Origin of the sequence: Pseudomonas fluorescens, from assembly GCF_004683905.1 — a bacterium.
GTDB lineage: Bacteria > Pseudomonadota > Gammaproteobacteria > Pseudomonadales > Pseudomonadaceae > Aquipseudomonas > Aquipseudomonas putida_A.
The window spans coordinates 1,149,607-1,206,155 of the sequence record NZ_CP038438.1; the positions used below are offsets into that span (position 1 = coordinate 1,149,607).

General features: G+C 60.7%; 53 protein-coding genes (2 of these 53 only partly in view). 31 read left to right on the forward strand and 22 right to left on the reverse strand.

Features of this window, described 5'->3' with window-relative positions:
• From era to pdxJ, 3 genes are all read left to right on the forward strand, one after another.
• Positions 1–286, forward strand: partial view of a GTPase Era gene (era, locus tag E4T63_RS05145; RefSeq protein ID WP_003221935.1) — the final stretch only. Its footprint begins 617 nt before the window's first position; the window shows 286 of its 903 coding nt (coding positions 618–903); the start codon falls outside the window, past its left edge; it ends in the stop codon at positions 284–286.
• Between the two features lie 169 nt (positions 287–455).
• A complete protein-coding gene (gene recO / locus E4T63_RS05155) occupies positions 456–1,145 on the forward strand; it encodes a DNA repair protein RecO (protein ID WP_007965159.1) in 690 nt (229 codons plus the stop codon).
• A gap of 39 nt (positions 1,146–1,184) precedes the next feature.
• Positions 1,185–1,928, forward strand: coding sequence for a pyridoxine 5'-phosphate synthase (pdxJ, locus tag E4T63_RS05160; protein WP_122595029.1), 744 nt, complete (start codon positions 1,185–1,187; stop codon positions 1,926–1,928).
• Positions 1,929–2,055: 127 nt separating this feature from the next.
• On the opposite strand, the gene mltF is transcribed toward pdxJ, so the two are convergent.
• Complete coding sequence (mltF, locus tag E4T63_RS05165; RefSeq protein WP_097086355.1) at positions 2,056–3,516, reverse strand: membrane-bound lytic murein transglycosylase MltF; 1,461 nt, start codon at positions 3,514–3,516, stop codon at positions 2,056–2,058.
• A gap of 285 nt (positions 3,517–3,801) precedes the next feature.
• Here mltF and purL point away from each other — a divergent pair, with 285 nt between their 5' ends.
• From purL to E4T63_RS05185, 4 genes are all read left to right on the forward strand, one after another.
• Positions 3,802–7,698 (forward strand): phosphoribosylformylglycinamidine synthase, encoded by a 3,897-nt coding sequence (purL, locus tag E4T63_RS05170; protein ID WP_135295015.1) that lies wholly within the window; start codon positions 3,802–3,804, stop codon positions 7,696–7,698.
• Positions 7,699–7,703: 5 nt separating this feature from the next.
• Entirely contained in the window at positions 7,704–8,015 is a 312-nt protein-coding gene (locus E4T63_RS05175) for a Nif3-like dinuclear metal center hexameric protein (protein ID WP_098967364.1), read from the forward strand.
• Between the two features lie 1,001 nt (positions 8,016–9,016).
• The gene (locus E4T63_RS05180) at positions 9,017–9,379 is read left to right on the forward strand and encodes a DUF6124 family protein (protein WP_135295016.1); all 363 of its coding nucleotides are present in this window, start codon (positions 9,017–9,019) and stop codon (positions 9,377–9,379) included.
• Between the two features lie 243 nt (positions 9,380–9,622).
• The gene (locus E4T63_RS05185; protein ID WP_003221947.1) at positions 9,623–9,916 is read left to right on the forward strand and encodes a hypothetical protein; all 294 of its coding nucleotides are present in this window, start codon (positions 9,623–9,625) and stop codon (positions 9,914–9,916) included.
• Positions 9,917–9,997: 81 nt separating this feature from the next.
• Here E4T63_RS05185 and nagE read toward each other — a convergent pair whose 3' ends face one another.
• From nagE to E4T63_RS05220, 7 genes are all read right to left on the reverse strand, one after another.
• Entirely contained in the window at positions 9,998–11,713 is a 1,716-nt protein-coding gene (gene nagE, locus E4T63_RS05190) for an N-acetylglucosamine-specific PTS transporter subunit IIBC (protein WP_135295017.1), read from the reverse strand.
• A 35-nt stretch (positions 11,714–11,748) separates the two neighbouring features.
• Positions 11,749–14,262 carry a phosphoenolpyruvate--protein phosphotransferase gene (ptsP, locus tag E4T63_RS05195; protein ID WP_135295018.1) on the reverse strand — a complete coding sequence of 838 codons (2,514 nt, stop codon included), beginning with the start codon at positions 14,260–14,262 and terminating at the stop codon, positions 11,749–11,751.
• A gap of 34 nt (positions 14,263–14,296) precedes the next feature.
• Positions 14,297–15,307 carry an SIS domain-containing protein gene (locus E4T63_RS05200; protein ID WP_135296904.1) on the reverse strand — a complete coding sequence of 337 codons (1,011 nt, stop codon included), beginning with the start codon at positions 15,305–15,307 and terminating at the stop codon, positions 14,297–14,299.
• Positions 15,300–16,406, reverse strand: coding sequence for an N-acetylglucosamine-6-phosphate deacetylase (gene nagA, locus E4T63_RS05205; protein ID WP_135295019.1), 1,107 nt, complete (start codon positions 16,404–16,406; stop codon positions 15,300–15,302). Before nagA ends, E4T63_RS05200 begins: the two co-directional genes overlap by 8 nt.
• A gap of 30 nt (positions 16,407–16,436) precedes the next feature.
• A complete protein-coding gene (locus E4T63_RS05210) occupies positions 16,437–17,168 on the reverse strand; it encodes a GntR family transcriptional regulator (RefSeq protein ID WP_135295020.1) in 732 nt (243 codons plus the stop codon).
• A 282-nt stretch (positions 17,169–17,450) separates the two neighbouring features.
• Positions 17,451–17,966 carry a L,D-transpeptidase family protein gene (locus tag E4T63_RS05215; protein ID WP_027610965.1) on the reverse strand — a complete coding sequence of 172 codons (516 nt, stop codon included), beginning with the start codon at positions 17,964–17,966 and terminating at the stop codon, positions 17,451–17,453.
• A 49-nt stretch (positions 17,967–18,015) separates the two neighbouring features.
• Positions 18,016–18,567, reverse strand: a complete 552-nt coding sequence (locus E4T63_RS05220; RefSeq protein ID WP_135295021.1) for an NUDIX hydrolase — start codon at positions 18,565–18,567, stop codon at positions 18,016–18,018.
• Positions 18,568–18,713: 146 nt separating this feature from the next.
• Between E4T63_RS05220 and E4T63_RS05225 the strand changes: the two genes are divergently transcribed.
• The 5 genes from E4T63_RS05225 to purT all read left to right on the forward strand — a co-directional run bounded on the left by E4T63_RS05225 (position 18,714) and on the right by purT (position 22,066).
• The gene (locus E4T63_RS05225) at positions 18,714–19,313 is read left to right on the forward strand and encodes a CoA pyrophosphatase (protein WP_135295022.1); all 600 of its coding nucleotides are present in this window, start codon (positions 18,714–18,716) and stop codon (positions 19,311–19,313) included.
• A 47-nt stretch (positions 19,314–19,360) separates the two neighbouring features.
• Positions 19,361–19,885 carry a gamma carbonic anhydrase family protein gene (locus tag E4T63_RS05230; protein WP_042606912.1) on the forward strand — a complete coding sequence of 175 codons (525 nt, stop codon included), beginning with the start codon at positions 19,361–19,363 and terminating at the stop codon, positions 19,883–19,885.
• Entirely contained in the window at positions 19,882–20,091 is a 210-nt protein-coding gene (locus tag E4T63_RS05235) for a DUF1289 domain-containing protein (protein ID WP_064586112.1), read from the forward strand. Before E4T63_RS05230 ends, E4T63_RS05235 begins: the two co-directional genes overlap by 4 nt.
• Positions 20,092–20,317: 226 nt before the next feature.
• A complete protein-coding gene (locus E4T63_RS05240) occupies positions 20,318–20,785 on the forward strand; it encodes a VUT family protein (RefSeq protein WP_007967799.1) in 468 nt (155 codons plus the stop codon).
• Positions 20,786–20,884: 99 nt separating this feature from the next.
• The gene (purT, locus tag E4T63_RS05245; protein ID WP_135295023.1) at positions 20,885–22,066 is read left to right on the forward strand and encodes a formate-dependent phosphoribosylglycinamide formyltransferase; all 1,182 of its coding nucleotides are present in this window, start codon (positions 20,885–20,887) and stop codon (positions 22,064–22,066) included.
• A 118-nt stretch (positions 22,067–22,184) separates the two neighbouring features.
• Here the strand turns inward: purT and E4T63_RS05250 are convergent, their stop codons facing one another.
• From E4T63_RS05250 to E4T63_RS05260, 3 genes are all read right to left on the reverse strand, one after another.
• The gene (locus E4T63_RS05250; RefSeq protein ID WP_098967376.1) at positions 22,185–23,501 is read right to left on the reverse strand and encodes an MFS transporter; all 1,317 of its coding nucleotides are present in this window, start codon (positions 23,499–23,501) and stop codon (positions 22,185–22,187) included.
• 358 nt (positions 23,502–23,859) lie between these two features.
• Positions 23,860–25,092: an HlyC/CorC family transporter gene (locus tag E4T63_RS05255; RefSeq protein ID WP_135295024.1), complete on the reverse strand. Its 1,233-nt coding sequence runs from the start codon at positions 25,090–25,092 to the stop codon at positions 23,860–23,862.
• A 12-nt stretch (positions 25,093–25,104) separates the two neighbouring features.
• Complete coding sequence (locus E4T63_RS05260) at positions 25,105–25,917, reverse strand: cytochrome C assembly family protein (RefSeq protein ID WP_027610969.1); 813 nt, start codon at positions 25,915–25,917, stop codon at positions 25,105–25,107.
• A 195-nt stretch (positions 25,918–26,112) separates the two neighbouring features.
• On the opposite strand from E4T63_RS05260, the gene ffh reads away from it, so the two are divergent.
• The 6 genes from ffh to E4T63_RS05290 all read left to right on the forward strand — a co-directional run bounded on the left by ffh (position 26,113) and on the right by E4T63_RS05290 (position 30,201).
• Complete coding sequence (ffh, locus tag E4T63_RS05265; RefSeq protein WP_003221977.1) at positions 26,113–27,489, forward strand: signal recognition particle protein; 1,377 nt, start codon at positions 26,113–26,115, stop codon at positions 27,487–27,489.
• A gap of 261 nt (positions 27,490–27,750) precedes the next feature.
• Complete coding sequence (rpsP, locus tag E4T63_RS05270; RefSeq protein ID WP_003185073.1) at positions 27,751–28,002, forward strand: 30S ribosomal protein S16; 252 nt, start codon at positions 27,751–27,753, stop codon at positions 28,000–28,002.
• A gap of 5 nt (positions 28,003–28,007) precedes the next feature.
• Positions 28,008–28,544 carry a ribosome maturation factor RimM gene (gene rimM / locus E4T63_RS05275; protein ID WP_135295025.1) on the forward strand — a complete coding sequence of 179 codons (537 nt, stop codon included), beginning with the start codon at positions 28,008–28,010 and terminating at the stop codon, positions 28,542–28,544.
• A gap of 3 nt (positions 28,545–28,547) precedes the next feature.
• On the forward strand, positions 28,548–29,300 hold the full coding sequence (gene trmD, locus E4T63_RS05280; RefSeq protein WP_003221981.1) for a tRNA (guanosine(37)-N1)-methyltransferase TrmD: 753 nt from the start codon (positions 28,548–28,550) through the stop codon (positions 29,298–29,300).
• 45 nt (positions 29,301–29,345) lie between these two features.
• The gene (rplS, locus tag E4T63_RS05285) at positions 29,346–29,696 is read left to right on the forward strand and encodes a 50S ribosomal protein L19 (RefSeq protein ID WP_003175895.1); all 351 of its coding nucleotides are present in this window, start codon (positions 29,346–29,348) and stop codon (positions 29,694–29,696) included.
• 91 nt (positions 29,697–29,787) lie between these two features.
• The gene (locus E4T63_RS05290; protein WP_098967381.1) at positions 29,788–30,201 is read left to right on the forward strand and encodes an acyl-CoA thioesterase; all 414 of its coding nucleotides are present in this window, start codon (positions 29,788–29,790) and stop codon (positions 30,199–30,201) included.
• Between the two features lie 118 nt (positions 30,202–30,319).
• On the opposite strand, the gene E4T63_RS05295 is transcribed toward E4T63_RS05290, so the two are convergent.
• Positions 30,320–32,128 carry a cation:proton antiporter gene (locus E4T63_RS05295; protein WP_135295026.1) on the reverse strand — a complete coding sequence of 603 codons (1,809 nt, stop codon included), beginning with the start codon at positions 32,126–32,128 and terminating at the stop codon, positions 30,320–30,322.
• A 108-nt stretch (positions 32,129–32,236) separates the two neighbouring features.
• Between E4T63_RS05295 and xerD the strand changes: the two genes are divergently transcribed.
• From xerD to E4T63_RS05330, 7 genes are all read left to right on the forward strand, one after another.
• Positions 32,237–33,133, forward strand: coding sequence for a site-specific tyrosine recombinase XerD (xerD, locus tag E4T63_RS05300; protein ID WP_003221987.1), 897 nt, complete (start codon positions 32,237–32,239; stop codon positions 33,131–33,133).
• 312 nt (positions 33,134–33,445) lie between these two features.
• Complete coding sequence (gene dsbC / locus E4T63_RS05305) at positions 33,446–34,177, forward strand: bifunctional protein-disulfide isomerase/oxidoreductase DsbC (RefSeq protein WP_007967782.1); 732 nt, start codon at positions 33,446–33,448, stop codon at positions 34,175–34,177.
• 131 nt (positions 34,178–34,308) lie between these two features.
• Positions 34,309–35,613, forward strand: coding sequence for a homoserine dehydrogenase (locus E4T63_RS05310; protein WP_007908972.1), 1,305 nt, complete (start codon positions 34,309–34,311; stop codon positions 35,611–35,613).
• Between the two features lie 66 nt (positions 35,614–35,679).
• Entirely contained in the window at positions 35,680–37,089 is a 1,410-nt protein-coding gene (gene thrC, locus E4T63_RS05315; RefSeq protein WP_027610971.1) for a threonine synthase, read from the forward strand.
• A gap of 119 nt (positions 37,090–37,208) precedes the next feature.
• Entirely contained in the window at positions 37,209–38,573 is a 1,365-nt protein-coding gene (locus E4T63_RS05320) for a transporter substrate-binding domain-containing protein (RefSeq protein ID WP_135295027.1), read from the forward strand.
• A 116-nt stretch (positions 38,574–38,689) separates the two neighbouring features.
• Positions 38,690–39,097, forward strand: a complete 408-nt coding sequence (locus E4T63_RS05325; RefSeq protein WP_027610973.1) for a response regulator transcription factor — start codon at positions 38,690–38,692, stop codon at positions 39,095–39,097.
• 162 nt (positions 39,098–39,259) lie between these two features.
• Entirely contained in the window at positions 39,260–39,541 is a 282-nt protein-coding gene (locus E4T63_RS05330) for a DUF3509 domain-containing protein (protein WP_027610974.1), read from the forward strand.
• Positions 39,542–39,716: 175 nt separating this feature from the next.
• On the opposite strand, the gene E4T63_RS05335 is transcribed toward E4T63_RS05330, so the two are convergent.
• Together E4T63_RS05335 and E4T63_RS05340 are read right to left on the reverse strand one after the other, a co-directional pair.
• The gene (locus E4T63_RS05335; protein WP_225137657.1) at positions 39,717–40,676 is read right to left on the reverse strand and encodes a TIGR02285 family protein; all 960 of its coding nucleotides are present in this window, start codon (positions 40,674–40,676) and stop codon (positions 39,717–39,719) included.
• Positions 40,624–41,823 carry a CaiB/BaiF CoA transferase family protein gene (locus E4T63_RS05340; RefSeq protein WP_135295028.1) on the reverse strand — a complete coding sequence of 400 codons (1,200 nt, stop codon included), beginning with the start codon at positions 41,821–41,823 and terminating at the stop codon, positions 40,624–40,626. Before E4T63_RS05340 ends, E4T63_RS05335 begins: the two co-directional genes overlap by 53 nt.
• A gap of 146 nt (positions 41,824–41,969) precedes the next feature.
• Here E4T63_RS05340 and E4T63_RS05345 point away from each other — a divergent pair, with 146 nt between their 5' ends.
• The 3 genes from E4T63_RS05345 (at position 41,970) to E4T63_RS05355 (ending at position 45,653) form a co-directional block, all read left to right on the forward strand.
• Positions 41,970–42,512 (forward strand): YaeQ family protein, encoded by a 543-nt coding sequence (locus tag E4T63_RS05345; protein ID WP_041063193.1) that lies wholly within the window; start codon positions 41,970–41,972, stop codon positions 42,510–42,512.
• 55 nt (positions 42,513–42,567) lie between these two features.
• Positions 42,568–44,277, forward strand: a complete 1,710-nt coding sequence (gene recJ, locus E4T63_RS05350; protein ID WP_135295029.1) for a single-stranded-DNA-specific exonuclease RecJ — start codon at positions 42,568–42,570, stop codon at positions 44,275–44,277.
• 269 nt (positions 44,278–44,546) lie between these two features.
• A complete protein-coding gene (locus E4T63_RS05355) occupies positions 44,547–45,653 on the forward strand; it encodes an NADH:flavin oxidoreductase/NADH oxidase (protein WP_135295030.1) in 1,107 nt (368 codons plus the stop codon).
• A gap of 207 nt (positions 45,654–45,860) precedes the next feature.
• On the opposite strand, the gene E4T63_RS05360 is transcribed toward E4T63_RS05355, so the two are convergent.
• Complete coding sequence (locus tag E4T63_RS05360) at positions 45,861–47,489, reverse strand: glucan biosynthesis protein D (protein WP_135295031.1); 1,629 nt, start codon at positions 47,487–47,489, stop codon at positions 45,861–45,863.
• Between the two features lie 392 nt (positions 47,490–47,881).
• On the opposite strand from E4T63_RS05360, the gene E4T63_RS05365 reads away from it, so the two are divergent.
• Positions 47,882–48,067: a hypothetical protein gene (locus E4T63_RS05365; RefSeq protein WP_003222012.1), complete on the forward strand. Its 186-nt coding sequence runs from the start codon at positions 47,882–47,884 to the stop codon at positions 48,065–48,067.
• Between the two features lie 49 nt (positions 48,068–48,116).
• On the opposite strand, the gene E4T63_RS05370 is transcribed toward E4T63_RS05365, so the two are convergent.
• Positions 48,117–48,629, reverse strand: a complete 513-nt coding sequence (locus E4T63_RS05370) for a BRO-N domain-containing protein (RefSeq protein ID WP_098967393.1) — start codon at positions 48,627–48,629, stop codon at positions 48,117–48,119.
• 346 nt (positions 48,630–48,975) lie between these two features.
• Between E4T63_RS05370 and E4T63_RS05375 the strand changes: the two genes are divergently transcribed.
• Complete coding sequence (locus E4T63_RS05375) at positions 48,976–49,557, forward strand: ComF family protein (RefSeq protein WP_135295032.1); 582 nt, start codon at positions 48,976–48,978, stop codon at positions 49,555–49,557.
• A gap of 5 nt (positions 49,558–49,562) precedes the next feature.
• The gene (locus E4T63_RS05380; RefSeq protein WP_098967395.1) at positions 49,563–50,120 is read left to right on the forward strand and encodes a hypothetical protein; all 558 of its coding nucleotides are present in this window, start codon (positions 49,563–49,565) and stop codon (positions 50,118–50,120) included.
• 58 nt (positions 50,121–50,178) lie between these two features.
• Here the strand turns inward: E4T63_RS05380 and E4T63_RS05385 are convergent, their stop codons facing one another.
• The 6 genes from E4T63_RS05385 to ydcS all read right to left on the reverse strand — a co-directional run.
• Complete coding sequence (locus tag E4T63_RS05385; protein WP_135295033.1) at positions 50,179–51,663, reverse strand: APC family permease; 1,485 nt, start codon at positions 51,661–51,663, stop codon at positions 50,179–50,181.
• Positions 51,664–51,882: 219 nt separating this feature from the next.
• Positions 51,883–53,307 carry a gamma-aminobutyraldehyde dehydrogenase gene (locus E4T63_RS05390; protein WP_097086388.1) on the reverse strand — a complete coding sequence of 475 codons (1,425 nt, stop codon included), beginning with the start codon at positions 53,305–53,307 and terminating at the stop codon, positions 51,883–51,885.
• 172 nt (positions 53,308–53,479) lie between these two features.
• A complete protein-coding gene (locus tag E4T63_RS05395; protein WP_003222021.1) occupies positions 53,480–54,289 on the reverse strand; it encodes an ABC transporter permease in 810 nt (269 codons plus the stop codon).
• Complete coding sequence (locus E4T63_RS05400) at positions 54,279–55,214, reverse strand: ABC transporter permease (RefSeq protein WP_135295034.1); 936 nt, start codon at positions 55,212–55,214, stop codon at positions 54,279–54,281. The genes E4T63_RS05395 and E4T63_RS05400 overlap by 11 nt, the downstream gene beginning before the upstream one ends.
• Position 55,215: 1 nt before the next feature.
• Positions 55,216–56,253, reverse strand: coding sequence for an ABC transporter ATP-binding protein (locus E4T63_RS05405; protein WP_134785514.1), 1,038 nt, complete (start codon positions 56,251–56,253; stop codon positions 55,216–55,218).
• 252 nt (positions 56,254–56,505) lie between these two features.
• A protein-coding gene (ydcS, locus tag E4T63_RS05410) for a putative ABC transporter substrate-binding protein YdcS (RefSeq protein ID WP_096795797.1) crosses the window boundary here: on the reverse strand, positions 56,506–56,549 show its end. 1,108 nt of this gene lie beyond the right edge of the window; 44 of the gene's 1,152 nt are visible here — the last part of the coding sequence; its start codon lies beyond the right edge, outside the window; it ends in the stop codon at positions 56,506–56,508.

The window sequence follows — 56,549 nt, forward strand, 5'->3', positions numbered from 1 at the left end:
GATGGGCGCCGAGCTGCCGTACCAGATCACCGTCGAGATCGAAGAGTTCAAGCAGCAGGGCAAGACCCTGCACATCCACGCGCTGATCCTCGTCGAGCGTGACGGGCAGAAGAAGATCATCATTGGTGACAAGGGCGAGCGCATCAAACGCATCGGCACCGAAGCGCGCAAGGACATGGAGCTGCTGTTCGACTCCAAGATCATGCTCAACCTGTGGGTCAAGGTGAAGGGCGGCTGGTCCGACGACGAGCGTGCTTTGCGTTCGCTGGGTTACGGCGACCTGTAAATAGCGGTTTTCCGAAACACCGGAGAACCCCCTGTGGGAGCGGGCTTGCTCGCGAATGCGCAGTGTCAGTCGACCTATGCTTTGACTGATTCAGCGCTTTCGCGAGCAAGCCCGCTCCCACAGTAGTTTTGGGTTGTGAGTAAAACCGCGTTTCTTCATCGAGAACTCCATGTCGCAAACCCCACCTCCCGCCCAGCTCGCCTACGTCCTGCATTCGCGCGCCTACCGCGAAACCAGCGCGCTGGTCGACTTCCTCACGCCGCAAGGGCGGCTGCGGGCGGTGTTGCGCAGTGCGCGGGGCAAGGCCGGGACACTGGCGCGGCCATTCGTGCCGCTGGAAGTCGAGTTTCGTGGCAAGGGTGAATTGAAGAACGTCGGGCGCATGGAAAGTGCCGGCAATGCGACCTGGATGGTCGGCGAGGCGCTGTTCAGCGGCCTCTATCTCAACGAATTGTTGATCCGCCTGCTGCCCGCCGAAGACCCGCACCCGGCGGTGTTCGACCATTACGCTGCAACACTGCTGGCCCTGGCCGAAGGTCGCCCGCTGGAGCCACTACTGCGTTCTTTCGAATGGCGCCTGTTGGACGATCTCGGTTACGGCTTCTCCCTGAATACCGATATCCACAGCGAACCGGTCGCGCCGGACGGTCTGTATCGTCTGCAAGTGGACGCCGGACTTGAGCGGGTGTTTCTGTTGCAGCCGGGCCTGTTCAACGGCACCGAGCTGCTGGCCATGGCCGAAGCCGACTGGACCGCGCCCGGCGCACTGTCGGCGGCCAAGCGCCTGATGCGTCAGGCACTGGCCGTGCACTTGGGCGGTCGCCCCCTCGTCAGCCGCGAGCTATTTCGCAAGCCCTGATATGCTGTGCGCCGAATCTTTCCCTTCAGGAGCGCATCCGTGACCACCAGCAATCGCATTCTTCTTGGCGTGAACATCGACCACGTTGCCACCCTGCGTCAGGCCCGTGGCACACGCTACCCGGATCCGGTCAAGGCAGCGCTGGACGCGGAAGAGGCGGGCGCCGACGGCATCACCGTGCACTTGCGTGAAGACCGCCGGCACATTCAGGAGCGCGACGTGCTGCTGCTCAAGGATGTGCTGCAGACCCGCATGAATTTCGAAATGGGCGTCACCGAAGAAATGATGGCGTTCGCCGAACGCATCCGTCCGGCGCACATCTGCCTCGTCCCGGAAACCCGTCAGGAACTGACCACTGAAGGCGGTCTGGATGTAGCGGGGCAGGAAGAACGCATCAGGGCAGCGGTCGAGCGCCTGTCGAAGATCGGCAGCGAGGTGTCGCTGTTCATCGATGCTGACGAACGTCAGATCGCTGCGTCGAAGCGCGTTGGTGCGCCGGCCATCGAACTGCATACCGGGCGTTACGCCGATGCCGAAACCCCGACTGAAGTTGCTGAAGAATTGAAGCGTGTGGCCGACGGCGTAGCGTTTGGTCTGGCGCAGGGCCTGATCGTCAACGCCGGGCATGGCCTGCATTATCACAACGTCGAAGCCGTGGCGGCGATCAAAGGCATCAACGAATTGAACATCGGCCATGCGCTGGTGGCGCATGCGTTGTTCGTGGGCTTCAAGTCGGCAGTGTCCGAGATGAAAGCGCTGATTCTGGCTGCCGCCAAGCCCTAAGCAACACCCCAGAACCCAATGTGGGAGCGGGCTTGCTCGCGAAGGCGGTGTATCAGTCAAAGAATATGTCGACTGACACACCGCCTTCGCGAGCAAGCCCGCTCCCACATTGGATTTATGCTGTTGGTTAGAGCGGGGCAGGCTCTTGAGCCGGTTTTGACTTGTCGATACCGGGCACATGCAGATTGCCCTCGGCCACCTGATCGCCTTCAAGCTGCGGTTGGGTCACCCAGGTCAGGATGTCGTAGTAGCGACGGATGTTCGCCACGAAATGCACCGGCTCGCCGCCCCGGGCGTAGCCGTAGCGGGTCTTGCTGTACCACTGTTTCTGCGACAGGCGCGGCAGCATCTTCTTCACGTCCAGCCACTTGTCCGGGTTCAGGCCTTCGCGGGACGCCAGTTTGCGTGCGTCATCGAGGTGACCGCTGCCGACGTTGTACGCCGCCAGGGCAAACCAGGTGCGATCCGGCTCCTGAATCGATTCGTCGAGCTGATCCTTCATGTAGGCCAGGTACTTGGCGCCGCCCATGATGCTTTGCTTGGGATCGAGACGGTTCGACACGCCCATCGCCTGAGCGGTGTTCTGGGTCAGCATCATCAAACCGCGCACGCCGGTTTTCGAAGTGACTGCCGGTTGCCACAGCGATTCCTGATAACCGATGGCCGCCAGCAGGCGCCAGTCGACTTTCTCTTTCTTGGCGTAGGTTTTGAAGTGCTGTTCGTATTTGGGCAGGCGCTGCTGCAAGTGCTGGGCGAAGGTGGTGGCGCCCATGTAGCCGAGGACATCGACATGGCCGTAATAGCGGTCTTTCAGGCGCTGCAGGGTGCCGTTCTTCTGCACCTTGTCGAGGTAGGCGTTGATCTCGTTGAGCAGGCTGTTGTCTTCGCCGGCGGCCACCGCCCAACTCTGGCTGCGCGCATCGCCGAGGTCGAAGGCCACGCGGATGTTGGTGAAGTACACCTGGTTCATCGCCACTTCGTTGGAGTCGACCAGCGTCAGGTCGATCTGGCCTTCATCGACCATGCGCAACAGGTCGACCACTTCAACGGCGTCGGATTCTTCGTATTCGATGCCCGGAAATTTCTTTTTCAGCTCCGCCAGTTGTTCGGCGTGGGTGCTGCCCTTGAGCACCATGATTTTCTTGCCGACCAGATCACCCGGGTCGGTAGGGCGCGACTGGCCGTTGCGATAGATGATCTGCGGAGTGACTTCGAGGTAGGAGTGGGAGAACCGCACCTGCTTCTTGCGATCCTCGCTGCTGACCAGACCTGCCGCCGCCAGCACCGGGCCGTTCGGCTTGCCGATCTGGTTGAACAGGTCATCAAGGTTGTCGGCGGTCTCGATCTTCAGTTCAACCCCCAAATCGTCGGCGAAGCGCTTCACCAGCTCGTATTCGAAGCCGGTTTCACCGCTGCGATCCTGAAAGTAGGTGGCGGGGCTGTTACGGGTAATCACCCGCAGCACACCATCCTCCTTTACGCGCTCGAGTGTGTTGGGTTTATCAACACAGCCACCGAGCATCAGGAAGAGTCCGGTTGCGATCAGCCATTTGGCGTACCGCGGACGCAAAGCCGTTGGGAAAAACATCTGCGCAGTATACGCAAACGGCTGCGGGCGCCATATCTCGACAGTGAGCGGCTTGTCTGCTAGAGATCACAAAACCGCACGAAACCCCGCAGGAATGGGGCTGAACGGCATTTTGTGACAGGAAAAATAAGCGCGGCTCGTGCACCCTCGGAATTTGACTTCAAAGGCAGAAACACAGATTGATATCCGAGTGCAACCGTGCGTAGCGTTTCGGGTGATGTTGAGGGCGGTTTAGGCTAGAATGCACGGCCTCAAAGCACACCCCTTCCCGAGGCTGTCCCGAAGATGTTGATCCTGCGCGGCGCTCCTGCCCTTTCTGCCTTTCGCCACAGCAAACTCCTTGAGCAACTGAGCCAGAAGGTTCCAGCTGTCAGTGGCCTGTATGCTGAATTCGCTCACTTCGCCGAAGTCACCGGCGTCCTGACCGGCGACGAACAGCAGGTGCTTGCGCGCCTTCTGAAGTACGGCCCAAGCGTTCCGGTACAAGAGCCGACCGGTCGTCTGTTTCTGGTGTTGCCGCGTTTCGGCACCATCTCGCCATGGTCGAGCAAGGCCAGCGACATCGCCCGCAACTGCGGCCTGAGCAAGATCCAGCGCCTGGAGCGCGGCATCGCGTTCTACGTGGCCGGCCAGTTCAGCGACGCCGAAGCCCAGCAAATCGCCGACGTGCTGCATGACCGCATGACCCAGATCGTTCTGGGCAATCTGGAACAGGCCGCCGGTCTGTTCAGCCACGCCGAGCCGAAGCCGCTGACCGCGATCGACATTCTTGGTGGCGGCCGCGCCGCGCTGGAAAAGGCCAACACCGAGCTGGGCCTGGCCCTGGCCGAAGACGAGATCGATTACCTGGTCAACGCCTTCAACGGTCTCAAGCGCAACCCGCACGACATCGAACTGATGATGTTCGCCCAGGCCAACTCCGAGCACTGCCGCCACAAGATCTTCAACGCCAGTTGGGATATTGACGGCGAGAGCCAGGAAAAAAGCCTGTTCGGCATGATCAAGAACACCTATCAGATGCACAACGAAGGCGTGCTGTCCGCTTATAAGGACAACGCTTCGGTGATCGTCGGCAACGTCGCCGGCCGCTTCTTCCCGGATCCGGAAACCCGCCAGTACGGCGCGGTGCAGGAGCCGGTGCACATTCTGATGAAGGTCGAGACCCACAACCACCCGACCGCGATTGCCCCGTTCCCGGGCGCGTCCACTGGTTCCGGTGGCGAGATCCGCGACGAAGGTGCAACCGGTCGTGGCGCCAAACCGAAGGCTGGTCTGACCGGTTTCACCGTATCCAACCTGCAGATCCCGGGCTTCGAACAGCCGTGGGAAGTGCCGTACGGCAAGCCTGAGCGCATCGTTACTGCGCTGGACATCATGATCGAAGGCCCGCTGGGCGGCGCCGCATTCAACAACGAATTCGGTCGTCCGGCCCTGACCGGCTACTTCCGTACCTTCGAACAGTCGATCACTACTCCGCACGGTGACGAAGTTCGTGGTTACCACAAGCCGATCATGCTCGCGGGTGGCATGGGCAATATCCGTGAAGAACACGTCAAGAAAGGCGAAATCGTCGTTGGCTCCAAGCTGATCGTGCTCGGCGGCCCGGCGATGCTGATCGGTCTGGGCGGCGGCGCCGCGTCCTCGATGGCCACCGGCACCAGCTCGGCGGATCTCGACTTCGCTTCCGTACAGCGTGAAAACCCTGAGATGGAGCGTCGCTGCCAGGAAGTCATCGACCGTTGCTGGCAACTGGGCGACAAGAACCCGATCAGCTTCATCCACGACGTGGGTGCGGGCGGTCTGTCCAACGCCTTCCCGGAACTGGTCAACGACGGCGACCGTGGTGGCCGTTTCGAACTGCGCAACATTCCAAACGACGAGCCGGGCATGGCCCCGCACGAAATCTGGTCCAACGAATCCCAGGAGCGTTACGTTCTGGCGGTCGGCCCGGCCGACTTCGAGCGCTTCAAGGCGATCTGCGAACGTGAGCGCTGCCCGTTCGCCGTGGTCGGCGAAGCCACTGCCGAGCCGCAACTGACCGTGACCGACAGCCACTTCGGCAACAACCCGGTGGACATGCCACTGGAAGTGTTGCTGGGCAAGGCGCCGCGCATGCACCGTTCGGTGGTTCGCGAAGCCGAGCTGGGCGATGACTTCGATCCGTCGAACCTCGACATCAGCGAATCCATCGAGCGCGTCCTGCATCACCCGGCCGTGGCGAGCAAAAGCTTCCTGATCACCATCGGCGACCGCACCATCACCGGCCTCGTGGCCCGTGACCAGATGGTTGGCCCATGGCAGGTTCCGGTGGCCGACGTCGCAGTTACCGCCACCAGCTTCGACGTCTACACCGGTGAAGCGATGGCGATGGGCGAGCGGACTCCGCTGGCGTTGCTGGACGCTCCGGCGTCGGGCCGCATGGCCATCGGCGAAACCCTGACCAACATTGCCGCTTCGCGCATCAACAAGATCTCCGACATCAAACTGTCGGCGAACTGGATGTCCGCTGCCGGCCACCCGGGCGAAGACGCGCGTCTGTACGACACCGTGAAAGCGGTGGGCATGGAACTGTGCCCTGAACTGGGCATCACCATTCCGGTCGGCAAGGACTCGATGTCCATGGCCACCCGCTGGAACGACAACGGCGAAGAAAAAACCGTGACCTCGCCGATGTCGCTGATCGTGACCGGTTTCGCCCCAGTGGCTGACATCCGTCAGACCCTGACCCCGGAACTGCGCATGGACAAGGGCACCACCGACCTGATCCTGATCGACCTCGGTCGCGGTCAGAACCGTATGGGTGCCTCGATCCTTGCTCAGGTGCACGGCAAGCTCGGCAAGCAGGCGCCGGACGTCGATGACGCCGAAGACCTGAAAGCCTTCTTCGCGGTGATCCAGGGCCTCAACGCCGACGGTCACCTGCTGGCTTACCACGACCGTTCCGACGGTGGTCTGCTGACCTCCGTGGTGGAAATGGCGTTCGCCGGCCACTGCGGTCTGAGCCTGAACCTGGACAGCGTTGCCGAAAACTCGGCAGAAATCGCCGCGATCCTGTTCAACGAAGAACTGGGTGCGGTGATCCAGGTTCGTCAGGACGCCACTCCGGACATCCTCGCGCAGTTCAGCGCGGCCGGCCTGGGTGACTGCGTGTCGGTGATCGGTCAGCCGATCAACAATGGCCAGATCAACATCACCTTCAACGGTGACACGGTGTTCGAAGGCCAGCGTCGCCTGCTGCAACGTCAGTGGGCCGAGACCAGCTACCAGATCCAGCGTCTGCGCGACAACGCCGACTGCGCCGAGCAAGAGTTCGACGCGCTGCTGGAAGAAGACAACCCGGGCCTGAGCGTCAAGCTGAGCTTCGATGTCAACCAGGACATCGCCGCGCCTTACATCAAGAAAGGCATCCGCCCACAGGTTGCCGTGCTGCGTGAGCAAGGCGTCAACGGTCAGGTGGAAATGGCCGCTGCCTTCGACCGTGCCGGTTTCAACGCGATCGACGTGCACATGAGCGATATTCTTGCCGGCCGCGTCGACCTGAACGAGTTCAAAGGCCTGGTGGCCTGCGGTGGCTTCTCCTACGGCGACGTACTCGGCGCCGGTGAAGGCTGGGCCAAGTCGGCGCTGTTCAACAGCCGTGCCCGCGATGCGTTCCAGGGCTTCTTCGAGCGTAACGACAGCTTCACCCTCGGCGTGTGCAACGGTTGCCAGATGATGTCCAACCTGCACGAGCTGATCCCGGGCAGCGAGTTCTGGCCGCACTTCGTGCGCAACCGCTCCGAGCAGTTCGAAGCGCGCGTGGCGATGGTGCAGATCCAGGAATCGAACTCGATCTTCCTGCAGGGCATGGCCGGTTCGCGTATGCCGATCGCCATCGCTCACGGTGAAGGCCATGCCGAGTTCTCCAGCGAAGAAGCGCTGCTGGAAGCCGATCTGTCGGGTTGCGTGGCGATGCGTTTCGTCGACAACCACGGCAAGGTCACCGAAGCCTACCCGGCCAACCCGAACGGTTCGCCGCGCGGGATTACCGGTCTCACCAGCCGCGACGGTCGTGTGACGATCATGATGCCGCACCCGGAGCGGGTGTTCCGCGCGGTGCAGAACTCGTGGCGTTCGGAAGACTGGACCGAGGATGCTCCTTGGATGCGCATGTTCCGTAATGCTCGCGTCTGGGTGAACTGAGGCCTGTGTACAAGCTCGGGTTTTTTGTTCCTGACAGTCATGTCGAGGTGGTCAAGGACGCTGTATTCGCTGCCGGTGGTGGGCGGATCGGGGACTATGACCACTGTGCTTGGCAGGTGCTTGGGTCTGGTCAGTTTCGGCCTTTGGACGGCAGTCAGCCGTTCATTGGTGAGGCGGGGCAGGTTGAGCGGGTCGAGGAATGGAAGGTTGAGCTTGTCGTTTGTGACGAGTTGATTCGTGATGTGGTGGCGGCTTTGAAGTTGAGTCACCCGTACGAGACGCCGGCTTATGAAGTGTGGCGGTTGGAGGATTTCTGATCTTCCTTCCGCTGGAACGGGAAACCTGCAGATGAGTGATTGTCTGCGGGTTTTTTGTTGGCTGCGATTTGCTTTTCTGTAGGAGTGAGCCTGCTCGCGATGGCGCCCTGACAGGCGACCATGCTCTGTCTGATTGAGTGAATATCCGTTTCTGCGGGTGCTGCGGCTGGCGGTTTCGCTCTTACAGCGAGTCACTTTTGACAAACGCCTCAAAAGTAACCAAAAAGTCTTGCTCCTACGTTCGGCCCGCTCGCTGAGGCTCGGGGTCCCTTCGCTCCGGGATTGATCCGGGCGCAGCGCCTCCGGTTTGCTTCGCTGCACCTCCTCTCGCTGTGTTTGGCTGCGCCAAACGGTCGCTGCGCTCCCACCCCCGGATCAATCCCTCCACTCAGCCTTCCGACGTCGCCCGTGGATCAAGATCAAGAGCTGCAGCCGAGCTTGCGCTCATCCTGTTGAGTGGTGAGGAGCACGGGTATTCGGCTTTGGGTTTGCGGTGCTCTCGCCCCTCATCGGAACGCCGCCCGCCCAGCCCTCTCCCGAGGGAGAGGGAGCCGATTTTTGGGCTTTTGAAAGTCTGAGTTCGACTCGGTATCGCATGTCGGCGTAGTTCTCCCAAACACCTCGGTCAGTCCCCTCTCCCTCTGGGAGAGGGTTAGGGTGAGGGTTGGCTTTTGGCTGTTTAAATCTGTGTCAAATAACCAGAACCTTCCCACAAGGTTTTCAGGTTGTCCCTCGGACGCCCGGTCTCTAGGCTTTGTCTGTCGCTGCCAATTCAGCGACCGGGCGTGAGATCCCCGGAATGCTTGCAACTAGCGCCAACACCACGATAATTGGCGCCAGCTCAATCTGCTGCCTGCTTTATGGCGGCTGTGTGCGGGCAGACTTCGGTCTGGCCGGTTGCCTGCTCCGGTGGATCTCACCCTGCACATAGCTGCCACCTCTTTGCCGCGTGAGATCCGGCGAACGATGGCATCTTCACACGCCGTAGCAGGAGTTGAATTTTGGACAAACTGATCCCCGATCCACCCCACAAAACCACACCACCACCCGTTGACGCCATCCGGGTTGAAGGCCTGACGAAAGACCGTGAAGCCATCAAGCGCGCTGTCGATTTCTACTTCACCCCGCAACCCGCTGAGGCGCATCAGCCCAGCACGATGTTCCTGGTCAACCCCAACGTCGACCCCGAAACCCTGCTGGCCCACGCCTACGAATCGTTGGCCTGCGCCAGTGCCATGGCGAGCAACTTCGCCAACGAACTCAGCGGCCTGCAACGCAGCACCGCATTGGCGATCCAGCAAATCATCATGCTCGCCGAACTGGCGGTAAACCGCGCGCTGGATCGAGTCGATCCGCAAACCTGATTCATCGGATGATCATCGCAAACCGACTCGTCCCGTCGCGGATCTCATTTCCTTTTAGGGAGTTCAGACCTCACGTGGTAGCGAGCCGTCGGCGATCGAGTTTTGGATTCAATGCCCAGGTTCGTCTTGATGATGACCAATCATCGGAAACCACCGCTTACCTGTAATTTCTGACAGTGGTGCGATTCGGCAAACTTCTGTCTGATGAGACTTCCATCCACAGCAGGTAAGAAGGATTTTGCTATGTCTACTGAAAAAAACACTGTGCCGGTAATTACCTCCATGAAAGACAGCCAAGGCGAGGAGATTCCAAACAGCGGTACCACCTCCTCCACTGTTGTGCAGTCGAGCGGCTTGGCGTCTGCTGGCGATGAACTCCAGATTTTCGACGGTGCTACTTTGAAGGGGCGAGTTGTCGCTGACGCTGCAGGCACTTGGCACTTTATCTTGACGGCTTTGTCATTGGGGGTTCATTCGATCACGGCCAGAGGACGGGTCCTTCACTCCCAAGCACGTACGTTCACCGTCAAAGCCTAGTAAACACTGGATAAAAAGCCGCTGAGCTCCACAGCCCAGCGGCTTTCCGTTTATCAGTGAGGCTTTGAGTTTCGCTGTGGGTTATACCTTGGCGCTGACCTCACTCCGTTTAACCAACGCCTCAATCGCCCCACTCAAACTCGCCGCTTTCTCGCCAATCAACAAATGCCAGACCCCACCCTCCAGCGGGCTGACACCCTGGCAACCCAGCTCTTTCAACTGAGCCTCGGACAACGCTTTACCATCGACCAGTTGCAGGCGAATGCGGGTCAGGGCGATGCAGTCCAGTTGCAGCACATTCTCGCTACCGCCCAACGCCGTCAGCCATTGTTGGGCTTCCGGTGCAGCGACCATTGCAGCTTTCGGTTCCTCGACCACCACCGCAGGCGCAGCCACCAACGCACGCCCCAGCGTCGGCATGGCGAGGCGGATCTCGTCGGCGATGCTGTCGGCCAATGGCCCGACCACCACCTGCAAGCTGCCGCCCTTGCCCGGGCGTACCACGGCCATCGCACCCAGAGCCTTCAAGTCAGCGTCGGAAGCCTTGTTGCGATCGACCATTTCCAGGCGCAACCGGGTAGTGCAGGCACCGACGGTGACCAGATTCTCCGCACCACCGAGTGCCTTGATGTAAGCCGCAGCGCGCTCGTTCTCGGTGAGAACAGCCTTGTCAGCCGCCGCAATATCCTCACGCCCCGGCGTTTTCAAATTGAAACGACGAATACAGAAATCAAACACCGCGTAATACACCACGGCGTACGCCAGTCCGACCGGGATCACCAGCCAGCCATTGGTCGAGCGCCCCCAACCCAGCACCATGTCGATGAAGCCGCCGGAGAAGGTAAAACCGAGGTGGATGTTCAGCGCATTGGTGATCGCCATCGACAACCCGGTCAGCAGCGCATGCAGCAGATACAACAACGGCGCCAAAAACATGAAGGCGAATTCAATCGGTTCAGTCACCCCGGTCAAAAACGACGTCAGCGCCATCGACAGGAAAATCCCGCCCATGACCTTACGGCGCTCCGGCAACGCGTTGCGGTACATCGCCAGGCACGCAGCAGGCAGGCCGAAGATCATCATCGGGAACATGCCGGTCATGAACTGGCCGCCCTTTGGATCGCCAGCGAAGTAGCGTGACAGGTCTCCGGTGACCAGTGCGCCAGTGGTCGGGTCAGTGAAGTTGCCGAACACGAACCACGCCATGTTGTTGAGGATGTGGTGCAGGCCGGTGACGATGAGCAAGCGGTTGAACACGCCGAAGACGAAGGCGCCGAAGCTGCCGCTTTCCATCATCAAGGCGCCGAAGCTGTTGATGCCGTGCTGGATCGGCGGCCAGATGTAGCCGAACACCACGCCCAGCGCGACGGCGGCGAACCCGGTGACGATCGGCACGAAGCGCCGGCCGCCGAAGAATGCCAGGTACTCCGGCAGCTTGATGTCCTTGAAGCGGTTGTACAGCGCGCCGGCCATCAGGCCGCTGACGATCCCGGCGAGCATGCCCATGTTGATGCTCGGGTCGAGCACCTTGAGCGTGGAGATCATCACCAGGTAACCGATCACCCCGGCGAGGCCTGCGGTGCCGTTGTTGTCCTTGGCGAAACCGACAGCGATGCCGATGGCGAAGATCATGGCCAGGTTGGCGAAGATCACTTGCCCGGCATCGTGGATGATCGCGATGTTCAGCAGGTCGGTGTCACCCAGACGCAGCAGCAGGCCGGCAATCGGCAGGATCGCGATTGGCAGCATCAGCGCACGGCCGAGGCGTTGCAGGCCTTCGATGAAGAGTTGGTACATGGTGGTTCTCCCTGCTCTTTATAGAGAGCTTGTTGTTAGTGCAGAGGCCAATGCTGGTGGCAGGCGTGACGTACCGCAGCGGCGCTGTTGAGTTTCAACAGGTCGCGGCTGAGGCGTTGGCATTCGGCCTCGTGCAACTGGCGCACGCGATCCTTGATTTCACCGATCTGCACCGGGCTTACCGACAGTTCGGTCACACCGAGGCCGATCAGCACCGGCGTCGCCAGTGGGTCGGAGGCGAGAGCACCGCACACGCCAACCCAGCGTTTGTGTACCGCCGCGCCTGCGCAGGTCATGGCGATCAGTCGCAACAGCGCCGGGTGAAGGGCATCGACCCGGGCGGCCAAACCTGCGTGGTCGCGGTCCATGGCCAAGGTGTATTGCGACAGGTCATTGGTGCCGATCGACAGGAAGTCGGCGTGCTCGGCCAGTTGTTCGGCTTGCAGCGCGGCGGCGGGGACTTCGATCATCACGCCGATTTCCGGGCGCTGATTGATGCCCAACTCCAGGCACAGCGCATCGACCCGTTGGCGGATGTGCAGCAGTTCGTCGACTTCGGTGACCATCGGCAACAGGATCCGGCAACGGCGCATCGGGCTGACTTGCAGCAGTGCGCGCAGTTGCTGATCGAGGATTTCCGGACGGGCCTGGGCCAGACGAATGCCACGCAAGCCCAAGACCGGGTTGGCTTCGGCGGGCAACGGCAGGTAGTCGAGTTGCTTGTCGCCACCGACGTCGATGGTGCGGATGATCACCGAGTGCTCGCCCATGGCATCGAGCACGGCTTGATAGGCGGCACGCTGCTCTTCGATGTCCGGCGCGGTCTGCCGGTCGACGAACAGAAACTCGGTGCGCAGCAGGCCGACGCCATCGGCGCCATTGGCAAATGCGTCTGCCGCTTCATGGCTGGAGGCGACATTGGCGACCACTTCGATCGCCACGCCATTGCGGGTTTCGGCGGGCAGATGCGCCTTGGCTTGTTGCGCATCGCGGCGTTGCTGACGCTCGATTTGCACCTGTTGTACTTCGGCCAGGCGTTCGGTGTTCGGCGTGAGTTCGAGGCGGTCGCCGTCAGCATCCAGCACCACCGACTGACCTTGCGGTAGATCGAGCAGCGCTGAGCCCAACGCCACCAGGCACGGCAGACCTTTGCCGCGCGCCAGAATCGCCACGTGCGACGTCGCGCCGCCCTCGGCCATGCACAACCCGGCGACACCTTGCGCGCTGAGTTGCAGCAGATCCGACGGCGTCAGTTCATGCGCAGCGACGATAGCGCCGGCCGGCACGTCGTAATGCCAGGCTTCACCGAGCAGGGCGCGCAGGACGCGTTGCTTGAGGTCGCGCAGGTCGTTGGCGCGTTCGGCCAGCAGCGCACTGCCGGTGTGTTGCAGCACTTCGCACTGCACGTCGATCGACTGGCTCCAGGCGTGGGTCGCCGCTGTGCCTTGGTCGATAGCATGCTGCGCGGCGTCGAGCAGGGCCGGGTCTTCGAGCAGTGCCAGATGCGCGGCGAAGATCGCTTCTTCGTCGGTGCTTTTGTGCTTTTTCGCTTGGGCGAGGGTAGCGTTGATTTCGCCGCGAACCTGATTCAGCGCGGCTTCAAGTTTCTGCAGTTGCTCAAGCGGAGCATGATTGCCCGCATCTGCCGGCATGCTGATCGCGTTCAGGCGAAACAGCGGCCCGCCGACCAGTCCCGGCGCGGCGCACACACCCTGCAGCACGCCAGCTTCGGCCGGGCGCTTGCGCGGTGCGGCGCTGACCGGTGCAGCGGCGTGATGATCGTCGGGCAGGGCAGTCGCCAACGCATTGAGCAGGGCTTGCAGCGCGGCTTCGGCGTCCGGCCCCTGACAGCTGACGTGCACTTCATCCTGCTCGCCGATGGCCAGTCCCATCAAGCCGATCAGGCTGTTGCACGGCGCCGATTTGCCGGCGAAGTGCAGCTGCGACTGGCTCTTGAAACCTTGTGCGGTCTGGCGAATCAGCGCGGCGGGGCGCGCATGCAAGCCGCCGCGATGCGCCACCAGCACCTGACCCTGAACCTCTGGCCCGCCAACCGCTTCGGCAGTCGCCGCAGAGCTGCTGCGGGCAATAATGTGCAGCAACGGCTCGCCGACCTTCACCGCTCTGAGCGTGATCGGGCGCACCTGGAAGTCCTGGCTGTTGGTCAGGATCAGCAGGCTGACCAGGCTTTTGCACTGCTGGCCGACCTTGTCCAGGTCGTAGCGCAACAACGGCTGGCCGTTGCTGACCCGCGTACCTTCCTTGACCAGCATCGAGAAGCCTTCGCCGTTCAGTTCAACGGTGTCCAGGCCCAGATGTAGGAGGATTTCTGCGCCGTTGTCGGCACGCACGGTCAGTGCGTGGCCGGTGCGGGCGACGTGGATGATCTCCCCGGCGCAGGGCGAATACAGGGTGTCGTTCAGCGGATCAATGGCGATACCGTCGCCCATCGCGCCGCTGGCGAACACCGCGTCCGGGACTTTGGCGAGCGTGAGCACCGGGCCGCTGAGCGGGGCGCTGAGGGTCAGCTCTTTATTGTTGTTGTGCATGGCTCGGTCTCATCAGGTGTGCAGTCATTCGGGCTTAGTGCGTACGGGTCACTTTGCTCAGGTGGCGCGGCTGATCCGGGTCCATGCCACGGGCCACGGCGAGACCTGCGGCCATCACGTAGAAGCTCTGGATCGCCAGAATCGGGTCGAGGGCCGGGTGTTCGGCGCGGCTCAGGGTCAGGTCGCGTTCGAGGATGTCGTCCGGCGCTGCCAGCAGCACACGGGCGCCGCGTTGCCGCATCTCTGCCGCAAGGCTGATCAGACCGGCCTGTTCGGCACCGCGCGGGGCGAACACCAGCAACGGGTAATGCTCGTCGATCAGCGCCATCGGGCCGTGACGGACTTCGGCACTGCTGAAGGCTTCGGCCTGGATCGCCGAGGTTTCCTTGAATTTCAGCGCGGCCTCTTGGGCGATGGCAAAACCGGCACCACGGCCGATGACCATCAGGCGTTCGCAACCACGCAAGGCGTCGATGGCCGCGCTCCAGTCCTGCTGCGCCGCGTCGCGCAGGCCTTCGGGCAGGGCGTTGTGCGCTTCCAGCAGTTCGCGGTCTTCTTTCCAGTGCGCGATCAGGCGGGCGCTGGCGCTGAGGGTGGAGATGAAACTCTTGGTCGCGGCGACGCTGCTTTCGATACCGGCGAGCAACGGCAGGCTGAATTCACATGCGGCTTCCAACGGCGAGTCGGCAGCGTTGACCATCGACACACTGAGGGCGCCACGCTTGCGCAACAGACGCAGGCTGTTGACCAGGTCCGGGCTCTGCCCCGATTGCGAGAACGCGAACGCCACCTGACCGCTGACCTTCAGCGGCGCCTGCTGCATGGTCACCACCGACATCGGCAACGACGCCACCGGCACCCCCAGTTGCTGCATGGTCAGATAGGCGAAGTAGCTCGCCGCGTGGTCGGAGCTGCCGCGCGCGACGGTCATCGCCACTTGTGGCGGCTGACGGCGCAGGCGCCCGGCGATCTCGATCATCTGCGGGTCGAGCTGTTGCAATTGGGCTTGCACGGCCTCGAACGAGGACAGCGCCTCTTCAAGCATTTTTGAAGTCAATGTCTTCTCCTTCGACCATGACGGCGGTCAGTGTGAGTGAGCGATCCAGCCGCACGCAGTCGGCCCAGGCACCCGGTTCGAGGCGCCCGCGTTCGTTGATGCCGAGGTAGTCGGCGGGGAATTGCGAAAGACGTTGCGAGGCCTCGGCGATCGGCAATCCGATCTTCACCAGATTGCGCAGGGCCTGATCCATGGTCAGGGTGCTGCCGGCCAGCGTGCCGTCGGGCAGGCGCACGCCGCCCAGGCATTTGGTCACGGTGTGGCTGCCGAGCTTATATTCACCGTCGGGCATGCCGGCGGCCGCGGTCGAATCGGTGACGCAATACAGGCATGGGATCGAACGCAGGGCCACGCGGATCGCACCGGGATGCACGTGCAGCAAGTCCGGGATCAGTTCGGCGAATTTGGCGTGGGCCAGCGCGGCGCCGACGATCCCCGGTTCGCGGTGATGCAGCGGGCTCATGGCGTTGTACAAATGGGTGAAACTGGTCGCGCCAGCCTCCAGAGCGGCGACGCCTTCCTCGTAGCTGCCGAGGGTATGGCCGATCTGCATGCGGATGCCCCGGCTGCTCAGTTCACGAATCAATCCGTCGTGACCGGCGATTTCCGGGGCGATGGTGATTACCCGGATCGGCGCCAGCGCGAGGTATTCCTCGACCTCGGCCATCAACGCGGTGTGGGCGAAATTCGGTTGCGCGCCGAGTTTGCCGGGGTTGATGTACGGGCCTTCCAGATGCACACCGAGGACGCGGGCGGCGCCTTGCGGACGCTGTTCGCAGAACTCGCCGACCTCTTTCAGCACACTGGAGATCTCGGCACTCGGTGCGGTCATGGTGGTGGCCAGCAGCGAAGTGGTGCCGAAGCGCACGTGGGTGCGGGTGATGGTCTCGAAGGCACTGGCACCTTCCATGATGTCTTTGCCACCACCGCCATGGACGTGCAGGTCGATGAAACCCGGCAGCAGGTAGGGCAGATCATTGTCGGCCGGATCGCAGGTCACGCCTTCGATCGACACGACTTTGCCGTGTTCGTGGATCAGCCGGCCGCGAACCCAGCCGCTGGCGGTGAGGATGTTGTCTTCGGACATTTCGGTTCTCTCGTTTGGCCTGGCTGCTGATCAGCGGCGAAGCTCTGCAACAAAGTCGTAGTAGTCGTTGCGGCAATAGGTGTCGGTGACTTCGATCGGCGTGTTGTCTTCGAGGTAGCCGACCCGGGTCATCAGCAGCATGGCGGTACCGGGGGCGATGCCGACCAGCGCGGCGAACTCGTCCGAGGCGTTGATCGCCTGGATGTGCTGCAGGGCGCGGACGATCGGTTTGCCGATGCCGTCGAGGTATTCGTAGAGTGAATCGCCGACCAGGTGCGGCTTGGGCATGATCTTGGCGGGGAGGGTGCTCATCTCAATGGCCATCACCGTGTCGTCGGCCTTGCGCAGGCGTTTCATGCGCGCGACCTTGTCGTTCGGCGACAGGCTCAGGCGGATCAGTTCTTCGTGAGTCGGCAGGGTGATTTCGCGCTCCAGCCACTGCGAGCTGGGGACGAAGCCCTTGAGGCGAAGCATTTCGCTGAAGCCCGAGAGGCGTGACAGCGGTTGTTCCAGACGGGGTGTGATGAACGTGCCGGAACCTTGCAGGCGGCGGATCAGACCTTGATCGAGCAGCACTTCCAGCGCTTTGCGTGCGGTGACCCGGGAGATACCCAGTTGCTCGCTGAGGTTGCGTTCGGACGGCATCGCCTGCTCGGCCTTCCACTGCCCGGAATGGATCGCCGATTCCAGATTGCGCGCCAGCTGCAGGTACAGCGGCGTCGGCTGGGAGTCATCTGGGCGTAGGGCCTGGAGGTCGTTCATGTAGGTCATTTCCGACGCGAGTATAGGATTGTTGTGGCTCGCTTGTGGGGCGGAAATTAATACCACTTGAATACCATGTCAACGCAGGGAATTGGCGTGTAGCCCAATGAAATGGCGGGTTTCGGGGGTTGTGGTTTGAAGTGGTATTAGGGGTTGGCTGTAAAAAGCAAAAGATCGCAGCCTGCGGCAGCTCCTACAGTGGGAAGTGGTATCAACCCTGTAGGAGCTGCCGCAGGCTGCGATCTTTTGATTTATTTTTTTCAGGTGACCAGTGGTCGCTGGTTAAGGACGGATCTCGATCATCGTGCCGTCCGGCACCAGACCCCAGACTTCGCGCATGTCCATGTTGCGCATGGCGATGCAGCCGTCGGTCCAGTCCAGGGTGTGGAACAGGTCTTCCGGGGTTTCTTCCGAATCCGGGGTGCCGTGGATCATGATCATCCCGCCAGGCTCGACGCCTTCGCGGCGGGCGCGGGCCGAATCGCTGATGTTCGGGTAGGAGATGTGCATCGCCAGGTTGAATTTTTCACTGACCTTGCGCCAGTCGATCCAGTAGAAACCTTCGGGCGTGCGTTTGTCGCCTTCAATCAGTTTCGGTCCTTTTTTCGCGCCCTTGCCCAGGGAAATGCGATAGGTCTTGATCGGCTTGCCGTCGGCGATCAATTGCAGTTGATGAGCCGATTTGAGCACCAGGATTTTTTCGATCATTGGGGTATTCGACGGCGTCACGGTGGTCACGAATGACGCTTGAGACACGGTGACGAACGACAGGCAAAACAGGGCAAGCAACCAGCGCATTGAAACGATTCCCCAGGGAGTGACGCAGATATTTTATTTATAGAAGCTTTTAGTTGATGGCAGGCTGCGTCAACGGCGGAATCGATTCGGAGCGAACCGGGTAGCTTTCGGCGCGGCGATCAGCGAAGAAGCATTCTAAGGTACGCCCCACGGTGCGGAAAGCCAGCTCGTCCCACGGGATGTCGGCTTCGTCGAATAGTTGTACTTCGAGGCTTTCGGGCCCGGCAGCAAAGTCCAGATCGGCCAGTTCGGCACGGAAAAATACGTGCACCTGACTGATGTGTGGCACGTCGATCAACGTATAGATGCTCAGATTGCGTACCCGGGCGCAGGCTTCCTCGGCGGTTTCGCGGATCGCGGCCTGCTCGATGGTTTCGCCGTTTTCCATGAAACCGGCAGGCAGCGTCCAGTAACCGAGGCGTGGCTCGATGGCGCGCCGGCAGAGCAGCACTTTACTGCCCCAGGTCGCGACGCAACCGGCGACGATATTGGGGTTTTGATAGTGAATGGTCTGACAGCTGTCACAGACAAATCGCAGCCGCGAGTCGCCTTCGGGAATGCGCTGGGTCACCGGGTTGCCGCACTGGCTGCAAAATTTCATGCTGGGGTTCCTGAATGCTGCGCCTATCTTGGCGTGCAGCGGTGCCGGTCGGCAAGTTGTCGTTTCGCGACATGGCCCGGCGAGGGGCTTGGGCGGCTGCAATGATTGGTGCATGATGCAGGGTAAGGCACAGATCGAGAACACTCATGCTGGACGAGCTACTGCATAGGGTAAGCAACCACACACCGCGCACGCTGGAGACCGATAAACGTTTCCCCGAGGCCGCTGTTCTGGTGCCGATCACCCGCAGTGACGAACCCGAGCTGGTGCTGACCCTGCGCGCCAGCGGCCTCTCGACCCATGGTGGCGAAGTGGCCTTCCCCGGCGGACGCCGTGACCCGGAAGACCCCGATCTGATTTTTACCGCCCTGCGCGAAGCCGAGGAAGAAATCGGCCTGCCACCGGGGCTGGTCGAGGTCATCGGTCCGCTCAGCCCGCTGATCTCCCTGCATGGCATCAAGGTTACGCCGTTTGTCGGGGTGATCCCGGACTTCGTCGAATACCAGGCCAACGATGCCGAGATCGCCGCAGTATTCAACGTGCCGCTGGAGTTCTTCCGCAAAGACCCGCGCGAACACACGCACCGTATCGATTACCAGGGCCGCAGCTGGTACGTGCCGAGTTATCGTTATGGCGAATTCAAGATCTGGGGTTTGACCGCTATCATGATCGTCGAACTGATCAATCTGCTCTATGACGAACAGATCAGCCTGCATCATCCGCCCAAAAGCTATATCAACACCTGAAGCCATCGCTCGAATGGCCCGTCATCGTGAGCCCTGAGGAAAACAAGATGAAATACCGCCTGGGCGACGCCCGCGTCGAAACCCATCCACAGAGCTGGGTCGCGCCCAATGCCGTGCTGGTGGGCAAGGTCAGACTGGAAGAGGGCGCCAACGTCTGGTTCAACGCCGTATTGCGCGGCGACAACGAACTGATCCTGATCGGCAAGAACAGCAACGTCCAGGACGGCACGGTGATGCACACCGACATGGGCTATCCGCTGACCATCGGCACCGGCGTGACCATCGGTCACAACGCCATGCTGCATGGCTGCACCGTCGGCGACTACAGCCTGATCGGCATCAACGCGGTGATCCTCAACGGGGCGAAAATCGGCAAGAACTGCATCATCGGCGCCAATTCGCTGATCGGCGAAGGCAAGGAGATCCCCGATGGCTCGCTGGTGATGGGCTCGCCGGGCAAGGTCGTGCGTGAGCTGACCGAGCCGCAGAAGAAGATGCTCGAAGCCAGCGCCGCGCACTATGTGCATAACTCGCAGCGCTATGCGCGTGACCTGGTAGAGCAGGAAGAATGAGTACGCCTGAAAGACCCGTTGCCTCGCCGTGCGTGAATATCTGCGCACTGGATGAAGACGATATTTGTACCGGTTGCCAGCGCACGGTCGCGGAGATCACCCGCTGGGGGCGCATGACCAATGACGAGCGGCGGGTGGTGCTGGGGTTGTGTCATGAGCGGGCGAAGGCCAGTGGGTTGGTGTGGATGATCCCGGCCAAGCGCTGATGGATCGGCTGAACAGCTTTTGTGGCGAGGGAGCTTGCTCCCGCTGGGCTGCGCAGCAGACCTCGCTTTTGAACATCAAGAGAGGGGCCGCTTCGCGCCCCAGCGGGAGCAAGCTCCCTCGCCACAGATAAGTCGCTTGGCTCGACGGTTGTATACAGTTCACTTGCCGACTTGGCCGAACTCTCCTCCTCAAGTAACCTGTGCGCCAATCTGACAGGTCGCCCCCATGATTTTCCTCATCGCCTACATCAGCAGCGTCGTGCTGATCAACTTCGCTTTCTCCACCGCGCCACACCTGGACATTATCTGGTCGGCCTGGGGCGGGTTGGTGTTCGTGTTGCGCGACATGGTGCAAACCCGTTTCGGCCACGGTGCGCTCGTGGCGATGCTGGCGGCGCTGGTACTGTCTTACGTCACTTCTGATCCATCCATCGCCTTGGCCAGCGCCACGGCGTTCGCGGTGTCGGAAATCATCGACTGGCTGGTGTTCAGCGTCACCAAACGGCCGCTGCGCGACCGTCTGTGGATCAGCTCGGCGCTGAGCATTCCGCTCGATACCTTCATTTTTTTCGGCATGATCGACCTGATGACGCCACCGGTGATCATCACGGCACTGGTCTCGAAGTTTGCCGGCGTCACTGCCGTTTGGCTGATCATGGCCTGGCGCGAGCGCAAACAGGCTGTCGCCAGCTGAGCCAAACCCTGCGGTTCATGTAAAATGCCGCGCTTTCTCCCCATGGAAAGCGCGTCTGGCGTTGCTTTCCTCGATGATCCGCTTCTTTGAGGACCTGAGATGACCCGTATCGGAACTCCATTGTCGCCGACCGCGACCCGCGTATTGCTGTGTGGCTGTGGTGAGTTGGGCAAGGAAGTGGTGATCGAGCTGCAACGCCTGGGCGTTGAAGTGATTGCCGTCGACCGTTACGCCAACGCGCCGGCCATGCAGGTGGCGCACCGCAGCCACGTGATCAACATGCTCGACGGCGCCGCGCTGCGTGCAGTCATCGAAGCCGAGAAACCGCACTTCATCGTGCCGGAAATCGAAGCCATCGCCACCGCCACGCTGGTCGAGCTGGAAGCCGAAGGCTTCACCGTGATCCCGACCGCCCGCGCCGCGCAACTGACCATGAACCGCGAAGGCATCCGCCGTCTGGCCGCTGAAGAGCTGGACCTGCCAACCTCGCCGTACCATTTTGCCGACACCTTCGAGGACTACAGCAAAGCCGTGCAGGATCTGGGTTTCCCGTGCGTGGTCAAGCCAGTCATGAGCTCGTCGGGTAAAGGCCAGAGCCTGCTGCGCAGCGCCGATGATGTGCTGAAGGCCTGGGATTACGCGCAAGAGGGCGGTCGCGCCGGCAAAGGTCGGGTGATCATCGAAGGCTTCATCGATTTCGACTACGAAATCACTCTGCTGACCGTGCGCCACATCGGCGGCACCACGTTCTGCGCACCGGTCGGTCACCGTCAGGAGAAGGGCGACTATCAGGAATCCTGGCAGCCGCAAGCCATGAGCCCGATTGCCCTGGCTGAGTCCGAGCGCGTGGCCAAAGCCGTGACCGAGGCCTTGGGTGGTCGCGGGCTGTTCGGCGTCGAACTGTTCATCAAGGGCGATCAGGTGTGGTTCAGCGAAGTTTCGCCGCGCCCGCATGACACCGGTCTGGTGACCCTGATTTCTCAGGATCTGTCGCAGTTCGCCTTGCACGCGCGCGCCATTCTCGGTCTGCCGGTGCCGCTGATCCGTCAGTTCGGCCCTTCGGCTTCGGCAGTGATTCTGGTGGAAGGGCAGTCGACCCAGACCGCGTTCGCCAACCTGGGCGCAGCGCTGAGCGAGCCGGATACGGCGTTGCGTCTGTTCGGCAAGCCTGAAGTCAATGGTCAGCGCCGGATGGGCGTGGCGTTGGCGCGGGATGAGTCGATCGAAGCTGCGCGTGCCAAGGCGACTCGTGCTGCTCAGGCTGTTGTTGTAGAGCTGTAAACCCAGGCGCGGCATTCGCGAGCAAGCTCGCTCCCACAGGTTCGGCGGTGTTCACAAATTTTGTGTACTGCACGGACACTGTGGGAGCGGGCTTGCTCGCGAAGCTTTTGATCTTCCGTCAGGCAACCTGATTCAGATCGTTATTGCGCGTTTCCTTCAGGCACAGCACAGCAATCAGGCTGAGTACCGCTGCCGCCGACACATACCCACCGACATAACTCAAACCACCCATTGCCACCAGTTTCTGCGCGAAGAACGGAGCCGCCGAGGCGCCGACGATCCCGCCGAGGTTGTAAGCGGCCGATGCGCCGGTATAGCGCACGTGGGTCGGAAACAGTTCCGGCAGCAGCGCGCCCATCGGGGCAAACGTCACGCCCATCAGGAACAGCTCGATGCACAGGAACAGCGCCACGCCCCAGGTCGAACCTTGCGTCAGCAGCGGCTCCATCAGGAATCCGGACAGAATCGCCAGTACACCGCCGACGATCAGCACCGGTTTGCGCCCGTAACGGTCGCTGGCCCAAGCGGACAACGGCGTTGCGGCGGCCATGAACAGCACGGCAAAACACAGCAGTCCAAGAAACGTTTCACGGCTATAGCCGAGGGTGGACACGCCGTAGCTCAGGGAAAACACCGTCGAGATATAAAACAGCGCATAGCACACCACCATGGCCGCTGCGCCAAGCAGGGTTGGCGCCCAGTATTGGCTGAACAGCTCGACCAGCGGCACTTTCACCCGTTCCTGACGAGCAATGGCGTTGGCGAATACTGGCGTTTCATGGAGCTTGAGGCGCACGTACAGGCCGACCATCACCAGTGCCGCGCTGAGCAGAAACGGAATCCGCCAGCCCCAACTGCGGAACTGCTCGTCGTCGAGGGTCATGGCCAGGGTCAGGAACAGGCCATTGGCTGCAAGAAAGCCGATTGACGGGCCAAGCTGCGGGAACATGCCGAACCACGCCCGTTTGCCCTTGGGCGCATTCTCCGTGGCCAGCAATGCCGCGCCACCCCATTCGCCACCCAATCCCAAACCCTGACCGAAACGCAGCACACACAACAAAATCGGTGCCCAGGCGCCAATGCTGGCGTAACCCGGCAGCACGCCGATCAGCGTGGTGCACACGCCCATCAGCAAGAGCGAGGCGACCAGTGTCGACTTGCGCCCGATACGGTCACCGAAGTGGCCGAACAAGGCCGAACCCAGCGGTCGGGCGAGGAAGGCGATGCCGAAGGTGAGAAACGCCGAAAGCATCTGCGCGGTGCCGGACGTCTGCGGAAAGAACACCGGCCCGATCACCAGTGCAGCGGCGGTAGCGTAAACGTAGAAGTCGTAGAACTCGATGGCGGTGCCGATGAAACTCGCTGTCGCCACGCGGGTGGCGGAGTTGGTCGGCTGGGCAGGCGCGGTGGCGCTGTAAGCGGTACTGGTCGTCATGCGGTGATCCCTGACAGTCATGAGCTCCGTTGGAGCGAATTATTATGGTTGAACACCCAGGGATGTGGGATGAGGCGCGAGCGCTGTTTCGAGTAGGAACAGTCGTCGGGGTGGTGCGGAAAATTACCGAAACCGTTGGCGTGCGGGGTAAGCACAGGGCTCGGCGGCGCTTGGGTAAGCGGCTCGATTATAGGAAGGGGGCTAACAATCAAACAAGAGCAAAAGATCGCAGCGGATTGACGTCGATTGATCTTCCTGTGGCGAGGGAGCTTGCTCCCGCTGGGTTGCGAAGCGACCCCAACACATTTACGGCCGTTGCGCGCCCGAGCGGGAGCAAGCTCCCTCGCCACAAAAGCGCCTAAACCTTGGCGGGCACCGCGCTCGTATGCCAGATCAGCACCTTGCTCACCCGGTTGTCCTCGGTCTCGAGAATCTCCAGCCGATAACGCCCGATCTTCAGACACACCGCGCTGTCCGGAATGGTCTCCAGCGCTTCGGTCACCAGACCGTTGAGGGTTTTCGGGCCGTCGCTCGGCAAATGCCAGCCCAGGCATTTGTTCAACTCGCGGATCGACGCAGTGCCGTCGATCACCATGCGCCCGTCGGGCTGCGGATGGATGTGCGGGTTGTCGAGGCTGTGCTCGCTTTCGAATTCGCCGACGATTTCTTCGAGAATGTCTTCCAGAGTGACGATGCCCAGCACTTCGCCGTACTCGTCCACCACCATGCCCAAGCGGCGCTGCTGCTTGTGGAAGTTCAGCAGTTGCAGTTGCAGCGGGGTGCTTTCCGGAACGAAGTACGGCTCGTAGCTGGCGGCCAGCAGCGCTTCGCGGGTCAGCTGGCCATCGTTGAGCAGATGGCGGATCTGCCGGGTATTGAGCACCGCTTCGACCTGGTTGATGTCGCTGTGAAACACCGGCAGGCGCGTGCGTTTGTTATGGCGCAGTTGTTCGATGATCTCCTCGATCGAATCGTCGAGGTTGATGCCGTCGACATCGCTGCGTGGCACCAGAATGTCGTTGACCGTGATGTTGTCCAGCGCATGGATGCCTGAGACCGGGTGGGTGCGAGACGGGTGTTCCGGATCGTTATCAGGGTCGGCAGGTTCTTCGTCTTCACTTTGCTGCACCACCTGGGGTTTGCGCGCGAAGGGGCGCAGCAGCAGACCGCTGATGCGGCTCAGCAGCCAGGCCAGCGGGTAAAGGATTTTCAGCGGAACGGCCAGCAGGGTATTGCCGAACGACAGTACTGCATCCGGGTAGCGCTGGGCCACGCTGCGCGGAAAGTAATCGGCAAACACCAGCAATACGGCGCCGGCGACGAGGCAGGCGGCCCACGGGCCGTTCTCCTCGCAAAGGAAGATCGCCAGCAGCGTGGCAATGATTACCGCGAGGGCGCGGCACAGGGTGTTGCACAGGATCAGACTGTCGAGCGGAAAGCTCAGCTTTGCCAGCGGCTTATCGCTGGCGCGCGAGGCGGTGCGTTGCGCGAGCAAGTGCTGCTGCGCGATTTCGACGGCGGTAAACAGCCCCGACCATAAAATCAGCAGGACAAATACCGCAAGCATCGGCCCTATGGGCAAACCGTCCATTTATGCCGCCCGTCAGATGTGCAGGATGTATTCACGAACCAGTTTGCTGCCGAAATACGCCAACATCAGCAGGCAGAAACCGGCGAGGGTCCAGCGAATCGCCTTGTGGCCGCGCCAGCCGAGGCGATTGCGGCCCCACAGCAGCACGCTGAACACGATCCAGGCCAGGCACGCCAGCAAGGTCTTGTGCACCAGATGCTGGGCGAACAGGTTCTCGACGAACAGCCAGCCGGAGATCAGCGACAGCGACAGCAGCGTCCAGCCAGCCCAGAGGAAGCCGAACAACAGGCTTTCCATGGTTTGCAGCGGCGGGAAGTTCTTGATCAGGCCCGACGGGTGTTTGTGCTTGAGCTGGTGATCCTGCACCAGCAGCAACAAGGCCTGGAACACCGCGATGGTGAACATGCCGTAGGCGAGGATCGACAGCAGGATGTGGGCGAGGATGCCCGGTTCTTCGTCGATGATCTGCACCGTGCCGGCCGGGGCGAACTGCGCCAGCAACACCGTGGCCGCGCCGAGCGGGAACAGCAGCACCAGCAGGTTTTCAACCGGGATCCGCGAGCAGGCCAGTAGCGTCAGGGCGATGACAGCCGCGGCGATCAGGCTGGCGGCGCTGAAGAAGTCCAGGCCCAGGCCGATCGGCGTCAGCAGGTGAGTGAGCAGGCTGGCGCTGTGGGCGAGCACGGCGAGGATGCCGAGCGTAACCAGCAGGCGCTTGTTCGCCTTGGCGCCGGAGGCCAGGCGGGTGCCCTGATAAAGGGTCGCAGCGGCATAAAGAAGAGCGGCGGCGATGGTAGTCAGCAAACTGGGTGACAAGGGGAGCATAAATCCTGTTAGGCAGGCCCGAAAGGCGCTGAGTTTGGCATAGAACCGCCACACCACGAAAGTGCGAGGTGTCCGCCCGACGCAGTCTTCGCTATAATCCGCGACCTGCCCACGCCGCAGGCTCGCCGAGCACATGTTGAATCCGGTCTGGGCCGCCATTATCCCGGTCTACACAGGGCCTGAAAGGATCGCGCAATGTTTGAAAACTTAACCGACCGTCTCTCGCAGACGCTGCGCCATGTCACCGGCAAGGCGAAGCTGACTGAAGACAATATCAAAGACACCCTGCGCGAAGTGCGCATGGCGTTGCTCGAAGCCGACGTCGCCCTGCCGGTGGTCAAGGACTTCGTCAATTCGGTCAAGGAGCGCGCTGTCGGCACCGAGGTGTCGCGCAGCCTGACGCCGGGCCAGGCCTTCGTGAAGATCGTCCAGGCCGAACTCGAAAGCCTGATGGGCGCGGCCAACGAAGACTTGAACCTGAGCGCCGTGCCGCCCGCCGTCATTCTGATGGCCGGTCTGCAGGGTGCCGGTAAAACCACCACCGCCGGCAAACTCGCGCGCTTCCTTAAAGAACGCAAGAAGAAGTCGGTGATGGTCGTGTCGGCGGACATCTACCGTCCGGCTGCGATCAAACAGCTGGAAACCCTGGCCAACGACATCGGCGTGACGTTCTTCCCGTCCGACCTGAGCCAGAAGCCGGTGGACATCGCCACCGCAGCTATTAAAGAAGCCAAACTGAAATTCATCGACGTGGTCATCGTCGACACCGCCGGTCGTCTGCACATCGACGAAGAGATGATGGGCGAGATCAAGGCGCTGCACGCCGCGATCAACCCGGTCGAAACGCTGTTCGTGGTCGACGCCATGACCGGTCAGGACGCCGCCAACACGGCCAAGGCCTTCGGTGATGCGCTGCCGCTGACCGGTGTGATCCTGACCAAGGTCGACGGTGATGCCCGTGGCGGTGCCGCGTTGTCGGTTCGCGCAATCACTGGCAAGCCGATCAAGTTCATCGGTATGGGCGAGAAGAGCGAAGCGCTCGATCCGTTCCACCCTGAGCGTATTGCTTCGCGGATCCTCGGCATGGGCGACGTGCTCAGCCTGATCGAACAGGCCGAAGCGACCCTCGACAAGGACAAGGCCGATAAACTGGCCAAGAAGCTGAAGAAGGGCAAGGGCTTCGACCTCGAAGACTTCCGCGATCAGCTGCAACAAATGAAGAACATGGGCGGCCTCGGCGGACTAATGGACAAACTGCCGAGCATCGGCGGTGTCAACCTGTCGCAAATGGGCAATGCCCAGAATGCTGCAGAGAAGCAGTTCAAACAGATGGAAGCCATCATCAACTCCATGACGCCGGCCGAGCGCCGCGACCCTGAGCTGATCAGCGGTTCGCGCAAGCGCCGGATCGCCATGGGTTCCGGCACTCAGGTGCAGGACATCGGTCGCTTGATCAAGCAGCACAAGCAGATGCAGAAGATGATGAAGAAATTCACCGCCAAAGGCGGCATGGCGAAAATGATGCGCGGCATGGGCGGTATGTTGCCCGGCGGCGGCATGCCGAAAATGTGATTCAGGACACCAAGACTTCGCCGGTCGTCGCACCGGCGCAGACCCTGCAAGGACGCAGGATCAACAGCAAACCCGCACTCGGCGGGAGCTGACTGGCCGTTTTCATCGACGGCTCTATATGCAAATCCGCACGGCATGCCATAGGCGCCGGAAAAAGTCATTTGCAAAAGTCCGGATATTCCTTAGAATATGCGGCCTTTCGGGCACCCATGCCCGCTGTGCATTTAGATTTGCAGCACCGACTACAGGAACGATGTTCACATGCTAACAATCCGTCTTGCCCTTGGCGGCTCCAAAAAGCGCCCGTTTTACCACCTGACCGTAACCGACTCGCGTAACCCGCGTGACGGCTCCCACAAAGAACAGGTTGGCTTCTTCAACCCTGTTGCCCGTGGTCAGGAAATCCGTCTGTCCGTGAACCAAGAGCGCGTAGCCTACTGGCTGAGCGTTGGTGCACAGCCATCTGAGCGTGTTGCTCAGTTGCTGAAGGAATCTGCCAAGGCTGCAGCCTGAGCAGTATGAGCGCGACGCCAGAAAAAGCTGATGACCTGATCGTTGTCGGCAAGATTTTTTCGGTTCACGGCGTTCGCGGCGAGGTGAAGGTCTTTTCCTTTACCGATCCGATTGAAAACCTGTTGGACTACCGCAACTGGACGCTTCGGCGCGAAGGCGTGGTGAAACAGGTCGAGCTGGTCAGCGGCCGATCCACTCAAAAGGATCTGGTTGCCAAGCTCAAAGGCCTCGACGATCGCGATGAAGCCCGTCTTCTGAGCGGTTACGAGATTTGCATCTCACGAAGCCTTTTGCCCAACCTGACAAGCGACGAGTACTACTGGTACCAGTTGCAGGGTCTGAGCGTCATCAACCAGGACGAGCAATTGTTCGGCAAGGTTGATCACCTGTTGGAGACCGGCGCGAACGATGTATTGGTGGTCAAGCCCTGCGCGGGCAGCCTGGATGATCGCGAGCGGTTGTTGCCCTATACGGAGCAATGCGTGCTGGCAGTCGACCTGGATGCAGGCGTGATGCGGGTGGAATGGGACGCGGACTTCTAAGCAATGGCCAGCCTGCGCGTAGACGTCATTACGCTGTTCCCCGAGATGTTCTCGGCCATCAGTGAGTACGGCATTACCAGTCGTGCGGTCAAACAGGGGCTGTTGCAGCTGACCTGTTGGAATCCGCGGGATTACACGACGGATCGGCATCACACTGTGGACGATCGCCCGTTTGGCGGTGGTCCGGGCATGGTGATGAAGATCAAGCCCCTGGAAGATGCTCTGGTTCAGGCCAAGGCAGCAGCCGGGGAGGCGGCGAAGGTGATTTACCTGTCCCCCCAAGGCCGTCAACTGACTCAGTCGGCGGTACGCGAGTTGGCAAAATCGGATGCATTGATCCTGATTGCCGGCCGCTATGAAGGCATTGACGAGCGCTTTATTGAGGCTCATGTCGATGAAGAGTGGTCGATTGGTGACTATGTACTGTCTGGCGGCGAGCTGCCGGCCATGGTCATGATCGATGCGGTTACACGACTGCTGCCCGGAGCTTTAGGGCATGCGGATTCCGCTGAGGAAGATTCCTTTACGGATGGTCTGCTGGATTGCCCGCACTACACCCGACCTGAGGTGTATGCGGATCAGCGTGTTCCCGACGTGTTGCTAAGTGGCAATCACGCGCATATCCGGCGTTGGCGTTTACAGCAGTCCCTTGGTAGGACCTATGAACGACGCGCCGATCTTCTGGAAAGCCGCTCGCTTTCTGGAGAAGAGAAGAAGCTGCTCGAGGAATACATCCGCGAGCGGGACGATAGTTAACAACGTATCGATGGTAGATCAGTTGATTTACCTTAGGAGCACAGCATGACCAACAAAATCATCCTTGCACTCGAAGCAGAGCAGATGACCAAAGAAATCCCTACCTTTGCCCCAGGCGACACCATTGTCGTTCAGGTGAAAGTGAAGGAAGGCGATCGTTCCCGTCTGCAAGCGTTCGAAGGCGTTGTCATCGCCAAGCGTAACCGCGGCGTGAACAGTGCGTTCACCGTTCGTAAAATCTCCAACGGTGTTGGCGTAGAACGTACTTTCCAGACCTACTCCCCGCAGATCGACAGCATGGCTGTTAAACGTCGCGGTGACGTACGTAAAGCCAAGCTGTACTACCTGCGCGACCTGTCGGGTAAAGCAGCTCGCATCAAGGAAAAACTGGCTTAAGTCCAGCTTCCGATGCAGAAAAAAGCAGCCTACGGGCTGCTTTTTTGTTGCCTGCAATTTATCCACAGCATTTTTGTTTCAGGCCAGAACCATGACCACCCGTGACCAGGAAATCGAACGCCGCACCGAACTCTCGGTGACCCGCGTGACCAAAGCCGTCTTCCCGCCGACCACCAACCACCACAACACCCTGTTCGGCGGCACCGCGCTGGCGTGGATGGATGAAGTGTCGTTCATCACCGCTACGCGTTTCTGCCGTTTGCCGCTGGTGACCGTGTCCACCGACCGCATCGACTTCAATCACGCGATCCCGGCCGGCTCCATCGTCGAACTGGTGGGCAGGGTGATCAAAGTGGGTAACACCAGCCTCAAGGTCGAGGTGGAAGTATTTGTTGAGAGCATGAGTTGCGATGGCCGCGAGAAGGCGATCCATGGGCAATTCAGCTTTGTGGCCATCGACGATGACAAGCGGCCGGTGCCGGTGCTGCCCGGATTTCCTGCCTGATCCGGAACCGAGTCGCGGCCTTCGCGAGCAAGCCCGCTCCCACAGGTTTTGTGTCGTCTACAACGTTTATGTACGACACGGACACTGTGGGAGCGGGCTTGCTCGCGAATTCGTCAGATCAGGCGCCGCTGCTCTCAGGCTGGATCAACGCCAGCAACGTCCACCCGGATCCCGGTTTCAAAGCAGTCTCCGGCGTCACCACATGCACCCAGCCACTGTCATCGCGCATGAACAGCAGCGTCGCCCGATTGCCATGCAATGCCTGGTAATCCTCCCAACCGAAACCGTCCGTCAGCGTCGTGCTGTACACCTCGGCGCCGTTGCTGATCAGGCTGGCCAGCTTGGCGTAGGTCAGCGCCTCGCTCCCCAGCTGATTGCCGCGATGTTCCAGGCTTGCCCGATGCTTGTCACTGCGACGACTTTCCTGACCACTGGCCAGACCAAACAGGCGTTGATGACCAAAGTCGTGTCGAAAACGCATCGCCGCCAGGGTGTTCAGTTCGCCCGACGGCGATAGCGCCAGCAGATGCCCCAGCCCGACCAGATCCAGATGCGCATCGGCATGCTGCGAAGCCGGGTTACCAAAGTACGTCGGCAAACCCTCCATGCGCGCCGCACGAATATTCTCCCAGCTCGAATCGGTCAACAGCACGCGGCTGCCCAGTTGCTGCAACGATTTGCCCAGCAGACGTGCCGGGCCGTTGGCACCGACGATCAGGAAGCCGCTCGGCGCCGGTTCGGCGACGTTAAGCAAACGTGCCAATGGTCGAGCGGTTGCACTTTGCAGCACCACGGTGCCGATGATCACCGCGAAAGTCAGCGGCACCAGCAGCAGCGCACCTTCGTGCCCGGCTTGATCCAGACGAATCGCGAAAATCGCCGACACCGCCGCCGCCACGATCCCGCGCGGGGCGATCCAGCACAGCAGGGCGCGTTCACGCCAGCTCAGGCTGGAGCCGGCAGTGCTCAACAGCACGTTCAGCGGGCGCGCGATCAGTTGAATCACCAGCAGCAGAATCAGCACCAACGGCCCGAGGCCGATCAAAGCATGCAGGTCCAGCCGCGCCGCCAGCAGAATGAACAACCCGGAAATCAGCAGCACGCTGAGGTTTTCCTTGAAGTGCAGGATGTGCCGCACATCCACGCCCTTCATGTTCGCCAGCCACATGCCCATCAGCGTCACCGCCAGCAGGCCGGACTCGTGCATCACCTGATTGGATGCAATGAAGATCCCCAACACCGCCGCCAGCGAGGCGAGGTTATGCAGGTACTCGGGCAACCACTGGCGCCGGATGATGGTGCCCAGCACCCAGCCGCCGACCACCCCGAATACGCTGCCGCAGACAATCACCCCGCCGAAGGTCAACAGGCTCTGTTCGAGGCCGTTGCCCTCGGAGCGGGCGATGATGAAGCTGTAGACCACCACCGCGAGCAGGGCGCCGATCGGGTCGATGACGATGCCTTCCCAGCGCAGGATGTTGGCGATCGAGGCTTTCGGCCGCACCACCCGCAGCATCGGCACGATCACCGTCGGGCCGGTCACCAGCGTCAGGCTGCCGAACAGGATCGCCAGCAGCCAGTCGAAGCCGAGCAAAAAATGGGTGGCGACGGCAATCACCACCCAGGTCGTGAGCGCGCCGATTGTCACCAGCCGATGCACGACGCTGCCGATCTCGCGCCATTCCGACAGGTGCAGGGTCAGACTGCCCTCAAACAGGATCAACGCTACCGCCAGCGACACCAGCGGCATCAGCAGCGGGCCGAACATTTCCTGCGGGTCGAGCCAGCCCAGCACCGGCCCCGCGAGAATCCCGGTCAGCAACAGAAACAGAATCGCCGGCAGCTTCAGGCGCCACGCCAGCCACTGGCAACCCAGCGCCGCGGCGCCGATCCCGCCAAATGCCAAGAGAATTTGCTGCTCGTTCATTGATGCTCCCTGTTCCTTGAATTAGCGGGCTATGAAAGACTAGCGGCCATTCCTACAGTTCACTCGACATTTGCGCACAGCCCCGGAGGTTGTGTGTCTTGAGCGCCCATGCCTGCCATCGACCATCCGCTGATTGACCAATTCCTCGACGCCCTGTGGCTGGAAAAAGGCCTGTCCGATAACACTCGCGGCGCCTACCGCAGCGATCTGGCGCTGTTCAACGGCTGGCTACAGGAGAAAAACCTCGAGCTGATCAATGCCGGTCGCGAGTTGATCCTCGATCACCTGTCCTGGCGTCTGGAACAGAACTACAAACCGCGTTCCACCGCCAGATTTCTTTCCGGTGTGCGTGGCTTTTATCGCTATTTGCTGCGGGAGAAGCTGATTACGGTCGATCCGACCTTGCGCGTCGACATGCCGCAACTCGGTCGGCCGTTGCCCAAATCGTTGTCGGAAGCCGACGTCGAAGCGCTGCTCAAGGCGCCGGACCTGAGCGAAGCCATCGGCCAGCGTGACCGCGCCATGCTTGAGGTGTTGTATGCCTGTGGTCTGCGGGTGACCGAACTGGTAAGCCTGACCTTGGAGCAGGTCAACCTGCGTCAGGGCGTGTTGCGGGTGATGGGCAAGGGCAGCAAGGAGCGGCTGGTGCCGATGGGCGAAGAGGCGATTGTCTGGATCGAGCGCTATATGCGCGATGGCCGCAGCGAGCTGCTCGGCGGGCGCCCCAGCGATGTGCTGTTCCCCAGTCAGCGCGGCGAGCAGATGACCCGCCAGACCTTCTGGCACCGCATCAAGCATTGGGCCAAGGTCGCCGGGATCGGCAAATCGCTGTCGCCGCACACCCTGCGTCATGCGTTCGCCACGCACCTGCTCAACCACGGCGCCGATCTGCGGGTGGTGCAAATGTTGCTCGGGCACAGTGATCTGTCGACCACGCAGATTTACACCCATGTGGCCCGCGCGCGCTTGCAGGACCTCCATGCCAAACACCACCCAAGAGGCTGATGCAACCTTCAATGTTGGAGTCATTACCTGTGGCGAGGGGATTCATCCCCGACGGGCTGCGCAGCAGCCCCAAAAACTTTGCGTTCAATAAAATTCCAAAGTATCCATTTACGACCGCAGCGCCTGCATCGGGGATAAATCCCCTCACCACAATAATGTGTGCCAGTCAGCCTTGAGTGTCTTGTGTCAGGCGCATTCGGCCATGCGAGCCTTATGTGGTAGGCTTTGCCGGTTTGCACGATGGACGGTTATGACCCGGTGTTCCGGCACGGGCGTTCTGACCGTTTCATTTGTCCGCCTTCAGGAGTTCTCATGCGTCTGACCCAGATTTTCGCCGCCGCAGCCATTGCGTTGGTCAGCACCTTTGCCGTCGCCGATGACGCGGCCGACAAAGCCATTCGTCAAAGCCTGGAAAAACTCGAACTCGAGGTTCCGGTAGAAAGCATCAGCGCCAGCCCGTTGCCGGGCATGTATGAAGTCAAGCTCAAGGGCAGCCGCGTGCTGTACGCCAGCGCCGACGGCCAGTACATCGTTCAGGGCTACCTGTTCCAGCTCAAGGACGGCAAACCGGTCAACCTGACCGAGAAGACCGAACGCCTGGGCATCTCCAAACTGATCAATGCCATTCCAGTGGCCGAAACCGTGGTGTATCCGGCGGTGGGCGAGACCAAATCGCACATCACCGTGTTCACCGACACCACCTGCCCGTACTGCCACAAGCTGCACGCCGAAGTGCCTGAGCTGAACAAGCGCGGCATCGAAGTGCGCTACGTGGCGTTCCCGCGTCAGGGCCTCGGCTCGCCGGGTGACGAGCAGTTGCAAGCCGTGTGGTGCTCGACCGACAAGAAAGCCGCCATGGACAAAATGGTCGATGGTAAGGAAATCAAGGCCGCCAAGTGCGCGAACCCGGTTTCCAAACAGTTCGCTTTGGGTCAGTCGATTGGCGTGAACGGCACACCGGCTATCGTTTTGGCCGACGGACAGGTCATTCCGGGCTACCAGCCGGCGCCACAAGTCGCCAAACTGGCGCTGGGCGCCAAGTAATTCGCATCGTCACGGTCCGCCGTTGACGATCATGGTCCGGCAGCAACATCGCCGGGCCATTAATAGAGAGCCGCGAACACGCGGTTGTTTTCCGGCCGACCTTGCGTCGGCCGTTTCATGGGGAGTTCACAGTGAATCCGGTCAAAGTAGGCATCTGTGGGTTAGGGACCGTCGGTGGCGGTACCTTCAACGTACTTCAGCGCAACGCCGAGGAAATTGCTCGTCGTGCCGGGCGTGGGATCGAAGTGGCACAAATTGCCATGCGCACGCCAAAGCCTCAGTTCCAGACGACCGGTATTGCGATTACCAACGATGTCTTCGAAGTGGCCACGAACCCTGAGATCGACATCGTCATAGAGCTGATGGGCGGCTACACCGTTGCCCGCGAGCTGGTACTCAAGGCCATCGAGAATGGCAAGCATGTGGTCACCGCGAACAAGGCACTGATCGCCGTTCACGGTAATGAGATTTTCGCCAAGGCACGCGAGAAAGGCGTGATCGTGGCATTCGAAGCGGCCGTGGCCGGTGGCATTCCGGTGATCAAGGCGATCCGTGAAGGCCTGTCCGCCAACCGCATCAACTGGGTCGCCGGGATCATCAACGGTACCGGCAACTTCATCCTCACCGAAATGCGCGAGAAGGGTCGCACCTTCGAAGACGTGCTGGCCGAAGCGCAAGCGCTGGGCTACGCCGAAGCCGATCCGACCTTCGACGTCGAAGGCATCGACGCCGCGCACAAGCTGACGATTCTGGCCTCCATCGCGTTCGGCATTCCGCTGCAATTCGACAAGGCCTACACCGAAGGCATCACCAAGCTGACCACCGCTGACGTGAACTACGCCGAAGCGCTGGGCTACCGCATCAAGCACCTCGGTGTGGCGCGCAGCACCGCTGCCGGTATCGAGCTGCGCGTACACCCGACGCTGATCCCGGCCGATCGTCTGATCGCCAACGTCAACGGCGTGATGAACGCCGTGATGGTCAACGGTGACGCTGCCGGTTCGACGCTGTTCTACGGCGCCGGTGCCGGCATGGAGCCGACCGCTTCGTCGGTGATCGCCGACCTGGTGGACGTGGTTCGCGCCATGACGTCCGATCCGGAAAACCGCGTGCCGCACCTGGCCTTCCAGCCGGACTCGCTGTCGGCGCACCCGATCCTGCCGATCGAAGCCTGCGAAAGCGCCTACTACCTGCGCATCCAGGCCAAGGACCATCCGGGCGTACTGGCTCAGGTGGCGAGCATCCTCTCGGAGCGCGGCATCAACATCGAGTCGATCATGCAGAAGGAAGTCGAGGAACACGACGGTCTGGTACCGATGATCCTGCTGACCCACCGCGTGGTCGAGCAGCGTATCAACGATGCGATCGCTGCCCTCGAAGCCCTGGCCGGCGTGAATGGTCCGGTTGTGCGGATCCGCGTCGAGCACCTGAACTAAGTCGTTGTCCTGCAGTGGCCCCGTGAAAGGGGCCACTGTTGTGCACACTCTCCATTGGAGTCAGTCATGCGTTACATCAGTACCCGCGGCCAGGCACCGGCCCTGAATTTCGAAGACGTCCTGCTGGCCGGTCTGGCCACTGACGGCGGTCTGTACGTCCCGGAAAACCTGCCACGTTTCACCCAGGAAGAAATCGCCTCCTGGGCCGGCCTGCCGTATCACGAGCTGGCTTTCCGCGTCATGCGCCCGTTCGTCACCGGCAGCATCCCGGACGCCGATTTCAAAAAGATCCTCGAAGAAACCTACGGTGTGTTCTCGCACAGCGCCGTTGCGCCGCTGCGTCAGCTCAACGGCAACGAATGGGTGCTCGAACTGTTCCACGGCCCGACCCTGGCGTTCAAGGACTTCGCCTTGCAACTGCTCGGTCGTCTGCTCGATTACGTGCTGGAAAAGCGCGGCGAGCGCGTGGTCATCGTCGGTGCCACCTCGGGTGACACCGGTTCGGCCGCCATCGAAGGCTGCAAGCACTGCGAAAACGTCGACATCTTCATCCTGCACCCGCACAACCGTGTGTCCGAAGTGCAGCGTCGGCAGATGACGACGATTGTCGGCGAGAACATCCACAACATCGCCATCGAAGGCAACTTCGATGACTGCCAGGAAATGGTCAAGAACAGCTTCGCCGACCAGAGCTTCCTCAAGGGCACGCGTCTGGTGGCGGTGAACTCGATCAACTGGGCGCGGATCATGGCCCAGATCGTCTACTACTTCCACGCAGCCCTGCAGCTGGGCGGCCCGGCGCGTTCGGTGGCGTTCTCGGTGCCGACCGGCAACTTCGGCGACATCTTCGCCGGTTACCTGGCGCGCAACATGGGCCTGCCGATCAACCAGTTGATCGTCGCGACCAACCGCAATGACATCCTGCACCGCTTCATGAGCGGCAACCAGTACGTCAAGGAAACCCTGCACGCCACGCTGTCGCCGTCGATGGACATCATGGTTTCGTCGAACTTCGAACGCCTGCTGTTCGACCTGCACGGTCGTAACGGCGCGGCGATTGCCGGGCTGATGGATTCGTTCAAGCAGGGCGGTGGTTTCAGCGTCGAGCAAGAGCGCTGGACCGAAGCCCGCAAGCTGTTCGACTCGCTGGCCGTGGACGATGCGCAAACCTGCGAAACCATCGCCGAAGTCTACGCGCAATGCGGCGAAGTGCTGGACCCGCACACCGCCATCGGCGTCAAGGCCGCGCGCGAATGCCGCCGCAGCCTGGACATCCCGATGGTGATCCTGGGTACCGCACATCCGGTGAAATTCCCGGATGCCGTGGAGAAAGCGGGTGTAGGAAAAGCTCTCGAACTGCCTGCACATCTTTCTGATTTGTTTGAGCGAAACGAGCGCTGCACCGTTCTGCCAAACGAGCTGAAAGCCGTACAGGCCTTTGTCAGCCAGCACGGCAACCGCGGCAAGCCGCTGTAAGCCGAAAAAGCTGTCACATTTTGAAGCCCGTCTCCTGACGGGCTTTTTTGTTTCTGCTGCCACACTGCTCGGGTTTTCGCCCATGAAGGACGGGTGAGTCGATCACGAAGGAAGTGGCAATGCTGTTTGAAAGAGGATGGAAACACGCCCTGAAGCGGGTTTTTCTGTTGTGCCTGTTGGTTGGCTGGCGCGTGGGCGTTGCGGCGCATCTGGCGCATGATGAAGAGCAGTTGAACATCGGCACCGTTGTGCTGAGTGAAGCAGAGCGGCAATGGGTTCGCGATAACCCGACGGTGATCGTGGCGGCGGAGCAGTACCCGTTGTACCTGTTTCTGGATGAGCATGGTCATTGGAGCGGCTTGAACAATGATGTGCTCAAACGCATCAGCGCCATGACCGGGTTGCAATTCGTTTACCGGGAGTCGTTTTCCACCGCGCAGATGCTCGAACGCCTGGAAACCGGTGCCGCAGACATGAGCACGACCCTGGCGATGAATGATGAGCGCCGGTTGAGCCTGGATTTCAGTCATGCCTTTGGCGGTGCCGGCTGGGTATTTGTCGGCCGCGCCAGCGAGCCTGGAGTGCAATCGCTGGAGCAGTTGGCCAAACGGGTGCTGGTGTTGCCGGGTCGGCATGCGCTGGAGGGGGTGATCCGACGCGATTATCCGTCCATCGAATTACGTTCGGTGAAAACCTATGCCGAGGCGCGGGCGCTGGTCGAAAGCGGTGAGGCCTATGCCACCATCGAAAACGAAATCGGTGCGCAGCTCTATCCCTCGGGATTGCTGAAGGTTGGCGAATTGCTGGAGGGAAAATGGGAGGCAGATCTTCTGGCCGTGCGCAAGGGTCAGCCGCAATTGCTGAGCATCCTGAACAAGGCGCTTGAAGCGTTCCCGGCTTCCGAACTGCGGGCCATTCGCCTGAACTGGCTGGGCGGCATCGGGCCGAAACCAGCTGCTGCGGGCTGGCAACACTGGTCGCGTTTGGGCTACTGGGGTGTGTGTGTGGTGGGGGCTTTTTGTGGGTTGTCGCTGTTATGGCATCGGCGAATGGCGGCGCTGATCAAACAGCATCGAGACGTACAAAGCCAACTCGGTGATCAATTGGTCTTCCAGCGCGCGCTGATAGACGCCATGCCTGACCCGGTGTTCGTTCGCGACCTGGAAGGGCGTCTGATCCTCTGTAACAAAAGCTACGAAGAGGCGTTGTCGATCCGCTTTGAGCAGGTGCAGGGGTGTCGCTTGATCGACGTCGATGCCCTGCCGCGTGCCACCGCCGGCATGCTGCATGAGGAGTTCATGATTCAGCTGAGAACCCGCCGAACCCGCTTCAGCAGACGTCGCCTGCAATTCAAGCAGGGTAATCGCGACATCTATCAATGGACGGTGCCGTTTTACTGTGCCAGTGGGGAGTTGCGAGGCTTGCTCGGCGGGTGGACGGACATCACCCGGCGTGATGCGGCAACGACGGGAGATCCGCATTGATATAGGGAAATTTCCTATATCACGCGTTTCCTTTTCCGATGGGGGACTGAAGGAGGCTGCCCTAAAGTGGGCAGCAACTGCGGACGAGTCCGCGATTGCCGTTTCAGAGGTCGTCCATGCGCTCGCTCAAAGTACTGATTCTCGAACCCGATCCTTATCGAATGATGGCGTTGCACCAGATGCTCAATGCGGTCGGTATCTACGACGTGCTGACAGCGCCGTCGCTGGCGTCCGCAAAGTGCTCGCTGGAGCGCCGCACCCGGGTCGACATAGCGATTTGCGATCCGCAACTGCGCGGCGGAGAGGGCCTGGCGCTGATCCGTCATCTGGTGGCCGGGCGGGAAGCGCGGGCGCTTATCCTGCTGGGGCGTGTGGCACCCGGCCTGCTGAGTGATCTCGAAAGCCTGCTGCACCAGCAGGAGCTGAAACTCCTGGGGCGTTTGCAAACGCCGGTCTCGGCAGTGCTGATGCGCGGGCTGCTGGACAGCTACCTGCAAGCGGCAGCCCATCCGGCGGGGGCTTGAGCCGATGGTTATGTTTCTGTCATCTTCACCGTGCATGCTCTGACAGACCGCTAACTGCTCCGGGAGCAGCGCGGTATTCAGAACTTTCTTCTCGGGCCGGTGGTCATTTATTGTGAACACGCCCCAGGCACAATGTTTTCGGACTATTGAGTGGAGATCGAGATGGAAAGTATCAGTCTATTGCTCGGTGAGGCTCTGAGCCCGTATCAGGTGACGTTGACTCCGTGTGGCGCCCATGGCGAATGCCTGGTGACGCTGAAGAACAGCAACGGCGCCCTCGTGGTGGAGCGCGAATTCAATCAGGCGCAGTTGAGCGACAAACGCCTGCTGACAGATGTGGTTGACGGTTTGCACCGTGACGTCCTGATCGCTGAAGGGCGGCTGGAGCCCTGTGTGATCGCGGCCTTGCGCAATGCGGCGCTGGATAAGCGTGCGGCCCTGTAAAGATGAAATATTTTTTGTGGGAACCTTCCTGCATCCCCGTCAGTCAGACCCCATAACAGCAGGATCAAGCATTGTGCTCCGGTGCTTGTCGCTTGCTGCTACGGGTCTTTAAGCAGACCGCGTTTAACCCCGAGTTGTCTCCCCACTGCTCGGGGTTTCTTTTTGCCCGCAGGTTTTACTGCGTGGCCTGTTGCTCGAAAAAAATCCGCGCCTGTTGCAGATAATCCGTGCGCATTTCGGGGTCCAGCCAGTCGGCATACGACTGGTTCAGTTGCTCGTGGGGCAGGGTACGCAGCAGTTGGTTGATCTCACTGATCGCCTGACGGCCCTGAGGAGTATCGGAACACCCGACAAAGCCAGACAGATACTTGCCGGTGCCGCGAATCGGAAAGAACACCAGTTCGTCTTCGGCAATTTGCGCCTGCTGCGCCTGATAGCGGATCTCCGGCCAGTAACCCAGCACCACTTGCAGACGCCCCAGGCGCTGCATCGACAGCAGGCTGCTCAGGGCGTCGTTGCCATAATGCGGCGTCAACGCACCGCCGGGAGCCTGCTTGAGCAGACTGTCGAGATACTCGCCGTAACTGCGTTCCGCGACGACTCCGACCTTGATCTCGCCATTGGCCAGAAATGCCGGCAGATCGACTTCACCGTCGATCAGGTACGGCGCCAATACGTCGCGATCTTTCTGACGCACCACCAGACCATTACTGACAGCGCGAAACGCCGGGATAGAGAAAGTGATCCATTGCGTGCGCTCCTTGCTCCAGATCAGCGACGGATCGCAGGTGAAGGACGGCTCGTGCAGCATCTGCATGCCGCGGGCGCGATTGACCCGCATCAGCGTGTGTTCGTATTGCGGCATGCCGGCGATCAGCATCGGCATCAGTTGATCGATGACGCCCTGGCCCTTTTTCGGGCCTTCGAAGATGGTCAGGGGCGGCAGGTCGCGCAGCAACCAGACCAGCGTGGGTTTCGCTTGCGCCCAGGCGGGCAGGGCGAGCAGAAACAACAGGCCGAACAGCCGCCACGTCCACCAGTGGTGGGCGCGGTTGGCGTCCGATGTCTGCCGATGTTTCAGCTTAGATAGCTCCGTCTGCGCGCAACCGGGCGATCTGCTGTTCGTCGTAGCCAAGATCGTGCAGTACCTGCGCATTGTGTTCACCGAGCTGCGGCCCGACCCATTCGGAAGTGCCCGGTGTCTCAGAGAGTTTCGGCACGATGCCCGGCATCTTGAAAGGCTTGCCGTCCGGCAGCTTCGCCTGCAGGAACATTTCCCGGGCGAGGTACTGCGGATCGCTGAACATGTCCTCGGCACTGAAGATCCGGCTAGCCGGCACTTCCGCCTGATTGAGCAGGTCGAGCACGCTTTGCAGCGGCAGCGAATTGACCCAGCGGTCGATCACGCCATACAACTCGTCGCGGCGACTGTCGCGACCGTCGTTGCTCGCCAGTGTCGGGTCGTTGGCCAGATCCTCGCGGCCGATGATCAGCATGAAGCGCTTGAAGATTGCGTCGCCATTGGCACCGATCTGCACATGCTTGCCGTCGGCGCTGGTATGGATCGATGACGGCGTGATGCCCGGCATGATGTTGCCGGTGCGCTCGCGGATGAAGCCGAACACGTCGAACTCCGGCACCATGCTTTCCATCATGGCGAAAATCGCCTCGTACAACGCGACATCGACTACCTGGCCGAGACCGCCGTTGACCTCACGATGACGCAGCGCCATCAGCGCGCCGATCACGCCCCACAACGCGGCAATCGAATCGCCGATGGAGATTCCGGTGCGCACCGGTGGCCGGTCTTCGAAGCCGGTGATGTAGCGCAAACCGCCCATGGACTCGCCGACCGCGCCGAAGCCCGGTTGATCCTTCATCGGCCCGGTCTGGCCGAAACCCGAGAGGCGCACCATCACCAGTTTCGGATTCAGCGCGTGCAGGGTTTCCCAGCTCAGCCCGAGTTTTTCCAGCACGCCGGGGCGAAAGTTTTCGATCAGGATGTCGGCTTCGCCCAGCAGTTTTTTCAGGATCGCCAGGCCCTCGGGGTGCTTGAGGTTCAGGGTCAGCGACTTCTTGTTACGAGCCTGGACGAACCACCACAGCGAAGTGCCTTCATACAATTTGCGCCACTTGCGCAGCGGATCGCCGCCGTCGGGCGATTCGACCTTGATCACTTCGGCGCCGAACTCGCCGCAAATGCGTGAGGCGAACGGCCCGGCAATCAACGTACCCAATTCAATGACTTTCACACCGCTGAGCGGTTTGTTGGCGAACGGCATACTGAATCCTGTAGGACAAGGCTGAGCAGATACAGCGTTTTAACATAGCCGGCTGTCAGACGCCGCAGCTTGATCGCCATCAATTCGATGATTGCCTACCGCATCGGTTAGACTTGCCGACTTTCCTCGTATCAAGAAGCCCGTTCATGGCCCAGCCGTCTACCACTTACAAATTCGAACTGAACCTCACTGACCTCGACCGTGGTGTCTACGAGAGCGTCAAGCAGACCATCGCCCGTCACCCCTCGGAAACCGAAGAGCGCATGACCGTGCGGCTGCTGGCCTACGCCCTTTGGTACAACGAACTGCTGTCGTTTGGCCGTGGTCTGTCGGATGTGGATGAACCTGCGCTGTGGGAAAAAAGCCTGGACGACCGTGTTCTGCACTGGATTGAAGTCGGCCAGCCGGATGCCGATCGCCTGACCTGGTGCTCGCGTCGCACCGAACGCACCAGCCTGCTGGCCTATGGCAGCCTGCGCGTATGGGAAGGCAAAGTGGTGCCGGTGGCGAAGAACCTGAAAAACGTCAACATCGCCGCCGTGCCGCAAGAGGTGCTGGAAACTCTGGCCAAGGACATGCCGCGTGTCATCAAGTGGGACGTAATGATCAGCGAAGGCACGATCTTCGTCACCGACGACCGTGGTCAGCACGAAGTCCAGCTGGAATGGCTGGCAGGCGAGCGCGGCTGATCCCGCGTCGCCTGCTGATTAATCCCACGTATTCAAGAGAAGTTTCCGTTACCCCATGCGTATTGATCCTCGACCGTTGCCTGCCACGCTGCCGTTTCTCGGTGATCTGCCACCTTTGCTGACCCGTTTGTACGCGGCGCGTGGCGTTCAATCCGAGGCCGAGCTGGATAAAAGTCTGGCGCGGCTGATTCCGTTCCAGCAGCTCAAGGGCATCGAGGCGGCGGTGGATCTGCTGGTGACGGCGCTGGAGCAGCGTCAGCGGATTCTGATCGTCGGTGACTTCGATGCGGACGGGGCGACGGCCAGTACGGTCGGCGTGCTCGGCTTGCGTCTGCTGGGCGCGGCGCATGTCGATTATCTGGTGCCGAACCGCTTCGAATACGGCTATGGCCTGACCCCGGAAATCGTCGAAGTCGCGCTGACCCGTGAGCCGCAGTTGTTGATCACTGTCGACAACGGCATCTCCAGCGTCGAAGGCGTGGCTGCCGCCAGGCGCGCGGGACTCAAGGTGTTGATCACCGACCACCACTTGCCCGGCGATGAACTGCCGCTGGCCGATGCACTGGTCAACCCGAATCAGCCAGGCTGCGAGTTTCCGAGCAAGGCGCTGGCCGGGGTCGGGGTGATTTTCTACGTGCTGATGGCCTTGCGCGCGCGCCTGCGCAGTCTCGGCTGGTATGAGAGCAAGCCACAGCCGAACATCGGTGAGTTGCTCGATCTGGTGGCGCTGGGCAGCGTCGCCGACGTGGTGCCGCTGGACGCCAACAACCGGATTCTGGTGCATCAAGGCCTTGAGCGGATTCGCGCCGGGCGCGCACGGCCGGGGATCAAGGCGATTCTCGAAGTGGCCAAGCGTGATGCGGCGCGCATCACCTCCACCGACCTGGGTTTCATCGTCGGCCCGCGCCTGAACGCGGCGGGGCGCCTGGATGACATGAGCCTCGGGATCGAATGCCTGCTCACCGCCGATGCCAATCTGGCGCGGGAAATGGCCGCGCAACTGGACGGCATGAACCAGGATCGCAAATCCATCGAGCAGGGCATGCAGCGCGAGGCGCTGGCCCAGCTCAAGGACTTGCCGGTGGAATCGATGCCGTTTGGCCTGTGCCTGTTCGATCCCGAGTGGCACCAGGGGGTGATCGGCATTCTCGCTTCGCGGATGAAAGAACGTTATTTCCGTCCGACGATTGCCTTCGCCGATGCCGGTGACGGTTTACTCAAGGGCTCGGGGCGTTCGGTGCAGGGTTTCCACATTCGCGATGCTTTGAGCGTGGTGGCGGCGCAGCATCCGAACCTGATTGCCAAGTACGGTGGCCACGCGATGGCGGCCGGTCTGACTTTGCCGCAAGAGAATTTTCCGCTGTTTGCCGAGGCTTTCGATGCCGAAGTGCGTCGGCAACTTCGTGAGGAGGACCTGACCGGGCGCATGCTTTCGGATGGCACGCTGGCGGTCGAGGAATTCCATCTGGAACTGGCCCGCGCCCTGCGCCATGCCGGGCCTTGGGGCCAGCACTTCCCGGAGCCGCTGTTCCATGGCGTGTTCCAGTTGGTCGAGCAACGGGTGGTCGGCGAGCGGCACCTGAAAGTGGTGCTGAAAAGCGAGTGCGGGTCGGTGAAGCTGGATGGCATCGCTTTCGGCATCGACCGTGATGTCTGGCCGAACCCGACCATTCAGTGGGTCGAGCTGGCCTACAAACTCGACGTCAACGAGTTCCGGGGCAACGAGACGGTGCAACTGATGATTGCCCACATCGAACCGCGCTGACGCCATTCGCGAGCAGGCTCGCTCCCACAGGCACGGTGTTGCCCTTGTGGGAGCGGGCTTGCTCGCGAAGGCGCTCTTTCACACACAGAATTACTCTGAACCCTCCCTCATCCCCGGTTGTCGACTAGGCTCTAAGCACTGCTTGATTGGCCTTGTGACGTCTTGTCGAATGTTTTGCCCGCGGGGGCGGGTGCTGCACCTTTTTCCTGTCACTCGTCGACTTTTCAAACAGAACCCTGGAGCCTGCCCACTGATTTGAGAGGTGCCCCATGAGTCTGCTGCTCGAACCCTTTACCCTTCGCAAACTGACCCTGCCCAACCGCATCGCCGTGTCGCCGATGTGCCAGTACTCCAGCGTCGACGGTCTGGCCAACGACTGGCATCTGGTGCACCTGGGCAGCCGTGCGGTGGGCGGCGCCGGTCTGATATTCACTGAAGCCACGGCGGTTACCGCCGACGGGCGGATCACCGCCGAAGATCTCGGTTTGTGGAACGACGAACAGATCGAACCGCTGCAACGCATCACCCGTTTCATCACGGCTCAGGGTGCGGTTGCTGGCATTCAACTGGCCCATGCCGGGCGCAAGGCCAGCACCCATCGGCCATGGATCGGCAAACACGGTAGCGTCAAGCCGGAGGATGGCGGCTGGACCCCGGTCGGGCCGTCACCGATTGCCTTCGACCCGCAACACACGCAACCGAAACAGCTGAATGAAGGGCAAATCGCCGAAGTCATCCAGGCCTTCGTCGCTGCGGCCAAACGTGCGTTGACCGCAGGTTTCAGCGTGGTCGAAGTGCATGCCGCCCATGGTTATCTGCTGCATCAGTTTCTGTCGCCGCTGAGCAATCAGCGCCGCGATCAATACGGTGGTTCGTTCGAAAACCGTATTCGCCTGGTGTTGCAAGTCACCGAGGCCGTGCGCGAGGTCTGGCCGCAAGAGTTGCCGGTGTTTGTCCGGGTTTCGGCCACCGACTGGGTCGAAGACGGCTGGAACCCGGATGAAACCGTGGAGCTGGCGCGCCGCCTCAAGGCATTGGGAGCGGATCTGATCGACGTCTCTTCCGGTGGTACCGCCGCCAACGCCGAGATTCCTGTGGGGCCGGGTTATCAGACGCGCTTCGCCGAACGGGTGCGCAAGGAGTCCGGCATCGCCACCGGCACCGTCGGCATGATTACCGAGCCGGCGCAGGCCGAGCACATTCTGCGCACCTGTCAGGCCGACATCATCTTCCTCGCCCGTGAACTGCTGCGGGACCCGTACTGGCCGCTGCATGCCGACGATGATCTGGGTGGGCGCAAAGCGGTATGGCCTGCGCAGTATCAGCGCGCGACCCATCGTGATCAGCCGATTCACGAGTCTGACTTGCGCGATTGAGTCGGTTGCGGTAAAGCAAAAAGCCCCGGTCAGTGATGGCCGGGGCTTTGTTTTGTCTGGTTGTCGTTGCGCTGCCTGGTCGAACGCTATCGCGAGCAGGCTCACTCCTACAGTTGATCTGCGTCGAACACTCATTTTGTGAACGATAGATCCCCCTGTAGGAGTGAGCCTGCTCGCGAAGAGGCCAGGTCAGGCGCTACATAACCCTCAAGGGTATTTATGCTTGTCCGGCGCCGGCGGGAAGTACTGGTACAGCCAGGTCTCGCTCAATGTGCGGTCATTGGTGCGGATGAACAGGCGCAGTTCCACCGGGTCGACGCTGTCGCTGGTCGGGTACCAGTCGAACAGGATCCGGTAACCCTTGATGTCATCGAGCACCAGCACGCTGAAGTCCTGCACCTTGCCGTTGGAGCAAGTGACCACCGGTTCGATCCCGGTGCCCTGCGGCAGGCGATCGAGACCGCCGCCGGTGAAGTCCACGGCAAAACGCCGCGCCCAGACCGGCGGGTAATGCTCGCCTGGTGCCCAGCCTTCGACGAAACCACCCATACCCGACCGGGTCGCATGCACCCGCGCCAGCGGCGTGCCGACTGGTGGCAGGGCGCTCCAGTAGAGCTTGTAGCCATAGTTCAGCGAGTCACCGGCAACCACCGGTTTTTTCGGCGTCCAGAACGCGACGATGTTATCGAGCGTTTCGCCGGTGGTAGGAATTTCCAGCAGGTCAATCGAGCCCTCGCCCCACGCGGTGGTTGGTTCGACCCACAGGCTCGGGCGTTTGCTGTACCAGTCAACGGTGTCCTGATAGTTGGCGAACTCGTGGTCGGTCTGCACCAGACCGAAGCCCTTCGGATCGGTGTCGGCGAACGCGTTGAACTGCAGGGTCGCCGGGTTGTTCAGCGGACGGCAGATCCACTCGCCGTTGCCGCGCCACATCGCCAGGCGATCGGAGTCGTGGATCTGCGGGTGGATGGTGTCGCACATACGGCGTTCGTGGGTGCCGCAGCTGAACATGCTGGTCATTGGCGCGATGCCCAGTTGTTCGATGGCGGTACGCGCGTTGATGTGGGCGTCGATCTCCATCACCACGCGCTCGGCCTGGCAATCGATGTCGAAGCGGTAGGCACCGGTGGCGCTCGGCGAGTCGAGCAGCGCATAGACCACAAAACGCGTGGCGTTCTGATCCGGGGTCTCGAACCAGAATTTGGTGAAGTCCGGGAATTCTTCGCGCTTTTTCGCGTAGGTGTCGACGGCCAGGCCGCGAGCGGAGAGGCCATATTGGCCAGTCGCATCCACCGCGCGGAAATAACTGGCGCCGAGGAACGACACCACGTCATGGCGATCCAGTTCCGGCGCCTTGAACAGCTTGAAACCGGCAAAGCCCAGGTCACCTTTGAGCTGCTGGGTATCGACCGAGGTGTTCTCGTAGTTGAACAGCGTCGGGCGGAAATGCACTTCGCGGGCGGTGCGGGTCTTCGGATCGACGCTGTACATGCGCACCGGCTGGCGGAAACCCATACCGACGTGGAAGAACTGCACGTCCAGCTGACCCTTGTTTTCTTTCCACAACGAATGATCGCCGTCGTAGCGGATCGCGTTGAAATTCTGCGGGGTCATGGTCGCCAGCGTTGGCGGCAGCACCTGTTTGCTGTCCTGATAAGCCGAGCCGGCCAGTTGCTTGGCCTGGCGCTTGAGCGCTTCGAAGTCGAAAGCCTGGGCCTCGCCATCGGCGGCGCCACCATTGGCTGCCCAGGCACGGGCGGCCAGCAGGCCGGAAGCCGAGAGACCGGTGTAAGCCGCAATGGCCATCGACGCTTTGAGCAAATTCCTGCGGTGCATAAATACAACCTGTCGTGAGCAATCCCGCGCCTTTCCTGGCACGTGCTGGATCAGAAATTACGGTTCGGACAAGCCTTCGGCCAAACGCAACGGACTATAAACAGATGCCGGCTAGCTTAAACGGTTCGCTCGCCGAGCAAAATTCGTTGATACACAGTGACAGAGTGTCAATGAAACAAGACATGTCGGTTAAAAATCTGACAGGGCGTTCTGATTTATACGGCATATCTGCTTTTTTCGACTAATTACTCTAAAAACCGCTTTTCAGCGCCGATTTAATTTCTATTCTATGGGCATGACCGGTGTTGACCGGTAGGGCACACGGCGCTGCTGTAAGGGGCAGGGCGATGTGGTGGTTTAGCAATTCTTTGAAGTATTGAAGGACATCGTCCATGGCAAAAATACAAGGTATCGCCGAAATGCTCGGCATCTTCCCCTGCCTCGGCAGCGGCCGCAGAAGGCGTCGATTGAGTTCTGAAGAGCTGAAGCTGGTGGAGCGTTATCGCGAGTTGTCGGAGAGTGACCGGATTGCGATGCGGTATCTGGTGGATGCGATGCGGAGTGTTTCGCGGTTTTAAGTGGAAATAAAAAGGGGCGGACTGAAAGGTCCGCCCTTTTTTATTTGGATCAGCTACACGTTCCCAGGACTGGATACGGCCGCTGGCCGCGCATCAACTCCGGCACATCCCGCCATTTGACCCACGCCTGCTGTTGCCAGTGCAGCAGCGGTACGGTAACGCCTGCCCAATGCATTGAGCTCAAGCTCGGGTGGTTTTCCACAGGGCTTGATTGAGTTTCGCGCAGCATCGGGATGACTTCATGGCTCAGCCATTGGCGCAGGTGTCGGTTTTCCGGGACGAAGTGATGGACGAGCAGGGCGAACAGGCCGGACTCGCTGACCATCGCGTAATCGATAATTTCGCCATCCCGACGGAGGAGGACATGGCGACGCTGGTCGGGATCGAGTTTCAGGGTGAGGCGTTCGTTCAGGGGGTAACCCATCAAGCGACCGAGATCTTGCACGCAGAACCAGGCTTCGTGGTCTTGCATGAAGGCGTGGAGGAAGCGGTTGTGGCGGGTGAAGGCGGTGGGGGTGAAGAAAGCGGAGCTTTCAGAAGGAATTTGTACATGGTTAGGCATTTTTCGACTCCAATATTGAGAATAGAGCCGCCACTCAAATGAGTGCGGTCACGCCGTTTTGATATTTATTCCGGCTCCGACACCGGGCCGCTGATTTCGCCGCCGAGAGAAAGCCTATCGGCTAGCAACTTACGACGCCAAGTCGGTTCTATCGATACCTTCTGTAGGAAAGAGGATTTATCGCTGAGGGTCGTATCTGTAGGAAATGCCTGTTTTTGCATTGGCGCCAGCGAGACCGCCCCTCACCAGTGTTTTTTCCGCTATTTGTTTGAATCTTGCGCATCGTTGCAGATGCCGGCCCGTCGTTTCAGGGCTCAAAGGATTGTGACGAATAAAGGAGAATTCAATGAAGGTGTCTCTCAAGCAGATCAACGGCCCTTGGGATCAGGGCTGGGTGCTGGACAAACACATGGTAAGTAGTACCTTTCTTGGCAACGATGATCGCGGACACCCATGCTTCGATAATCAGCGTACTGAGATTGGTGAGGCGACCTACCAGCTCAAATACCAGAAGGATTGGACTCAGGTCAGTCCACTTGCCCAGGCAGTAGCGACAAATGTGTTCCCAAAACTGAACCAGGTCGGGTTTGTAGTGCCTATGCCCGCTTCAAATATTCGTCAGCGACAACCGGTGACTGAAGTTGCCCTGACGTTGGGACGAATTATCGGTCGGCCGGTTTTCACGGATTTGCTTCGAAAAGCGACCACGGGAAAGTCGCTCAAGGATTTACATTCCAAAGCCGACAAGGTTGCCGCGATTGGAGACAGTTTCACTGTCAATGATGAAATCACCACCGATGGATGCTGGAATGTTTTGGTTGTAGATGATTTGTTTGATAGCGGAGCGTCGATGGACGCGGCCTGCGCTGTTCTGCGTAAATATCCGAAAGTAGGGAAAATTTACGTCGCAGCGCTAACTTGGAAGTGAATTCAATGACCACTGTATTTATTGCTGGCTCTATCAACATCAAGAACCTTGATCCGAAGGTTAAAGAGCGCATCAATAATATCGTCGCGTCAGATTTTGAGGTGGTGGTTGGGGATGCAGGTGGCGCCGATACCTCCATTCAGGAGTACCTGCTGAGTCTCGAACGATCCAAAACCACGGTGTTCTGCAGCGGTTCTGCTCCTAGGAATAATCTTGGACAGTGGCCCGCCAGAACAGTCGACTCCAAGCATTCCAAGGGGTCGAGAGCCTTCTTCACCGAGAAAGACGTCGTCATGGCCGAAGCAGCTGACTACGGTTTGATGATCTGGGACGCAAAGAGCACCGGTACGCTCAGTAACGTCATTGAACTGTTGTCGAGAAAGAAGAAGTCGCTTGTTTTCGTCAACAAGGAAAAGGAATTCAAGGTGGTCGGAGACGTCAGTCAGCTCGAAGAATTGATTGCATTCATGTCCGATCACGCCAAGCAAAAAGCCAATGAAAAAATCAAACTGTTCGACCGTATTTCCCTGTTGAAGCACGATCAGGCGGAGCTTTCTTTTTGATGAGGTTTCACGGCTTACCTGAACCCCGGCACCTTGTCGGTGCCGGGATCAAACGCTCTTAGCGACTCACCTTCCACGCATCCCCAGCCGGCGCCTTGCCATGGTCATACGGCTTGCCAATCCACATATAAACCAGCCCCAAACCAATCACGATCGCAGTACTCAACACCATCGCATAGTTCACGTACCACGCCGCATCCGGCGTGCGTGGCCAGGCCATGTTGATGATTGCGCCGACGCCATACACCAGCGCGCCGATGTTCACTGGCCAGCCCCACGCGCCGAGGGTGAATTTGCCGCTGGGTTTCCAGCCTTTCATACGCGCGTACAAAGCGGCCAGTACGATCATCTGGAATGCGAGGTAGATGCCGATGGCGGCGAAGCTGACGATGGTGGCCACGGCGTCTTGCAGGAAGAAGCCGAGGGCGATGATCAGGGCGGGCAGGACGCCGGACACGAACAGCGCGGCAACGGGCACCTGAGTTTTAGGAGAAATCTTTTTCAACAGTCGGCTGCCGATGACCATTTCATCGCGAGCGTAGGAGTACAGCAGACGACTCGCCGCAGCCTGCAGGCTGATGACGCAGGAGATGAAGGAAATCATTACCACGCCCATCACTACTTTCGAGCCGATCGGGCCGAAGGCGTTGTTGAGGATGGTGGTGACCGGGTCCTTGTCGGTGCCGTTGATCACCGCTTGCATGTCCGGCACGGCGAGGATCAGCGCCAGGCAGGCGAACATCGCCGCGACGCCGCCGATGTAGATGGTCATGCGCATGGCCACCGGGATTTTTGCGCTGGGGTTCGGAGTTTCTTCGGCAACGTCGCCGCAGGCCTCGAAGCCGTAGTAGAGGAACATCCCGGCCAGCGAAGCGGTGAGGAACGCCGGCAGGTACGAGCCGTCGACGCGGATGTCGAAGGTGTTGAACAGCACGCTCAGAGGCTGGTGACGCTCGAAGATCAGCAGGTACACGCCGACGATTACCGCGCCGACCAGTTCGCAGAGGAAGCCGAACATGGCGATACGCGCCAGCACTTTGGTGCCGCTCAGATTGACCAGCGTGGCGAACAAGGTCAGCACCAGCGCGATGACGATGTTGGTGTTGTTGCTCGGCTCAAACCCGAGCATCGCCGCCAGATACGGGCCGGCACCGACAGCCACCGCCGCAATGGTCACGCACAGGGCGATGGAGTAAATCCAGCCGACCATCCACGCCCATTTCTTGCCGACCAGACGCCGCGCCCACGGATAAACGCCACCGGAAATCGGGAACTGCGAGACCACTTCGCCGAAGATCAGGCACACCAGCAACTGGCCGCAACCGACCAGTAGATAGGCCCAGAACATCGGTGGCCCACCGGCCGCGAGGCACAGGCCGAACAGGGTATAAACCCCCACGACCGGTGACAGATAGGTGAACCCTAAAGCGAAGTTTTCCCACAGGCTCATGCTGCGGTTGAAGTTCGAGGTGTAGCCGAGTTTGCGCAGTTGTTCGGCATCGCTGTCGGCAACGGCGGCCGAGAGTTCGGGTGAGGCACTCATGTGTTTTGCTCCGGGAAATCGGCAGATTTCGGATGGCCGAAGCCGTGGCGGGGCTTTGTGGGCGCCGCCCGGGTCGGTAGTTATTGTTTTGGAATCCTGGTGGTGCGTAATGCCGGTTTTCTTCCTGAAACCGAGGTGACGCCTTCGCGAGCAAGCCCGCTCCCACCTTGGAATGCGTCCCCCTGTTGGAGCGGGCTTGCTCGCGAAGCTTTTAAAGGCTTAGTGCTTGAACATCACATGCCGAACCGTGGTGTAGTCCTCCAGCCCATACATGGACATGTCCTTGCCGTAACCGGACAATTTCTGACCGCCATGGGGCATTTCGCTGACCAGCATGAAGTGTGTGTTGACCCAGGTGCAGCCGTACTGCAGCCGCGCCGACAAGCGATGCGCGCGTCCGACATCCGCCGTCCACACCGAGGAGGCGAGGCCGTAGTCCGAATCGTTGGCCCACTCCAGCGCCTGCGCTTCATCGGTGAATTTGGTCACCGAGACCACCGGGCCGAACACTTCGCGGCGGACGATCTCGTCATCCTGTTGCGCGTCGGCCAGCACCGTCGGCTCGAAGAAGAAACCGTCGCCTTCCACAGCCTTGCCACCGGTGATCAAGCGAATGTGCGACTGTGCCACGGCGCGTTCGACGAACGCGGCGACGCGGTCGCGATGTTGCGCGGTGATCAGCGGCCCCAACTCGGTCGACGGATCATCCTGCAAACCGTACTTGATGCTGCTGACCGCCGCGCCGAGCTTCTCGACAAACTTGTCGTAGATGCCTTGCTGCGCATAGATCCGGCACGCGGCAGTGCAGTCCTGTCCGGCGTTGTAGAAACCGAAGGTGCGGATGCCTTCGACGGCGGCATCGATGTCGGCGTCGTCGAAGATGATCACCGGCGCCTTGCCACCCAGTTCCATGTGCATGCGTTTGACGCTGTCGGCGGTGCTGGAAATGATGTTCGAGCCAGTAGCGATCGAGCCGGTCAGCGAGACCATGCGCACTTTAGGATGCGTGACCAACGGGCTGCCGACGCTAGGACCGCGACCGAATACCAAATTGAGTACACCGGCCGGGAAGATTTCCGACGCCAGTTCGGCCAGACGCAACGCGGTCAGCGGGGTTTGTTCCGACGGCTTGAGCACCACGGTATTACCGGCAGCGAGGGCCGGGGCGATTTTCCAGGCGACCATCATCAACGGGTAGTTCCACGGCGCGATGGAGGCAATTACGCCCACCGGGTCGCGGCGGATCATCGAAGTATGGCCGGGCAGGTATTCGCCACCGGCCGAACCGCTCATGCAACGGCTGGCGCCGGCGAAGAAACGGAACACATCGGCAATCGCCGGGATCTCGTCGTTCAGTGCGGCGCTGTAGGGTTTGCCGCAGTTGTCGGATTCGAGTTTCGCCAGTTCCTCGCCATGAGCTTCGATGGCGTCGGCGAGTTTGAGCAGCAGCAGCGAACGGTCTTTCGGCGTGGTTTGCGACCACTCGGCGAAGGCGTTATCGGCGGCGCGCACGGCGGCGTCGACCTGGGCCTCGGAGGCTTCGTTGATCTCCACCAGTATGCTGCCGAGCGCCGGGTTGAGCACCGGTTGGGCCGGTCCTTCGCCGTTGACCAGGTGGCCGTTGATCAAGAGTCTGGTTTGCATGTCTGTTGTCCTCTTCGAAGCAATTGTTATTTTTCTGAAGAAACCGGGTTCCATTGTGGGAGCGGGCTTGCTCGCGAAAGCGGTGGGTCAGCCGACATCAATGCTGAATTTGATTGCCTCTTCGCGAGCAAGCCCGCTCCCACATTTCGATCCAGTTTCTTCAGTTATTCGGTTATTTCCCACCACTGCCCGCGACACTCTCGCCACCCCGGGTCAGGTAATACGCGCCGAGAATCGGCAGCATGGTCACCATCATCACCAGCATGGCGACGACGTTGGTCACCGGCACATCCCGTGGGCGGCTGAGCTGGTTGAGCAGCCACAACGGCAACGTGCGCTCATGCCCGGCGGTGAACGTGGTGACGATGATTTCGTCGAACGACAGCGCAAAGGCGAGCATGCCGCCGGCCAACAGCGCCGAGCCGAGGTTCGGCAGGATGATGTAGCGGAAGGTCTGCCAACCGTCGGCACCCAGATCCATCGAGGCTTCGATCAAACTGTGCGAAGTACGCCGCAGACGGGCGATGACGTTGTTGTAGACGATCACCACGCAGAACGTCGCGTGACCAACGATGATGGTGAACATCCCCGGCTCGATCCCCAGTGTCTTGAACGTCGCCAGCAGCGCGATCCCGGTGATGATCCCCGGCAGGGCGATCGGCAAAATCAGCATCAGCGAAATGCCCTGCTTGCCGAAGAAATCGCGGCGGTACAACGCTGCCGAAGCCAGCGTACCGAGCACCATCGCGATCAACGTGGCGATGGCGGCAATCTGCAGCGAGAGCTTGATCGCCTCCAGCACATCCGGCCGCGAAAACGCCACGCTGAACCAGTGCAGGGTGAAGCCCTTCGGCGGAAAGCTGAACGCCGCTTCCTCGGTGTTGAAGGCGTAAAGAAAGATGATCAGGATCGGGAAGTGCAGAAACACCAACCCGCCCCAGGCGGCAATGCGCAGGCCCAGTGAAGCGCGCTCAGAGTGCATCGAAGGCCCCCAGACGTTTGACGATGGACAGGTAAACCGCGATCAGCACAATCGGCACCAACGTGAACGCTGCGGCCATCGGCATGTTGCCGATCGCACCTTGCTGCGCGTAGACCATGCTGCCGACGAAGTAGCCCGGCGGGCCCACCAGTTGCGGCACGATGAAATCGCCCAGGGTCAGCGAAAACGTGAAGATCGAACCGGCAGCAATCCCCGGGATCGACAACGGCAAAATCACCTGCATGAAGGTCTGGCGCGGCCTGGCGCCGAGATCGGCAGACGCCTGCAACAGCGACGGCGGCAAGCGTTCCAGCGAGGCCTGAATCGGCAGGATCATGAACGGCAGCCAGATGTAGACGAACACCATGAAGCGCCCCAGATGCGAGGTCGACAGGGTGCTGCCGCCCACTCCGGGAATGCCGAGGATGAACTGCAACACCGGCTCCAGTCCCAGATGCTGGACGAACCATTGCGCGACGCCGCCCTTGGCCAGCAGCAGCGTCCAGGCGTAGGCCTTGACGATGTAACTGGCCCACATCGGCATCATCACCGCGATGTAGAAAAACGCCTTGGTCTTGCCCGTGGTGTAGCGCGCCATGTAGTAGGCAATCGGGAACGCGACGATGGCGCTGGCGATCGACACGACGATGGCCATGCTCAGCGTGCGCAGGATGATGTCGAAGTTCGACGGCTGAAACAGCGCGGCAAAATTCGCCAGCGTCAGGTCAGGGGTGACTGCCATGGTGAAGTCGTCGAAGGTGTAGAAACCCTGCCACAACAGCACCAGCAACGAGCCGAGATAGATCGCGCCGAACCACAGCAACGGCGGCACCAGCAGCAGCGACAGATAAAGATTCGGCTTGCGATAGAGCAGGTTGGAAAACCGGCGCAGGGGCGGTGCTTGAGTCATCGCGAGCGTGCTCATTTCACACCCCGCTCGCCACGGTGTCGTGCAGCGGGATCATCGCTTCCCGCGCCCAGCGTGCGCTCAGGCGCTGGCCGGTCTGGTGCTGCGCGCTGCTGTCGATCCACTGATTGTTGGCGTGGCTGATGCTCAGGGTCTGGCCGTTTTCCAACGTCAGTTCATAGCGCGTGGCGCTGCCCTGATACTGGATGTCGTGGAGCAGACCGCTGACTTCGATTTCATGGCTGGCGAGCGGACCTTCGGCGAAACGCACGTGTTCCGGGCGAATCGAAAACGGCTGCGGATGCCCGCTGAGCTGACGCGCCAGATCGCCACGAATCACGTTCGAAGTACCGACGAATTCGGCGACGAAGGTGGTGGTGGGTTTCATGTACAGATTGCGCGGGGTGTCGACCTGTTCGATGCGGCCCTTATTGAACACCGCCACGCGGTCGGACATCGACAGTGCTTCGGTCTGGTCGTGAGTGACGAAGATGAAAGTGATGCCGAGCTGGCGTTGCAGCTTCTTCAGTTCACTCTGCATCTGCTCGCGCAGTTTCAGGTCGAGGGCGCCCAACGGCTCATCAAGCAACAGCACCCGTGGGCGATTGACCAAGGCGCGGGCGAGGGCGACACGCTGGCGCTGACCGCCGGACAACTGCACCGGTTTGCGTGCGCCGTAGCCACCGAGGGCGACCATGTCCAACGCCTCTTCGGCGCGCTTGTGGCGTTCGGTTTTGCTCACGCCTTTGACCTTCAAGCCATAGGCGACGTTGTCCAGCACGTTCATGTGCGGGAACAGTGCGTAATCCTGGAATACCGTGTTTACATCACGTTGATACGGCGGCAGACCGGCCGCTTCGGCGCCGTGAATGCGGATCGAGCCGGCGCTCGGTTGTTCGAAACCGGCGATCAGGCGCAGGCAGGTGGTCTTGCCCGAGCCGGAAGGGCCGAGCATGGAAAAGAACTCGCCGTCCTGAATGTCGATGGAAACCCGGTCAACGGCCTTCACCTCGCCGAACTGCCGGGAAACGTTGGTGAACTGGACTGCAAGCGTCATGGTGCGGTGCTCCAAAAAGGCGTGGGCCGTCGCAGCGGTCCTCGCCTGGACTTCTGAAAAAACTGAAACATCTAACGGTGAATGCGATCCGCTTTTAGCTCCCTCTCCCTCCGGGAGAGGGCGGGGGGTGAGGGTGGCCTCATTGGCCGTCGCCCTTCAATCAAGAGCAAAGTCAAAAGCCACCCCCTCACCCCAGCCCTCTCCCCCAGGGGGGAGAGGGGGAAAGGGAGTTAGACCAAGTTGCTCTCGGGCTTACCTGCCGCCCATGATCGCAATGTAATCCTGAGTCCAGCGGC

What these genes read in the sequence shown, in the direction of transcription:
- purT (WP_135295023.1), top strand. Translation starts at nt 20,885, where the DNA reads ATGACCCGTATCGGAACTCCATTGTCGCCGACCGCGACCCGCGTATTG.
- recO (WP_007965159.1), top strand. Translation starts at nt 456, where the DNA reads ATGTCGCAAACCCCACCTCCCGCCCAGCTCGCCTACGTCCTGCATTCG.
- nagA (WP_135295019.1), bottom strand. Translation starts at nt 16,406, where the DNA reads ATGTCCGAAGACAACATCCTCACCGCCAGCGGCTGGGTTCGCGGCCGG.
- E4T63_RS05320 (WP_135295027.1), top strand. Translation starts at nt 37,209, where the DNA reads ATGCTGTTTGAAAGAGGATGGAAACACGCCCTGAAGCGGGTTTTTCTG.
- E4T63_RS05330 (WP_027610974.1), top strand. Translation starts at nt 39,260, where the DNA reads ATGGAAAGTATCAGTCTATTGCTCGGTGAGGCTCTGAGCCCGTATCAG.
- E4T63_RS05240 (WP_007967799.1), top strand. Translation starts at nt 20,318, where the DNA reads ATGATTTTCCTCATCGCCTACATCAGCAGCGTCGTGCTGATCAACTTC.
- E4T63_RS05255 (WP_135295024.1), bottom strand. Translation starts at nt 25,092, where the DNA reads ATGGACGGTTTGCCCATAGGGCCGATGCTTGCGGTATTTGTCCTGCTG.
- E4T63_RS05395 (WP_003222021.1), bottom strand. Translation starts at nt 54,289, where the DNA reads ATGCACTCTGAGCGCGCTTCACTGGGCCTGCGCATTGCCGCCTGGGGC.
- purL (WP_135295015.1), top strand. Translation starts at nt 3,802, where the DNA reads ATGTTGATCCTGCGCGGCGCTCCTGCCCTTTCTGCCTTTCGCCACAGC.
- E4T63_RS05235 (WP_064586112.1), top strand. Translation starts at nt 19,882, where the DNA reads ATGAGTACGCCTGAAAGACCCGTTGCCTCGCCGTGCGTGAATATCTGC.
- trmD (WP_003221981.1), top strand. Translation starts at nt 28,548, where the DNA reads ATGGCCAGCCTGCGCGTAGACGTCATTACGCTGTTCCCCGAGATGTTC.
- E4T63_RS05340 (WP_135295028.1), bottom strand. Translation starts at nt 41,823, where the DNA reads ATGCCGTTCGCCAACAAACCGCTCAGCGGTGTGAAAGTCATTGAATTG.
- E4T63_RS05200 (WP_135296904.1), bottom strand. Translation starts at nt 15,307, where the DNA reads ATGCTTGAAGAGGCGCTGTCCTCGTTCGAGGCCGTGCAAGCCCAATTG.
- nagE (WP_135295017.1), bottom strand. Translation starts at nt 11,713, where the DNA reads ATGTACCAACTCTTCATCGAAGGCCTGCAACGCCTCGGCCGTGCGCTG.
- E4T63_RS05390 (WP_097086388.1), bottom strand. Translation starts at nt 53,307, where the DNA reads ATGCAAACCAGACTCTTGATCAACGGCCACCTGGTCAACGGCGAAGGA.
- E4T63_RS05225 (WP_135295022.1), top strand. Translation starts at nt 18,714, where the DNA reads ATGCTGGACGAGCTACTGCATAGGGTAAGCAACCACACACCGCGCACG.
- E4T63_RS05365 (WP_003222012.1), top strand. Translation starts at nt 47,882, where the DNA reads ATGGCAAAAATACAAGGTATCGCCGAAATGCTCGGCATCTTCCCCTGC.
- thrC (WP_027610971.1), top strand. Translation starts at nt 35,680, where the DNA reads ATGCGTTACATCAGTACCCGCGGCCAGGCACCGGCCCTGAATTTCGAA.
- E4T63_RS05290 (WP_098967381.1), top strand. Translation starts at nt 29,788, where the DNA reads ATGACCACCCGTGACCAGGAAATCGAACGCCGCACCGAACTCTCGGTG.
- E4T63_RS05385 (WP_135295033.1), bottom strand. Translation starts at nt 51,663, where the DNA reads ATGAGTGCCTCACCCGAACTCTCGGCCGCCGTTGCCGACAGCGATGCC.
- dsbC (WP_007967782.1), top strand. Translation starts at nt 33,446, where the DNA reads ATGCGTCTGACCCAGATTTTCGCCGCCGCAGCCATTGCGTTGGTCAGC.
- rplS (WP_003175895.1), top strand. Translation starts at nt 29,346, where the DNA reads ATGACCAACAAAATCATCCTTGCACTCGAAGCAGAGCAGATGACCAAA.
- xerD (WP_003221987.1), top strand. Translation starts at nt 32,237, where the DNA reads ATGCCTGCCATCGACCATCCGCTGATTGACCAATTCCTCGACGCCCTG.
- rimM (WP_135295025.1), top strand. Translation starts at nt 28,008, where the DNA reads ATGAGCGCGACGCCAGAAAAAGCTGATGACCTGATCGTTGTCGGCAAG.
- E4T63_RS05405 (WP_134785514.1), bottom strand. Translation starts at nt 56,253, where the DNA reads ATGACGCTTGCAGTCCAGTTCACCAACGTTTCCCGGCAGTTCGGCGAG.
- E4T63_RS05325 (WP_027610973.1), top strand. Translation starts at nt 38,690, where the DNA reads ATGCGCTCGCTCAAAGTACTGATTCTCGAACCCGATCCTTATCGAATG.
- mltF (WP_097086355.1), bottom strand. Translation starts at nt 3,516, where the DNA reads ATGTTTTTCCCAACGGCTTTGCGTCCGCGGTACGCCAAATGGCTGATC.
- E4T63_RS05185 (WP_003221947.1), top strand. Translation starts at nt 9,623, where the DNA reads ATGTCTACTGAAAAAAACACTGTGCCGGTAATTACCTCCATGAAAGAC.
- E4T63_RS05230 (WP_042606912.1), top strand. Translation starts at nt 19,361, where the DNA reads ATGAAATACCGCCTGGGCGACGCCCGCGTCGAAACCCATCCACAGAGC.
- recJ (WP_135295029.1), top strand. Translation starts at nt 42,568, where the DNA reads ATGCGTATTGATCCTCGACCGTTGCCTGCCACGCTGCCGTTTCTCGGT.
- ffh (WP_003221977.1), top strand. Translation starts at nt 26,113, where the DNA reads ATGTTTGAAAACTTAACCGACCGTCTCTCGCAGACGCTGCGCCATGTC.
- E4T63_RS05370 (WP_098967393.1), bottom strand. Translation starts at nt 48,629, where the DNA reads ATGCCTAACCATGTACAAATTCCTTCTGAAAGCTCCGCTTTCTTCACC.
- ptsP (WP_135295018.1), bottom strand. Translation starts at nt 14,262, where the DNA reads ATGCACAACAACAATAAAGAGCTGACCCTCAGCGCCCCGCTCAGCGGC.
- E4T63_RS05260 (WP_027610969.1), bottom strand. Translation starts at nt 25,917, where the DNA reads ATGCTCCCCTTGTCACCCAGTTTGCTGACTACCATCGCCGCCGCTCTT.
- E4T63_RS05400 (WP_135295034.1), bottom strand. Translation starts at nt 55,214, where the DNA reads ATGAGCACGCTCGCGATGACTCAAGCACCGCCCCTGCGCCGGTTTTCC.
- E4T63_RS05380 (WP_098967395.1), top strand. Translation starts at nt 49,563, where the DNA reads ATGACCACTGTATTTATTGCTGGCTCTATCAACATCAAGAACCTTGAT.
- E4T63_RS05345 (WP_041063193.1), top strand. Translation starts at nt 41,970, where the DNA reads ATGGCCCAGCCGTCTACCACTTACAAATTCGAACTGAACCTCACTGAC.
- E4T63_RS05355 (WP_135295030.1), top strand. Translation starts at nt 44,547, where the DNA reads ATGAGTCTGCTGCTCGAACCCTTTACCCTTCGCAAACTGACCCTGCCC.
- E4T63_RS05295 (WP_135295026.1), bottom strand. Translation starts at nt 32,128, where the DNA reads ATGAACGAGCAGCAAATTCTCTTGGCATTTGGCGGGATCGGCGCCGCG.
- E4T63_RS05220 (WP_135295021.1), bottom strand. Translation starts at nt 18,567, where the DNA reads ATGAAATTTTGCAGCCAGTGCGGCAACCCGGTGACCCAGCGCATTCCC.
- E4T63_RS05215 (WP_027610965.1), bottom strand. Translation starts at nt 17,966, where the DNA reads ATGCGCTGGTTGCTTGCCCTGTTTTGCCTGTCGTTCGTCACCGTGTCT.
- rpsP (WP_003185073.1), top strand. Translation starts at nt 27,751, where the DNA reads ATGCTAACAATCCGTCTTGCCCTTGGCGGCTCCAAAAAGCGCCCGTTT.
- E4T63_RS05210 (WP_135295020.1), bottom strand. Translation starts at nt 17,168, where the DNA reads ATGAACGACCTCCAGGCCCTACGCCCAGATGACTCCCAGCCGACGCCG.
- E4T63_RS05360 (WP_135295031.1), bottom strand. Translation starts at nt 47,489, where the DNA reads ATGCACCGCAGGAATTTGCTCAAAGCGTCGATGGCCATTGCGGCTTAC.
- E4T63_RS05375 (WP_135295032.1), top strand. Translation starts at nt 48,976, where the DNA reads ATGAAGGTGTCTCTCAAGCAGATCAACGGCCCTTGGGATCAGGGCTGG.
- E4T63_RS05250 (WP_098967376.1), bottom strand. Translation starts at nt 23,501, where the DNA reads ATGACGACCAGTACCGCTTACAGCGCCACCGCGCCTGCCCAGCCGACC.